The organism is Vibrio sp. R11-SG3-ISO3-SZ, assembly GCF_059834345.1.
In genome coordinates this window covers 1-48,103 of the sequence record NZ_JCBDGX010000079.1, presented here as the reverse complement: position 1 = coordinate 48,103, position 48,103 = coordinate 1, and the positions used below count along the sequence as shown (strand labels likewise).

Sequence of the window (48,103 nt, the reverse complement as noted above, 5' to 3'; positions counted from 1 at the left end):
AACCCACAACCCACAACCCACAACCCACAGTCTCAAAAATGTGCAGCCGAACTCTGCACCGTGGGATAAGAGCGTGATTGCTTAATTAAATGGAGAGCGCCAGTAATTAACACTCAGCAGCGCAAGCTGAATCAAGTTTTCGTAAACGCAGAGACATCGACATCAAGGCAAAACCGCATGCCAATATCGCACCGCCAATCGCGACGAAAATCGTGCCATCGGCGAAGTTGTCGGTGGTGACAGCAAACAGCGCCACGATGACGCCCAGCGCCGTCATTGCTTTCCCCATAAAAATGCCGTTGGCGTGATCAATCGGCGTTTGTTCTTGCGAGGAAATCGGAGTGTGGATTCGCTCACTCACAGTGTGATTGAAATAGGGGCGTTTGGTCATCAAAGCGGTAGAAAGGAAAAAGCCACCAGTGACGATCACATGCGCCAGGAGACTGCACACCACCATCATATCAACACTTTCTCTGTGATTGAGCGGGCCGATGAAAGGCTCAAGCCAATGAACATCGAACACAAAATGCATCCAAGCGGAAACCAGAATGCCGACCAGAACCGTTGCCCAGCCAGACCAAGGTGGCGTACGTAAGTTGAGCATGGCCAATAGCGAGGGAATCGACATCGGCATGTGCAGCAAAGCAGAGAAGATCATCATGATGTCGAACAGGCTGTAGTCTTCGATACGAGCAAACAACAGTGCTACGCCGCAAGCCAACAGACCGGTCACGACTGTGGCGATTTTACCTAGACGCATCTGTTGCTCGCTGCTCGCGTGCGGATTGATCAAGGAAAGATAGACATTGTTGACTACAATGCCGGCGTTGCGATTGAGCGCAGTGGTCATCGGAGACACGGTCGCCGCTAACATCGCCACCATTACGAGCCCCAGTAGTCCTTGTGGCATATAGTGTTCGATATAGTAAAGGTAGGCGGCGTTGTTGGCTCCACCTCCGAGCTCTGGGTAGCTCAAGCCCAAATCAATATTGAGTGAAGCAACAAACCAAGGCGGGGCAAACCAAAGCAGCGGTGCGATGAGAAACAGCGCGCCAGCCAGCAACGCCGATCGTGATGCTTCTTTCTCATTGCTGGTGGTGAGGAAGCGATAGCTGCTGAGGGCATTATTAGTGGTTAGGGTTTGTTTCAGCAGCATGATGGCCACCCAAGCAATGAAAATCTGCCAGGTGTGCATGCTCTCGCCCATGACGGTGTTTGACAAAGATTCAACCGGTAGGCTCACGACGTGCTTGGCCGCAGTGGCCCCAACGACCATGGTGATAGTGACCAACAGCACCAGTTGGATCACATTGGTCGCAGAGACCGTCCAAACCCCTCCGGTAAGGGCAATAAAGGTCACCAGCAGAGAAATAGAGACGATGGTGACATCGATACTAATGCCAAAGGTCGCCGACAAAAAGGCGCCCAATCCATTAATCCAAATCGCTGCGCCAATCAGTGTGATGGGAAAACTCGACCAAGTGAAGACTTGCTCAGACAACTTGTCAAAACGCAGACGCACCACATCCATCGCTGTAGCAACCCTTAAGCGGCGGTAACGCGACGCAAAAAAGAGCGCTGAGACAAAAAAGCCTAACGCATTGCCCCAAAAGACAAACATGATGCTGAGACCATCTTCAAACGCTTTGGCTGCCGCGCCAGTAAATGTCCATGCCGAAAACTGCGTCATGAAGGCGGTGGCGCCCGCCATCCACCACGTCATTGCGCCATTGCCTTTAATAAAGCCGTCGGCATTGGAAGCGTGGCGTTTGAACGCGTTGGTCACGATCAGTAAGAAAACGAAATAGAGCGCAAGTACGAACCAGTCGAGATGTGTCACAAGGGAACCTAACTATAAAAGAGGGAGTGAAGTTTTTTAAAACTGCGTTTCACTTGATATTGTACGACAAGATTGGCCTGCATTGGGAGAGCTGGATCATATTTGCTGAGTCAAGTAAGTGAATGAAACGGCTGCACGTAAGTATGGAAAGAGGTGATGTTACCCGCAGACACTTCAGTTATCTCCTCTGAATTGATGCGCCTATTGAGGTAGGATAGTGGTACTGTCTTTCAAACTTTGGATATTCGCCGTGCATCGCCCGACCCCGTTAGAGGTACTCAATTCTGTATTTGGTTACGATCATTTTCGTCATCAGCAACAATCGATCATCGAGACGTTAGTTGAAGGTGGTGATGTGCTTACCTTGATGCCGACCGGTGGGGGAAAGTCGCTCTGCTACCAAATTCCAGCCATTGTGCGAGAAGGCGTGGGAGTGGTTGTGTCGCCGTTGATTGCCTTGATGAAGGATCAGGTTGATGCATTAGCGCAAGTCGGTGTGGCCGCTGCCTACCTCAACTCCACATTAGATCGCTATGAACAGCGTGAAGTTGAAGATCAGATTCGACGTGAAGAGATTCAGCTTCTCTACATCGCCCCAGAGCGTTTGATGATGCCGCAAACCCTCGACTTGCTCTCCGAGTGCCGCGTATCGCTCTTTGCGATTGATGAGGCACACTGTGTGAGCCAATGGGGACATGATTTCCGACCAGAATATCAACAGCTTTCTGTTTTACATCAACGCTTTCCGAACGTGCCGCGCATTGCACTTACCGCAACGGCTGATAAGCGTACGCAGCAAGAGATCATCAGTCAGCTAGCGCTTCAATCGGCCCAAGTGTTTATCCACAGTTTTGATCGCCCCAATATTTGCTACTACGTCAGTGAGCCAAGCAATGCAAAGAATGACTTGTGGTCATTCATCTCTGCGCATCACGCGAACGATGCGGGCGTCATCTACTGTCTATCGCGTAAAAAAGTGGAAGAGACAGCAGAGTGGTTAGCGAGCAAAGGTCGAACCGCATTGGCGTATCATGCCGGAATGTCGGTTGAAAAGCGCAATGAGCATCAACAACGTTTTCTGCGTGAGGAAGGCGTGATCATCGTCGCGACCATTGCGTTTGGTATGGGCATCGATAAACCCGACGTGCGTTTTGTCGCTCACTTGAGTTTACCGAAAAGCTTGGAGTCCTACTATCAAGAGACGGGGCGCGCGGGCCGAGATGGCGAACCCGCCAATGCTTGGATGGCCTACGGGATGCAAGATATGGTGATGCAGCGCCAGATGGTAGAAAGCTCAGAGGGTAGTGACGCCTATAAACAAGTGCAAATTCAAAAACTGAATGCCCTGCTTGGTTACTGTGAGTTGGTGACGTGCCGCCGGCAAACCCTTCTCGCTTACTTTGATGAGCAGATGAAGGAGCCGTGTGGCCACTGCGACAACTGCCTGACGCCGCCAACCACTTGGGATGGCACAGAGGCGGCTCAAAAGGCGTTGTCGACGGTATACCGATGTGAGCAGCGTTTTGGTGTCACATATCTTATCAATGTCTTGTTGGGCAAGCGCGACGATCGCATTGAACGATTCGGTCACGACAAGGTGTCCACCTTTGGAATTGGCACCGAGCTCAATGCCAATCAATGGAAAGGCGTCTTTCGTCAACTCATCGCTATGAATTACCTACGGGTGGAAGGTGAGTACAACCGTTTAGTGCTCACGCCGCAATGTCGTCCCATCTTAAAAGGCGAGCAGAGTGTCCAGTTGCGAGCACTGCGCAAAGCGAAGTCGAACCAATCGACGAAATCGAGCGCCGCAGAGTCGTTGTCTCCTTCAGATACGGATCAATTTCTTGCTTTGAAAGCCGTACGTGCTCGCTTAGCGAAAGAGCAAAACGTGCCAGCGTATGTCATCTGTCAAGATGTCAGTTTGAAAGCCATGGCCAAAGCTCGGCCCCAAACATTGGATCAGCTTCGTCAGATTTCAGGGTTTGGTGATACCAAAGTGAGTCAATATGGTGAAGCGCTGTTAGGCGTAATGGAAGATAAACCTGTTGAGCTGCGCCGCTTGAACGATACCGAGCAACAGTCGGTTGAGCTCTTTCACCAGATGGCGTCGGTTGCGAGTGTCGCTGCCCACCGTCAACTGGCCGAGACCACGATACAGAGTCACCTCAGCGCCGCCATTGAGAGCGGGGCGTGCCAACTCGAACAATTAGTGGAACTTAGCCCTGATGCGCTCAGCGACATTGAACAGAAAGCGACTGCGCTTAACAGCATCAATGAAAACAAGTTAAAGCCTTTGTTTGAAGCGTTCAATGAACAATACGACTATGGCACGCTGCGCTACGTACTCGGTCATATGAAGCATAAGCTAAGCCAACAAGCCGTTGAGGCTCAGTGAGCTTAGTCTGCTTGCTTATCATCTATCAGCGATTTTAACGTACTGACAGAAGTAGGGATCAGTCCGACTTTTAAGCCAAATGGTTTGAACACCTTGTTGAGAATCTCTGTGTTGTAGCTGCCCCGATCATTCTCTATATCTGAGACTGTTTTTCTTGAGACATCGACAAGTCTTGCGAATACATCCTGTTTGAGTCCCAGTATATTAATGCGTAAACTTTTCAACGCTTGGCCTTGTGTTAGCTCTCCAAGCAATAAGTGTTTGATGATTTTGTTTGCTTCTCTTTTGCGTTCTGCTGCACTGACTGCTTTGGCGTTTTTTGAAGTTTTCGATCTCGTCGGAGTATTAAGTTGCGATCGTTCTTTGGTCGAATGAGTTGCATTCGTCCCAGTCTTGGGCTGATGTTGATTTCGCTTTGCTCTTAGACGAGCAACTGTATCTTGTACGGACTCTTTATTGCTTGGCTGATTCATAGTAGCCCCCATTTAGTGAGCTTTTCTGATATATGATTAAATCCAACGGCTGGCATCTCTAAGATTTGTTCTGGCACTCCTCGTAATGCTAGTCTCTGCTTTAAGTCAATGCATTTACTTGCTGTAACCTCTAGCTCTTGTAATAACACTTCTTTTGGCACGAGATCAGATAAGGTGTCCGCTATTCCTACGAAGTCGTAAGTGCCGCCAACCTCTAGTGGGGCTTTCCATTTTGTTGTTCTTGGAATGCCTTCAGGATCCGCTTTCATTGGTGCGAAGTCGTATACGGGAGCAAGCTTTATGACTCCATCACCTTTTAAGAATGAAGTGTTTCTGCCATGGTTATCACTATTACCAAACAATATGTTGAGCAGATCTCTCTTCACCCACTCAATGACGAAAGCTTGAGTATCAAACCTATACCCTTGGTGTTTAACCATATTGCTTTCAGTCATTTTTTCTATAAGAGTTCGGATTGTTGTTTCGTGATCAAGAGTGACTCCAGCGCCTTTGTTCAAAATGGAATACACAGATTCCATACCAAATCTTTCGATTTGTTGATCAATAACTTGAACATCAAATCGAGGAAGCCACAAGGAAGGGTAGTTTAATCCTTCCTCCAAGCGCATGCCGTCGGTGGAGATCGTTTCAACTCCCATTTCTGCTAGCTCGTGGTAGAAGTAGAACTCAGCTCTTAGAATATTACAGTCGATGGTGCTTCTTGAGCCTCTAGGGTACTTTACTAAGTAATGTAAGTCGTGGTTGCTATTGTCATCTTGGTATGGATCAATCCATATTTTTTCGCTGCCCGATCCATGATCGAAACCGCATCGGAGGACCAGTTTTGGCGCTTCACCTCCAGCCCCTGTTGCACCACCTGCGGCGGCCCCTCTTTGCTGTGCATAGTCGAGGAAATCACCAGCTCGATTTTTAACATCATCAACAGAGAAGTAGAGGTTGTCTGCTACTTCGTAGCGCTCAGGAAGAGAGTCTTTTACTCTTAAGTTACCAATAGGAGACATTGTGCCAAACTTGAGCAAAACATAGTCTTGTTCATTAGAACTAAGGTCGTCAATATCTAGGTGTTTGACCCAGTATCGTCTACTCGCACCACTAGGCATAATATCGTCTAGAAACGTTAACCATCCAGGTTTACCCATGTCATTAAAAAAGAATGAGACAGGGTGGTTTAGTGAAACAGCGTGAAAGTCATCTTTATCGTGATGTTCTAGCGCATAGTCGCTGAGGTAGTTGAGTTCAGTCACTCGGAAATTATGTTGGCTACTTTTAGGGAATGAGATGATACCAATATCTATCCATTCACCTCTGATAAAAGCTTGTACGGTTAGTTCTTCCATTGACAACACCTCTACTTATCAATGAGTAAAACTTTACTCGTAAAGTCGTTTTTTTTCAAGCAGTGAGTAAAATTTTACTCATTAATATGCAGATAGACTATTTATGAGTAAATGATTACTCGTAGAGCGTAAGTCAAAATTATTGATGAGCAGAATGGATTGTTTTAGCTATGAAAGCTGCGATAGGGGCGAGTTAATTGCCAAATACCAGATGAGGATATCTTTAGATAGCGCATTTTTAGTACCAACTTTTAGTACAAGTGGTACACGAACGAAAAATAAAAACAAAAAAAGGCGGTAAGTCAATAACTTACCGCCTTTCCAAACGTTTGGTGGAGCTGGCGTCATCTGAATCTTGTGTTTAAGCATTTGTTTTAATTGGTTTTGTTTGATTTGGTTTTAAGTCTTGGTACATCCTTTGGTACAAAAAGTTGTAGCTAGGAGAAAATTAATGATTTTTGTGGGATGTGATCAGTGCCAAAGTAATGGTGGTAATTAAAAACAGTTGTCTTTGATGACTCGAAGCTACACCATATAAAAGATATGGAACTTGTGTCACTGAAAAGTCGGCATTGGTGCGAGTATTGTTGTCTTTAATCTTTGGCACGTAGATGAGAATCGGGTTAATGGCTGATATCCGCGAACAGAAACTGCTGTACCACATTACAAGTGTTGATAATTTGGCATCAATTCTAGAGCACGGTTTGAAACCGAGAGCTGCTCTCCGTGTTTTTGATGATGTTGCAGACCAGGAGATTTTGGAAGGACGGCAAGTCTTCAATTTGAATCAGTATGTGCCATTTCATTTTTTTGCTGGCTCTCCATTCGATGGAGCTGTCCATATTGGTTATCCTCAAACCGATTTTGTGCTGATCACCGTTCGAAGAGCGCTTGCACGAGCTAGAAGCTGGGTAATTATTCCTAGGCATCCACTGGCTACTGAGGGGGTAGAAGTTCTTGACTATGACCAAGGTATTGAGCGGATCAATTGGGGCGCGATGAATCGCCGAGAGTATCATGATGAGGAATCAAAGAGCGTATGTATGGCAGAGTGCCTGTCTCCCAGGGTTGTTCCTGTCGATTACTTTTTCAAGATTTATGTTTCCAATGAGCGCGTAGCGCAAACTGTTAAAATGTTGCTTCGAGACAAAGGGATTAAGCTTGATGTTGATGTAAATCGTGGGATGTTCTCACGATAGGGCCGTCTATATGGAATGGTGCTTCTTCGGCAGTCGATGAAGCACCATTCAGGCAATTAAACCGCAGCGGTCTTATCCAGCCAGCTTTCATCTTGAAGGCGTCGAAGTGCGGCTTTGATATGTGCTGGCTTCATCCTTGCCTTACGTTCACTCCATGCATGTACTTTCTTAATGACTATATCTGGGTTGACTTCATCTTGTGAGCATTCTTGTGTCGCCACCCAATGAACAGTTGATAGTAGCTCCATACCATAAGGTGATTCAAAACCGTCAACAAGCTTGGTGACATCATCAAAGTGCTGTTTGGTCTCGGGGTGCGTAGACAAGAAAGACTGTGCATCATCTATCGCTCCATCTTTTAATTGAATAGGAGTATCTGGCTTAATAACGCCATCGGCGTATCCCGATATGAAATGTCCTTCCATTCTTTCGAGCACATGACGCAACACATCAGCGTAGGGGCCATATAGGTGTTTTTGAAACTGCACCTTATTCAACTTTTCCCCAGACGCAGTCAAGAAGTAAACCAGCTTTTGAATTTCCAACAACGATAGCTTGTAGTGTAAGCCTGTCGTTAAGTATTCGTTGATTAACCCAATGACAGCAGCTCGACCTATTGTCATTCTTGGCTTTCGAGTGTGGTTGACCATTTGCTCTGCTTGTGGGGCATCTTGAGGTGGATAGATTCGCCATTCAACATCAGGCATGTCAGACAGCGCCGAGTGGATTTCTCGCTCAACGTCAGACCAAGGCAGCCCGCCTAAGCCACTGCCAAGAGCTGGAATGGCAACCGAAGTCAGTTCCAACTTTTGAGCCTCCTGCTTGAGTGCTACTAAGCCCTCACGGATATACTCCAGCTTCGATTTTCCTTTCCAGTGCGCTTTGGTTGGAAAGTTGATGATGTAGTAAGGGGCGCTGATTGACTGAGTCGAAACTGCTAACACTTTGCCCGTAGTCAACTCGTCGTTGTCACATGCAGCTTTGTAAGCTTTGAAGTTTTCAGGGAACGCCTTCTTGAATTGCAAAGCAAGCCCTTTGCCCATAACGCCGACTGTGTTGACGGTGTTAACAATGGCATCTGCTTGATCGTGAAGGATGTTTCCTTTGGCATATGAAATCATGTTGGACTACTCGATTAGTAATACCACTCGGGTTTAACTAAAATCTCAGGTTGATGGTTTGAGTTTGCAATGAGCTTCTTAGCTCTTTCAGCTAATTCTGGCGTTTTTACACCAATCTGTCGAATGCAATTCCACGATACTGAGTTGTGCGCCAAAAACTCAGCTTGCTTCTCTTCCTTGAACTCTTGCCAGTACTTTGCGTGGATTTTTTTGAAGTCGAGTTCATTCAACCTTGAAAAGTCTTCGATCTGTTCAGCAAAGGCTAGGTCAGCATGAATGTCGGTAAAAAAACATTGAGGGTTGCTTGCTGTGATAGTGTCTACATCGCTGATGAGGTGAAGAATCTGCTCCTGCCCGCCATGATAGTCCTCATGGCCTTGATGTATGACATACAGCATCACAGAGCGAGGGCAGAAGTTGAAGGGAACGTACTCACCTATGGTTCCACCAGCTGCCACAGAGACCGGATGCTGTAAGCGACGTTGCTTTATGTGGTTGTACCCTATGTTTTCGTTATCGAGTTGGCGCTGAATACGGTTTGAGTCTGACCACAGGCAACCCTCAGACATGATGCCCGGAAGATTGTTGATATGGGTGATGTGGGAGACCTTTACTACCATCAAACTTGCCTTTGTTTAGGTTGCTAAATTTCCTTGAGTACAGCCATTTAAACTCAATTTTTCGCTGAAATACAACCGTTTTGAGAGGCTTAATTCTACTTAACTCAATGTGCATCCATACACATGCGGTGGTTATTATAGAGCAGTTAGTCAGGTTGTAGTGTTCCAGGGAAAATTTGATCATTTGATACTGAGGTAATTCTCTATATCGATATTTTCAGACCTGTTGGTATCGTTTGGCGACCAACGCTTATACTTTTCAAATTTCTTGCGAATGTGCTTTTGAAGCGGTGTTGGCTGGCGATTGATTTCTGTTTCATGAGACTCTTTCATTGTTCTTTGGCATAGAGCTTGAGAAATCAGGTTGGTACCTACAGCGGCAGTTACGATTGGTATGACCCAAATTACGATAAAGGTAGATGCTTCCCAAAGAGCTTCAAACATCTTTATTTCAGCAAGGGAGTTATAGATGGTGGTTGTTATATCGGTCTCTTGAATGTGTGTGGTGAGTGGCTCAAAGTTAATCTCCTCAAAGAATTTGATAATCGTTAGCAAAAATCCGGAATGAAAGATAAGCCACAATCCCCCCTTGGTTTGAATCTTTTTTCTCAGCTCTTTGGTGGGACGGCTATTTAGAAATAGATAAATTGAATAGATTGCGAACATGCTGTGGAAGAAGAAGAATGCTAAGATGCTTGTAAGCAAGATTGTTATTGCAACGGTCATTATTGATTGTTGAGTCGTCTGTTGAATAGAAAGGTGCGGTTTATACCATGTGTTTTTGGGGAGTCAATGCTAATGAGTAGTATTGACTCTCCAAAAACACATAACCGCATTGCTCCACCAGCGTCATCCCCGTAAAATCTACACCAATATCAATCCGTTTGAGCACGACGCGGTTCACTCACTCGGTTTTGCCCTTATTTGTGTAGGTAGCTCAATGACCCAAAAACTCACCCTCCAACAGCTTGAATCCTTCCTATGGGAAACGGCTGATATCCTTCGTGGCAACATGGATGCCTCTGAATTCAAAGACTATATCTTCGGGATGATGTTCCTTAAGCGCATGTCAGATGCGTTTGAGGAAGAGCGTGAGAAGGTGATTGCGTACTACCTTGAGAAGGGCAAAACACAGGCGCAGGCTGAAGACTTGGCGGATGATGAAGACGAGTACGATAACACCTTCTTTGTGCCGGAGACTGCCCGTTGGTCTGCACTGAAAGACCTTAAGCACAATATCGGTGAAAGCCTTAACAAAGCTACTGAGGCGATTGAAGAGCACAACCCATCGCTGGAAGGGGTATTGGTCACTATCGACTTCAATATCAAGAACAAGCTTTCTGATGCCAAGCTGCGCGATTTGCTGTCGCATTTCAGCCAGCACCGTCTGCGTAATGAAGACTTTGAACGCCCTGATATGCTGGGTACGGCTTACGAGTACCTGATCAAGATGTTTGCCGATAGTGCAGGTAAGAAGGGCGGTGAGTTCTATACCCCAAGTGAAGTGGTACAACTGCTGGTGGCATTGCTTGAGCCGCATGCTGGTATGCGTATCTACGATCCGACAACGGGTTCGGGCGGTATGTTGGTGCAAACCCGTAACTACCTCAAAGAGCATGGCGAGAACCCAGCTAACCTATCGCTGTTCGGGCAGGAGATGAACCTAAATACATGGGCTATCTGTAAGATGAACATGTTCCTGCATGGAGTACAGAGTGCCGATATCCGTAAAGGTGACACCTTGCGCGAGCCTAAGCATACTCAAGGTGGTGAGCTGATGAGCTTTGACCGCGTTATCGCCAACCCGCCGTTCTCACTGAAAAAATGGGGTAAAGAAGAGTGTGATAACGATGGCTTTGGTCGCTTCCCGTATGGCACACCGCCAAAAGATGCGGGTGACTTGGCATTTGTACAGCATATGATTGCCAGTACCAACGCTGAAGGCATGGTGGGTGTGGTCATGCCGCACGGTGTGCTGTTCCGTGGCTCGAGTGAAAAGGCAATTCGCCAAGGTATCTTGGAAGATGATTTGCTAGAAGCGGTCGTCGGTCTGCCATCAGGGATGTTCTATGGCACAGGTATTCCAGCTTGTTTGCTGATCATCAACAAGAACAAACCTGCGGATCGCCGAGGCAAGGTGCTGTTTATCAATGCTGAGCTGGAGTTTGAAGAGGGCAAAAACCAGAACAAACTGCGTGAGCAGGATATCAGCAAGATTGTCGAGACCTTCAATAACTATGTCGATGTGAAGCGTTATGCCAAGGTAGTGAAGTACTCTGAGATCGCTGAGAATGACTTTAACCTTAACATCCGCCGTTATGCCGATACCTCGCCACCAGCGGAGATCTTCGATGTGCGTGCCATTCTGCATGGTGGTGTGCCTGTGCGAGAAGTGCATAACGAATACATTGAAGAAGAGATCCTTGCAGGGTTTGATATCTCGTTGGTGTTCGATAAAACCGACAACGACTACTATGCCTTCAAACCAAGCATTACCAGCAAAGAGCAGATCCGTGAAGTGGCTGGAGAGGCAGAAGCCAAGGTTATCACCCAGCTAGAACGCTGGTGGGATAAGTACCAAGTGTCGCTGCATGAGTTAGATCAGCAAGTAGCAGATGCCGAGCAAGTGATGCAGGGCTATCTGAAGGAGCTGGGTTATGAGTGATTTTGTTCCTGAAGGTTGGGATGAATTAATACTTGGAAATCTTACAAAAGTAATAACTAAAGGCACGACTCCCAAAAAATATACAAGTGAGGGGGTCAATTTTGTAAAAGTTGAGAGTGTATCTGGAAGTGCAACACTTTTATCGTCGAAGTTTGCCTATATAGACAACAATACCCATGAATCTTTTAAACGATCTCAATTGGAAGAGGGTGACATTCTTTTCAGTATAGCGGGTAGCTTGGGGCGTTTAGCTCTGGTTGAGCGTCAACATTTGCCTGCGAACACGAACCAAGCACTAGCTATTATTCGTTTAAAACAGGGTGCAATTAATACTAAGTTCTGTATTCATCAATTGAAGAGCGAAAGCGTCCAATTGGAGTTAGAAAAGCTTCAAACTGTTGGTGCTCAGCCAAACTTGAGCTTGCAACAAATATCAAATATAAGTTTGTCAGTCCCCCCACTCCCAGAACAAAAGAAAATCGCCGCTATCCTCACATCTGTCGATGACGTGATTGAAAAAACACAGGCGCAAATCGACAAGCTCAAAGACCTGAAAACAGGCATGATGCAAGAGCTGCTCACTCGTGGTGTCGGTGTGGATGGTAAACCGCATACGGAGTTTAAAGACTCGCCAGTGGGCAAGATTCCGGAGGGGTGGGATGTTTGCTTACTTGACAAGGTGGCAAAGCGAGGTAGTGGGCATACACCGGATAAGAAAAAACCAGAGTATTGGAATGACGGTATCAAATGGGTTTCACTCACTGATTCATCTAGCTTAGATAAGCTATACATTACAGATACATCTAAAAAGATTAGCCAGCTTGGCATAGAGAACTCGTCTGCCACGTTGCACCCAACAGGTACAGTTGTGATGGCAAGAGACGCAGGTATAGGGAAAAGTGCAATCACAAGAAGCCCTATGGCTGTAAGTCAACACTTTATGGCGTGGGTTTGTGGTGACCGATTGGATAACTACTATCTATATTACTTGCTTCAATACTGGAAGCCTAAATTTGAAGCTATAGCTATGGGGAGTACGATTAAGACCATTGGCTTACCGTATTTCAAGAAGCTTCAAGTCCCATTACCAAAAATGGAAGAGCAGCAACTTATATCAAATTCGTTGAAAAGTGTTGATGGGAAGATATTTGCGCTAGAGCGAAAACATCTGCAATTGACTAATACCAAAAAAGCCCTGATGCAAGACCTCCTAACTGGCAAAGTACGTGTGAAGGTAGACAGCTAATGCTAAAAGCAATTCTTCACGGCAAAGCCGGACGCATAGAGCACAACAAGGATGAATCGGTCAGTTGGTCACAACTGTTCAAAGCCCGTGAAGACCTGCTGACTTCGACTATCTTTGAGCGTTTTGCCTACCTTTCAGATGAGGTTCAGCGCACTTTGCTGAACCACTGGTTTCTAGTGCATCACGGCACCATTCCAGCCAGCTTCGGTGAGTTTATTGATATCACCTATTGGCAACGCTTTAGCCATGAACATGATGAGGGTACAAATCAGGTAGAGCCTGACCTCATTCTTCATTTTGATGTGTGCGACATTATCGTAGAGGTCAAGCCACCAGCGGGCGGCAACCAGTACTTTGGTCAATGGCACAAAGAAATAGAGTCCTTCCTGCAAGCTGAGGAAGATAGTCATAACCCATTGTACTTTTTGGCGATAGGGCGGATCGAGCAAGTAGACGCGGCGCGGTGGGCAAAGCGTCTGCTCTCTAAGCAACAGCAGTTGAAGGGGATTGCGGCATTAAAATGGGATGCCGTTACCACTCAGTTGTTACAACTCGCAGGTGAGCAGTCCGAGTGCGAGCTGTCCAAACAGGATGCCCGTATTATTCAGGATATGCTGGATGGGCTCAGTCTTTATGGTCAACAAACCTCACCGTTTAAATGGGCAGATATGGCCCATTCTAATTTGCCTACCTTGTCACTCAATCACCCGCTACTTAGAACTGAGGTTAACCTAATAACTGAGCAGGAAGACGATTCCAGTACAGATCTGGAAGAACTTACACAAGCCTTCACATCGCTCGACTTACCTCGTTTTCAATCAGCTTTAAAGGAACAATAATGACCACATCAACGGACGATCTTTTTCTCCAAGTGCGTACGGCACATCGCTTATTGGCTGCCTACTACCAACGCCTGCATCCAAAACTTGATGCGCTGGCGACACAAGCGGATGCGACGTTTGATTTTTGGACGCCGCAGTTGTTTGATAAACCCGCCAGAGCGAATCCATTCAAAAAGTGGCAATGGGATTTGCTGCCAGCCGCTGTCACCCGCTATGTGTTTAAACGGGTGGTGGATACAAGCAAAGTAACACAAGGGGACTATACCCTAGAGCTGATTGTCATCAATGACACAGGGATAGTTAAGGAGAAAGGCAAAGGCCAGCCAGATGGGTTAAAGCTGCCGCAAGATGTAGAGAGTGCGCAAAGCCTTTTACGAGTGGGCATCTACCGAGCTTGCGAAGAAAGCAGCAAAGACTATTACACTGAATGGAACAGCCTTGCTTATCCAAACTATGCCGACAGTGATGCTTATCAGCGAGATAAGGGCTTTGTCACCATAGGTTTCGAGGTACCAATTGCACAGCTAATGACAGAGGAGGGTTTCAATGCAGCAAATGAGAAGATTGCTGAATACCTGACGCTAACCGAGCAAGCCGCTTTCTCTCACGCAAAGGAATGTGAGGCATAAATGGCAAACAACGAATTCGATAAAGTAGAAGCCCCCGCCATTGCCCAGTTGGTCAAACAGGGCTGGCGGTACGTGCAGGGCAAAACCCTCGCTCCCGAGCATCCAAATCAAGAGCGCGACTATCTGCGTGAGGTGGTGCTGGTGAAGCGCCTAGAATCTGCGATCAAACGGATTAACCCGTGGATCAGCGATGAGAACCTGCGCAAGGTGATGCGCGAGGTGACTCATCCTAACTTTGCTGCTTTGATGGAGTACAACCATGCTTTCTATCAGATGGTGGTGAACTACCTCTCTGTTGAGCAAGATCTTGGCAAAGGGCGCAAAGGGCAGACGGTTAAACTTATCGACTTCGATAATCCAGATAACAACGAGTTTCTCTGTACCAACCAGTTTAAGGTTGAAGGGGTAAACCAGAAAATCATCCCCGATATTGTCTGCTTTGTGAATGGGCTGCCGCTTGCGGTGATTGAGTGCAAGTCGCCCTATATTTCAGATCCGATGAGCAACGGTATCAATCAACTGCGCCGTTATGCCAACCTGCGCCGCAATGAAGATCATGAAGGGGCAGAGAAGCTGTTTTGGTATAACCAACTGATGGTTTCGACCTGTCGCGATCAGGCTAAGGTGGGCACCATCAGCTCTAGCAGCCAGCACTATGGCGACTGGAAAGATGCTTACCCGTTTACCGAGCAACAGTTAGCACAGCAATCGCTAGAGGATAATGTTCTCTCTTTCCGCTCGGCAGTGGAGTTGCAGCAGCCAGACGATGCCCTAGAGGATGGGCTGTTGCAGGAAGCGCCGCTCGAAGATGCCAGTCTTGCTGATTTGCGCATGGCAGCAGAGCCACCAGCCAGCTATGAGGTACTTACCGAGGTTACCGCCCAGCAACGCCTGTTGGCTGGGATGTTCAGCATCAGCAGTTTTCTCGATATCCTGCAAAACTTCATTCTGTTTGAAACTGACGACGGCAGGATGATCAAAAAGGTTGCCCGTTACCAGCAGTATCGCGCAGTGAATAAGGTGATAGCCCGACTGAAAAGCGGTAGTGACCGCAAGGCTAAATCTGGCGTGGTATGGCATACCCAGGGCAGTGGCAAGTCGCTGACCATGGTGATGCTGGCGGTGAAGATGCGCCGCGACCCCGAGCTCCAACAGTACAAACTGGTGTTTATCACCGACCGTACCCAGCTCGACGAGCAGTTATCCAATACCTTCCGCGATGCCCAAGGCGAAACCGTTTATAACGCAGGCTCGGTGGCTGAGCTGAAAGAGCTGCTGAAAAAAGACAGTTCCGATCTGGTCACGGCCATGGTGCAGAAGTTCTCTGACCTTGAAAAGGAGCAGGAGAAGCAGGCTGTTGGTAGTAAGGTCGCCGAAGGTTTTGCTGATCTCAATCCCAGCGAGAAGATCATAGTATTAGCTGACGAGGCGCATCGCACTCAGTTTGGCGGCTTAGCGATGACCATTAATGCTGCGCTGCCTAATGCACCGAAAATCGGCTTTACTGGCACACCGCTGCTGAAAACCCAGAAGATGGGGCAGGCGTTTGGTGGCTACATTGATGAGTATAAGATTAACCAAGCGGTGGAAGACGGCGCGACGGTTCGTCTGCTGTACGAAGGGCGGGAAGTACGTTCAGAAGTGGCGGGTGAGTCACTCGATAAGCTGTTTGAAGAGTACTTCGGTGATTACAGCGAGGAAGAGCAGCGCGAGATAAAGAAAAAGTACGGTGTAGAGCGCGCCGTGCGTGAAGCGCCAGCCCGTGTGCGCTGGGTTTGTTTGGATCTGCTTAAACACTACAAGGAAACCATCCGACCGGACGGGTTCAAGGCGATGATCGTGGTCGGCAGCCGTCATGTGGCTGCGCTGTTCAAGAAGACGCTGGATGAGCTCGATGCGCCCCCATCCGAGGTGATTATCTCCGGTGATCACAATGATGAGCAATACATCGCGCGCTATACCGACAAAACCCATCACAAGAAGGTGATCAGCAACTTCAAAAAGCCGTTTGGTATCGATGAGCAAGGCACGGCAGAGAAAGACAAGAAGTTCGACAACACTGCCTTTTTGATCGTTAAAGATATGCTGCTGACGGGGTTTGATGCGCCAATCGCACAGGTGATGTATATCGACCGCAAGCTGCAAGACCATACCCTGATGCAGGCGATTGCACGGGTAAACCGTACCTACAAGGGGAAGCGCTGTGGTTACGTGGTGGACTACTACGGGTTGGCTACCCATCTCACTGAAGCCTTAGAGCTGTTCAGTAGTGAGGATGTAGATGGCACCTATCAGAGCCTCAAGGATGAGCTGCCTAAGCTCAAAGCTAAACACACACTGGCGATGTCATTCTTCAAGCAGGTCAAAAGTGATGATATTGATGATTATGTGCTGGCACTGAAAAGTGAAACGGTACGGGCGCAGTTTGATATGGCGTTCAAGCAGTTCGCCAAACAGTTCAACGTGATTCTGCCAGACCCTTCAGTTGCCCCTTATATCCCGGATATGAAGCTGCTGGGTAAAATCCACAACGCGGCAAAAACCAAGTACCGCGACGAAGGGCTGGACATGCGTGATATCGGTGAGAAGGTGCGCCAACTGGTGGATGAGCATATCCTCAGCACAGGGGTAGACCCGAAAATCCCGCCAATTGACCTGCTGGCAGCCAATTTCAAAGAGAGCATTAAGCCTGTCAAATCTGATGAGTCCAAGGCATCGGAGATTGAGAGTGCCATCAAGCACCATATCACCATCAATATCGATGACGATCCGGAGTATTACCGTTCACTGAGTTTGCGCCTGCGCGACATTATTGAGAAGACTCACGGCCAATGGGAGCAACAGCTTGAGTTGCTGCTGGAGATGACCGACGACATCAAAACAGGCCACCAGCAAGCCGCGCAGGATGTTGGGCTGTCTGAAACCGAGTTCGCCTTCTACAACATATTGATGGCTGAGGTAGTGCAGATGAGTGATGGTGACGTGATTGATGAAGCCACACATGAAGCTATCAAACATACGACTCAAACATTGGTGCAGATGCTAGACGAAGCGACTAAGATAATCGACTTTTTCAATAAGCCAGACGAGATAAAGCGGATGAAAAAAGAGATCAAGCGTACCGTGCTCGACCAGCCCTTTGGCGAAAAAGAGTTGGTCGGCGTGCTGCAAGAGCGATTTATGGATTTGGCGAAAACCAAGTTCAGCCATCAAGCGGCAGGTTGTGTGTAATCGATGAGCATCACGACTACATCGACTGAGAAGTTGCCCCTGATAGTGCAGGGCGATGGCTATGAAGTTGTCATAGAGCGTTCCTCACGTCGCAAGACGGTTGCCTTAAAAGTTGATGGCGATGTGGTGACGCTGGTGGCCCCGCGCCAGTTGCCGATAGAGCGAATTGAACAGTTGGTGGCAGACAAGCATGGCTGGATTGTCGAGAAGCTTGCCCATGCGGCTCTCGCTATGCCTGCCAGCAGCAACCAATTCGTATCTGGTGAGGCTTACCCCTACCTTGGGCGCAATTACCGCTTAAAAGTCCTTACAGGCGATTTAGAACCACCAAAGCTGATAAACGGCAGGATTACCGTGGTGGTGCCAGCGTCGAAGCAGCAGAACCACTATATCCGCCGTTTGCTACAAAGCTGGTACAAGCGCACTGCTGAGCGCAAGATCCGCGAGAAAGTACGCCGCTATCGCAAGCTGGTGGGAGTTGAAACAGGCGTGATTCGCATTAAGGATTTCAAAAGTCGCTGGGGCAGTTGCACGCCGTATGGCGATTTGGAGTTCAACTGGGTGATTGTGATGGCTCCCAACCGGGTTGTGGATTACGTAGTGGTGCATGAGCTGTGTCACCTGCTGCATCATGACCATTCGGCGCAGTTCTGGAAGGAAGTTGAGAGGGTAATGCCCGACTACAAAGCGCACCGGGAGTGGCTCAAGCAGCATGGGCATGGGTTGGTTGTTTAGTGCCAAAGTGAGCCCTTTGAAGCTCACTTTGGATTTTTGTTCAATCAGCTAGTGCTGGGTTGAAGTTCATAAAATCAGGCTTATCAAAATATTCTTGGTTGTTGCATCCTTGCAGTGTGCGGTGAACAGCATCTAAAAAGCCCCAAAGTGCCTGTCTGTTGTTGTGTTGGCGGTCGAGAGCTCTGGTGGCCGTCGGTATGCGTTCGAATGCTTGTTCTAGTTTGGCCAATATGTGAGGTATTTCACCATCATAGAATTTTAGGTAAGAGACGTCGTCTCCGTAGACTGAATTGAACTTATCTTTGCAACTAATAGCTGTTAGGCAGTGCTCTATGTGCCTTTTAAGTTCAGCACACTGATCTTCAACCATCCTTTCAATGATGATGCAGCATGACCGTGCCATGAATTGGCAAGAGTTGTTCCCTTCTAGCGCATATTCATTCTTGTAGTGAATGTAGATCTTAGTTATTTCGCTTGTTAATTCTTGGGCTTCAATTAGTAGAATTTTTTTCATAAATCTATTTCCTTATGGTTTAAAATGTGGCACGCGCGGAGTTTGTTCATTTTCTAGAGCAAAGAAGTCCGCAAGTAGGTTATCTCTTTCATGATTGTCTGCTGTGTCGCATGCATTTTGTGGTGACGCTAGGAACATAAAGCAATATGTATCCGAACGGTCCGGTGACTTAATATTGTGCTTCTCCCGCATCTCCTTTTTCGATGTAACAACCCATTGCCCGGCTTCATTGATGAATACGGGAAGTCTGCTCATCTGATCTTTGGTCATCTCGCTTGGGTCGATATTCATGCGGCCTGTCTTGATGGCATTTCGCATCATAATATGGCTATAAGCCCGCTTGTTAATGAAACGGCTTTTAGCATCAGTATTAAATACAGGCTTACCCCAGCGAACCTCTTGCGTATTAATACCCAGCTCTCTTGCGGTCTTTACTGTTGAAAAACCAATACCATCACCATCGATTAGAACGGTGATATTTTGACTTTGGTAGGGTTCTATGACCTTTTGGATCTCATGGGCAAAGTCAATCGGGTCTACGTCCGGGCTCATCTCGATAATTTGGTGAGATTCCACCAGCCTGTGTTCTGGTGAATCTAAGGAGACCTTACAAATATTGATTACGGATTTGTCACGCCCATTACCGACATCACAGGCTGCGACCCACCCCCATTCTCGACCTTCTAGGTCAATGCGAGTTCTGGCTGCTCGTTCACAATCAGTTCGGCTAAGAAGGTATCCCTCCATACTGTCAGGAAAGCGACCAAGTACTTTGATCTGATACTCTGCGGCATCTTCGCCTCCGTAGGACAATAGCTTCTCCCCAATGAACTCAGGTGTCACCAAAGGGGACTCTTCTGAGCTAAGGGTTATGGCATGCCAAATACCATCAGGGTTGTCAGGTGTTTTTACCAGACGATGGTGTGTATCGTAGAAAAAACCAGAGCTGCGAGTTGGCTGACTAAGGAGGCACATATTGTTGTGTGCTTCGGTCAAGGCTGAACTTAGTACCTGCAAAGCTTTGTCTGGAAGCCCGCTGGCTTCATCAACGACAACTAGGTAGGTATGACAGTGCTCACCAGCAAGGGCTTCTTCCTGACCTAAACGGGCTGATTTAGCGATACAACTCCACACGCCTTTGTAACCAACGGCGAAGAATTCGCGTTCATTTAGCTCAAAATAGGAAGCCAGCCATGGAATGGTGTTACAGATAGTTCTGAAATTGACTTTAATATACTTCCAGATGACATTTCGAACCTGTGCAGCGTTGTTTGCTACCACGACGACACGGCTTTCTGGGTGGAGAATAATAAACGCCAATATCATAATGCTCGTCATATCGCTTTTTCCGGTGCCGTGACCACTGGATACTGAAACTCTGGCTCCCTTAACCTGCACAGCCTCAATGATTTTTCGTTGTTGCCATGTTGGTTTTTTCTTAGCAATAACAGCGGCAAAACCTACCCAGTCATGCTGAAATTGCTTTATCAATTCGATGTAGCGAGGATCAGACAATGCTGTTCTAATCTTTGTCATGGCTATCCTGCTTAATTCAAGTCGGTGGCATTCGACGAGTTAAAGAAGCGGTCGGATATTCGTTTCTTCTCTCGCTGAATAGCTTGTTCTCGTTCATTGCGAAGCTGTTCTTCAGATGCGGTCTCCTGCCAATACTCCATTAGCTGCTGCTGTAGTTCCTCTCGACTGTATTGCGCATCATCTATATCGGATGGAGCACTCTTTATCTCTGCTTCAATTTTTTTCATAACATAGATTGGTAGTTGCCCTAGGTTGTTAACCTCAAACTGGTAGGCGACGTCTGATGCGGAACACTCACCTGCGTGAAAGCGTTTGAGCCAACGATTCTTTAACCGTTGTTTTTTGGGATCGAGTTCGGAATTTGATACTAGTGGTGACTCAAGAGCTTTTTGAATTTGAGGCACCAATTTGGAGGCGCGATCAGCACAAGATAGTGCAACGCTGAGTGCTGTGGCCGATTCCCCTTGCTGGTGGAGATCCTGAATAAGTTGCTCTCCCATAACGGCTAGATTTGAAAGCTGACCTTTGAGAATGCCAACTTCAAAGCCGAGATCGTTGTCTATCATTGCAGTAAGCAGATCCGGTGATATTTGCTTCGAATATCCACCGTGAGTCAATGCTGCGGTGTTGTTCTGTTTGAAACGTGAGCGCTTGGTCTTTGGGTCTAGTTCATAATCTTTTCCTTCAACCGCTCTCGATTTTATTGTTATTTTATTTTTCATGGGCGTAATTGCTATTGGGCATGGGGTGGTAAACCCCATGCGGGATTAATTTACTGGTTATTTAAAAGAGAGATGGCTGTGCGCATGAGTTTGATAGCAAGGCTATTATTACTATCATGAAAGTCAGTATTTCGTAGCTGTTCTCTGCGTTGCTCCCGTCGCATAGCTTTTCTAAACGTGCTTGAAGGAATACCTCGGCTCTTAGCAAAAGCAGCCATAGATAGTTCGGGGTATTCAACAGAGGCTAAACGGAACTCAGCAGATAATAGTTTCCAGTTATATTTATTACGCATGCAATTGCCCTCTCGGTTGATTTTTTTTTGCCATGTAGAACTCGGCTGGACATGAGTAGTAATTACCGTCTTGGGCTAGGAATGCGCTGTTCTGAGTCGCTTCATTACTAGGTTTGCTGGGTTTGCCGGATTTATCCTTTAGTATCGTAGTGTTAAGTTTATATAGGTTGCTTGTGGGACCTGAGGATGAGTATCGACGCTTCTTAGTAATCAGTTTAAGCTCTTCAAGCTTTTTTATGGCTCGCTTGATTGCTGACTCACTGAATCCGGTGATCTGTGCAAGTGTTTTTATCGAAGGAAAACACTGAAACTTACCATCAGCAAAAGTACTTAAGTGTACAAGTGTTGCTTTCTCGATACCGGAAAGTCCAAGCGCAATTGCTTCAGTCATTAGGTATCTATTTGTGGCTGAAAATTGAGTCATTTGATATAATTCCTTTACTGTACTGCAATGAGTTTGACGGCTTCGTATGCAGTTAGCTGATAAGGGCCACAGTGATACTTTTGTTGTCACTGTGGCTTTTGTGTATGGCCCTATGAGTATCTAGTTGGTGGCTAGCGGACCCACTAACAAACCAACTAATAAACCAAATAACAGTACTTACATTACTGCTCTGCTTTGAATCCATTCATTGATCTCAGAAAGAAGCCAGCCGACAGAGCTGCCATTAGATGTTAGTTTTCGACGTTTGGGGAATTGACCAAGCTTTTCAAGTTCCCAGGTTCTGACACGTGATAGGCCAGTAAGCAGTTTTCGCTCTGGTTCGCGGATGATGCGGTCTGTAAAGGTGTGTTGAATGTTGACTGTTTCTTTTTGCATGTGGCCTCCGAAGGCGTCTTTTCGTGTTCGGAGGCTATTTTGGTGGTTTGCTTTGATGAGAAAAAGAGTGAAATGCTAGCGTTTTTGTGGTGTTTTTAATTTAGGAAAGAAAACCGCAAATCTCGGAATTGCTAAACTTATCCCGAAGCAATGAAGAGACATCATTATTTAATGGATAATCACACTCAGGTCTTCTACTTAATGAAACGCCTTGCTCTTTACAATAATTTGTAATGATGCTCGTGATTGTACTTAGTGCAAAATGTTTATTAACAGCTTCACCTAATAGTTTTAGGATGACTTTTGCTAGCTCTGTTTTTTTGGGCATCTTGTCTTGGTAGTGATTGTGAACACACTCGACCATGCTCTTAATTAGCGCTCGATCTTTGTTCTTTTTTTCGAGGGTTTTTTGGGCCCCTTTGGATTTCCTAATTGCGTCAATTCTTAACTTAGACGTAGGCTCTAAGTAATCGGTCGTTTCATTATAAGTGCCGATCAATGAGCCAAGGGTTACGCTTTTCTTTACAAGAATTTCTAGCATTGATGGGCTAACTCCAGCCTCTATCAAGTGTTGTTCCACAATCGTAAAGGCTGCCATAGCATCAGAGGTCTCTCTGATGATTTCATTTTTATTCAGTAGTGAAACTTCGGCATAGGTGTTTGTTTCAAAGCTATTACTAGGTAAGTTATTCGCTTGCTCTACTATGTGTTCTAAGAGTTCCTGTCCTTGTGGAATGATGCTTACTTCACCGACTTCATTACCGTATCTGCATCGTACTTTTTTCTCTAGGCTTATCTTGGGACGATTACCTGTGAATGTGTTAGGGAATACTTTTTCTTTGCTCATAAGATTAATGTTTACTGATTGACTACACGTAGGATTCCATTGCTTTTACTTAGACTTAAGTTACCTTGAGCTGAGAGTTCAATATGTTCACTCCACCAGCTCATTAGTGAACGGCGGCGTTCAATGTAATCAGTACGGTTATAAGTTCTACGGACCTCATCTTTATCTAGGTGGGAAAGTGCAGCCTCAATTACGTCGTGGTCGAAACCCTGTTCATTGAGTGTTGTACTTGCGAGTGCACGCAAACCATGCGCTACTAGTTGGCCTGCAAACCCCATTCGTTTTAGAGCTGCATTAGCTGTTTGTTCATTGGCGTGCTGACCAGGTTTACGGTCCGAAGGAAAAATATAAACCCCATTTCCACTGATGGGGCGCATCATTTCTAATAGTGCAAGAGATTGTGGTGTAAGAGGCACTAGGTGCTCGGTTCGTTTTTTCATTCGTTCCGCAGGGATAATCCATAGAGAGCGTTTCATATCAATTTCGTCCCACCGTGCACCTGCTGCTTCTCCTGGACGAGACATCGTGTGTAGTTGCCATTCAATAAGGCAGCGAGTTGTTAGCTTAATGCTCGCTGTTGTAAGTGCTTTCATTAACTCTGGAAGTTGCTCTGGTTTGAGTGTCGGCATGTTTTTCTTTTGCGGGGGCTGGAAGGCCGCATGGATTTTAGCTAGAGGGTTGCTTTCCAGTACTCCAGTATTGACAGCATAGGTCATAATTTCATTGAGTCGCTGGCAAAGGCGTTTAACTGTTTCTAGGCTCCCTTTGGCAGCAATAGGCTTTATCACTTTGATGGCTGTTGTTGCCTTTATGGTATGAATAGGGTGGTTACCCAATGATGGGAAAATGTGAAGTTCTAGCGAGCGCCAAACATCGTCTGCATAGGCAGATGACACTTTTGATTGTTTTACTGGAAACCAGTTTGTAGCGATCGTTCTTAGTGTGTTGGTTTGTGCTTCTTCTTTACGCTTTACAACTTCATCACGATGCTCTTTAGGGTCAATGTCTCTTGCAAGTAGGGCTCGTGCTTCATCTCGTTTTCGCCTTGCATCAGCAAGAGAAATATCAGGGTAGTGCCCCAGAGTCAGGTTGGTGCGTTTACCTGTGAAAGGACGTTGGTATTTGTATAGCCATACTTTGGCGCCAGAAGGGCGAATACTTAGGAGGAGACCGTCACCATCGGAAAGGGTGAATTCTTTCTCTTTAGGTTTTGCTTGCTTTACTTGTGTACTGGTGAGTGGTTTAACTATACGTGGCATCCATTAGTTCCTAATCTTTGGCTCGGAGTTTGTACCAAGGTTTTGTACCAACTTAAGGCTTGGTACAACGTTTAGTACTAAAACTTCCGAATCCCTTAAAACAGAATCGAACTATTATGGACAAAGAAAAGCCCCGAGGCCAGTGGTCTCGGGGCTTCAGATAACGTTATCAAACGTCTTCGTATACGAATTTGGTGGAGCTGGCGGGAGTTGAACCCGCGTCCGAAAATCATTCATCTTTGGTACTACATGCTTAGTCGATCTTTAATTTCGCCACCCACCTGCGAACCGACACGCGAATGAATGACTAACCTGAATTATAATTCGCCGTTCATCTCTCAGGTGGGAGAATCCGGGCTAGCGCGTTTGGGTTTGATCCCTCGTTGGTCCCCGTCTTACGTGCGGAAGCTAGGGCGAGAGAGCTCTCAGCAGGGTATTAAGCTGCTAGTGCGTAGTTTTCGTCGTTTGCGACTATTTTTTTGCGGTTTTTTAACGAGGCCTACCGCACCTCGGCATGCACCTTAGACTGCAAAATTCCCGTCGAATCCTGAATCAGCCCCAAGGTTGTTGGTGCATAGTACCAGATTAGTGATGCCTGTCTAGCACTATGCGTTTAAGTGGTTAAGATTAGCGCAGCGCGCTTTTCATTACTCGAGCTTTTTGACGTTGCCAGTCGCGATCTTTGATGTCATCACGTTTGTCGTGTAGTTTTTTACCTTTTGCTACGCCGATTTTCATTTTGACCCAAGATTTAGACCAGTAGAGAGACAAGGCGATAAGCGTCATGCCTTCACGGTTGATGCGTCCGGTTAAGTTGTCGAGCTCTCGACGGCTCATAAGTAGTTTTCGCACACGAGTAGGGTTCGCCACTACGTGTGTCGATGCCTGATTTAGAGGAGTGATCGTCATTCCACTCACAAAGGCTTCACCGTTACGCATAAATACGTAACTTTCTGAAATATTGGCTTTACCTTGGCGAAGGGCTTTCACTTCCCACCCTTGTAGCTCTAGACCTGCTTCGATCTCATCTTCGATGAAGTATTCGTGGCGAGCCTTTTTATTGAGCGCGATGGTATTGCTACCCGCTTTTTGTTTTGAGTTTTTCTTTGCCATAATACGGTCATTATAAAGAGGGTTGAGTGCTTAGCAAATCCCTTTGTTTGCGCTGAGTGCAAATAAAAGTAAAATTATCGCCAGCTTGATGCCCAAGCTTAGTCGTAAGGAGTCAATATGAAGCAAGTCAGTCGCTCAGCGCTGGTATCTTTTAGCGCAGAGCAGATGTATGAGTTGGTCAATGACGTGGCGAGTTATCCCGAATTTCTTCCAGGCTGTTCCGGTTCTCGAGTGATTGAAGAGAGTCAGGATGCCATGGTGGCTTCGGTCGATGTGTCTAAAGCGGGTATCAGCAAGACATTTACTACCTCAAACACGTTGCGCTTTGGCGAGGCGATCATCATGAATTTGGTCGATGGCCCATTCAAAACCTTGAAAGGGGGGTGGTATTTTACACCGCTGGATGAGCGAGCCTGTAAAGTAGAGCTTAAGTTAGAGTTTGAGTTTTCCAGCAAAATGATTGAGATGGCCTTTGGTAAAATCTTCAATGAGTTGACGAGCAATATGGTCAATGCTTTTACCGCAAGAGCGAAACAGGTGTATAACTGCTATGAGTATTGAGTCTGATATGATCCATGTTGAGGTGGTGTATGCGCTACCCAATGAGCAGCGGGTCTACACTTTGGTGGTCAACAAGTCGATGACGGTTGAGGAAATCATCAAGCAATCTGGCGTTTTGGAACGCTATCCCGATATTGACCTAACAAAAAATAAAGTTGGGGTGTTTAGTCGCAATGTGAAGTTGGATGCGACTGTCCGAGACAAAGATAGAATCGAAATTTATCGACCTTTATTAGCGGACCCGAAAGAGATCCGACGCAAGCGAGCAGAACAAGCCAAAGCGGCCGGAAGCGCAGATCCAGTGACAGGGGGCAGAAAGAACCCGCTTAGGAAAGAACAGGCCTAACCAAAAAACGCTGACATCTTGTCAGCGTTTTACATTTTTACGCGAATAGCGCCTCAACGAATAGGCACTTTATTAATTGATACTTTCAAAAAAATCGTCACTGGCGGTGAAGTCGCCAGTCACATCAACCAGCTGACCATTGCCATTGAAGTTGACCACTAAGTTTTTCTGAATCGAGTCATGGTGGCCTTTTGTGTGATGGTAAATATAGTACCAAGTGTCAGGGTAGCCATTTTCAACCAACATCGGTGAGCCCATTACATAACGTACTTGCTCTTTGGTCATACCGAATTTAAGTTTTTCTACCGCTTCTTGCTCAACATAGTTGCCCTGGTTGATGTCAATGCGATACACCAGCTTCTCTAATAATGAACAGCCAGTCAGGGTTGTGATCGCGAGTGGTAATGCGATAAGCCACTTAGTTAGTTGCATACGAGTATTCTTACTGCAGAGGGTTCTAAAACTGAGCCGATAATAAACAAGCTTGCTTGTAATGTAAAAAGCTCATCGGCATTTGAACTGTTTCAGACCATGATTTTTGAATTAGGTTGCAAATTCGAGCCAAAATTCCTGAGCTAGGGAACTTTGGCTACCAAACCTGAGCGGGATCTATTGTTGAGTCACCCTAAGCGGCGACTAGGAGCTCTTTTGCATTGGCTAAGGTTGAGTCGGTAATTTCACTTCCACCTAACAAGCGGGCAAGCTCGCTAATGCGCTGATTGCGATCGAGAACACGCATTTGTGTCTCCGTTTTACCTGCTTTAGTGTTTTTGGCAACAAACAGTTGCTGGTGACCACATCCGGCAACCTGCGGTAAGTGAGTCACACAGAGAACCTGGGTAGATTCGCCTAATTTTCGCAGCATTTTACCGACTACAGCGGCGGTTGGCCCACTGATACCGACATCCACTTCATCAAAAATGAGGCTTGGTGTGTCGACTTTCTGCGCGGTAATGACTTGAATGGCTAGGGAAATGCGTGAAAGTTCCCCTCCAGATGCCACTTTGGCAATCGGTTGAAGTGGTTGGCCGGGGTTCGTTGAGACTAAGAAGCATACTTGGTCGAGGCCAAGTGGAGACGGATGCGCCGTATCACTGACCACATCGATACAAAACTTCGCTTTTTCCATACTCAACTCGTGCATGCTGGCTGAAATCAGCTTGTTGAGCTCTTTGGCGTATCGTGAACGTGATTTACTCAGTTTTTCTGCGTGCTCGACAAAAGTTGCAAAAGTCTGGCTCACCTCATTTTCCAGTTGCTCGAGTTTTTCATCGGAGCAGTCTAGCGCGTCGATTTGTGCCAACAACTCTTGGTGATGTTGATATAAAGCTTCTGGCATCACATGGTGTTTACGTGCGATAGACATCACTTTGGAGAATCGCTCTTCTACATAAGCCATGCGCGCAGGGTCAACGTCAATATTATCGAGGTAGTTGCGAAGCTCATTGTTGGCTTCTTCAATCTGAATCAGGGCTTCCGCCAGCATATTAGGCAGTGCAGCCAACGTATCGTCGAGTTCTGCAAGTTGAATCAAGGACTGACTGGCTGATTGGAGAATACCAAGCGCATTAACTTCTTCACCTTCGTAAATAAGCTCAATGGCTTGTTGGCAGGTGGTGGCGAGCTCTCCGCTGTTGGAGAGGCGTTTGTGTTCTTGTTCGAGCTCTTCATATTCTTCCTCCCCTAGAGAGAGTTCGTTTAACTCTTTAATTTGGTACTCAAGTAACTGTTTTTGCGCAAGGTTAGCTGCGCTATTTTCTTTAAGTTGCTTGAAATGAATGTCCGCCTGACGCCAGAGTTGGTAAGCATTATGAGTGCTTTTGAGCAAGTGTATATGCCCAGCGTACTGATCGAGCATGGCGAGTTGGTGCTCAGGTTTCATCAATTGATGATGCGCGTGTTGGCCATGAATATTGATCAGCAGTTGTCCGAGCGACTTGAGCTGAGAGAGAGGGACTGGGCTACCATTAATGAAGGCTCGTGAGCGGCCTTCTTTGCTAATGATACGACGCAAAATGCAGTCGCTCCCATCGAGCAGGTCGTTATCTTCTAGCCATCGTGTTGCGTGAATATTGTTTTCTAGTGAGAACGCGGCACTGACTTCCGTTTTATCTTCACCTTGGCGAACCATGCTGGCTTCCGCTCTGCCACCAAGGCATAAGCCGAGCGCATCGATCGCAATGGACTTGCCTGCGCCCGTTTCACCTGTGATGGTTGTCATTCCTTTAGAGAGTTCAAGTTGTAGAGATTTTACAATCGCAAAATTATTCACACTTAGATGAGCCAGCATTTTTAGCACCTGTTTAAATGAACAATACTGTATAAGAAAACAGTATATACTGTTTCTTTATACAGTAAAGATGGTGGCAACAAATTTTGTGAGGGCGATTAAAAAAGGTTGATGTGTGTACATCAACCTTTCAAGTGTTCATCTCTATTTAGGGCCGCTTGTTAGAAAAGCTTGCTGGACCAGCCCAGTTTGTTTCTCAGCACATGATAGTAGCTGTATTCCGTTGGGTGGATAAGCTTCAGGACGTTCGGGCTTTGATAAATATGGATTTCATCCCCCGGTGAGACGGGCAACGATACTTGGCCATCACAACTGACTTCCTGTGTGCCTCGGTTATCAGGCGACACCAGTAGCTTGATACGCCGTTTTCCGTCAACGACCAAAGGTCGACTCGACAAGGTATGGGGAAACATAGGGACAAGCGAGATAGCGTTGAGACTAGGCGACAGAATTGGTCCGCCCCCAGAGAGCGAATAAGCCGTAGAGCCGGTCGGCGTTGAGACTATGATGCCATCCGCACGCAGAGAAAACGCGAAGCTATTATCGATATAAACCTCGAATTCAATCATGTGCGCAATTTGCCCGGGGTGAAGTACCGCTTCGTTTAGCGCAGCGTTGTGGCTTTTAACTTGGCCATGACGATGGACTTCCGCTTCAAGTAAAAAGCGCTCTTCTTCAATGTAGTCTCCCGCTAGCACGGTTTTCAGCGCCGCTTGAAAGTCTTCGGGATTTAAGTCCGTCAAAAAGCCAAGATTTCCTCGGTTCACACCAATGACGCGCACGTCAAAGCGCGACAGCACACGAGCGGCGCCTAGCATGTTGCCGTCACCACCAACGACAATCGCCAAGTCTGCGACGTTGCCCAGCCGAATCAAACTGGCGAAATCTTGTTGCGGTAGGTCATCTAAGATTTCGCTGAGGCGATCATCGATAAGAACCTGATAACCTTCTGATTTTAACCAAGTGTACAGTTCTCGGTGCGTTTGGATAGCCTGCTGATCTCTGGGCTTACCAATGATAGCGATCACTTCAAAAGGTTTTTTCATAAGTTTTCCGCGCTAAATAGGCTTGAATCGACAATCTACATCCCCATAATAATGGCAAGTTAGCTAATTGTGCGAATTTTTTGTATTTGGTGGTGGCAAACTGAGCCGTTAAGTACAAAGAACATTGAATTCTGGAGAGACCATGAGCAACGAAGAAAACAAGATTAAAGAAGAAGAGCTTGATCAAATCATCGAAGAAGCGGAAAAAGCCGAAGCGGCAGCACAAGAAGTGGAAGCTGAGCTTGAAGAGATGGGTGATGAAAAAGACGCGAAGATTGCTCAACTAGAAGCGGCGCTACTGACAAGCGAAGCGAAAATTCAAGAACAGCAAGACGGTGTATTGCGTGCGAAAGCAGAAGTCGAAAACATGCGTCGCCGTACGGAAACCGAGATCGACAAAGCACGTAAATACGCATTGAATAAGTTTGCTGAAGAGCTGTTACCGGTGATTGATAACCTAGAGCGTGCGATTCAAGCGGCAGACGGTGAGAATGAAGCAGTCAAGCCGATTCTTGAAGGTGTTGAACTGACGCACAAAACGTTTGTCGATACCGTGTCTAAGTTTGGTTTGAAAGAGATCAACCCAGAAGGTGAAGCGTTCAACCCTGAGCAGCACCAAGCGATGTCCATTCAGGAAAGCCCTGATCATGAATCGAACACGGTGATGTTTGTGATGCAAAAAGGGTATGAGTTGAACGGACGCGTGATTCGTCCTGCCATGGTGATGGTAGCGAAGTAAACCGAAATAATCGCGACATTATGCGCGATAGAGTAGCGAGCAAAGCGAGGCTTCGGCCTCGCTTTGTTGTTTCTAAACAAAAATTACGATTTTTTTCATTTTGTCCCTTGAAAAGGTAATTCCAGACCTTATCTAAGGGGCATAGAGAAGCAAACATGATTATTTTTGTTTGTGAGCAAGGGTTGAAACCCGATTCTCCATCCCCACATAGGGGATATAGCACAACGAAAATAGAATTTATTCGGAGATAGCCTGATGGGTAAAATCATTGGTATTGACTTAGGTACTACTAACTCTTGTGTTGCTGTATTAGACGGCGACAAACCACGCGTGATTGAAAACGCAGAAGGTGAACGCACTACTGCATCGGTAATTGCTTACACAGACGGCGAGACATTGGTTGGTCAGCCTGCGAAACGTCAAGCAGTTACTAACCCTGAAAACACGCTATTTGCAATCAAGCGCTTGATCGGTCGTCGTTTTGAAGACGAAGAAGTTCAGCGCGACATCGAAATCATGCCATACAAGATTGTTAAGGCTGATAACGGTGACGCTTGGGTTGAAGTGAAAGGCCAACAAATGGCAGCACCTCAAGTTTCTGCTGAAGTTCTGAAGAAAATGAAGAAAACAGCGGAAGACTTCCTAGGTGAAGAAGTAACAGGTGCGGTCATCACTGTACCGGCTTACTTTAACGATGCTCAGCGTCAAGCAACCAAAGATGCAGGTCGCATCGCAGGTCTAGAAGTAAAACGTATCATCAACGAACCGACAGCGGCTGCGTTGGCATACGGTCTAGACAAGAAAGGCGGCGATCGCACTATCGCGGTTTATGACTTAGGTGGTGGTACGTTCGATATCTCTATCATCGAAATCGATGAAGTTGAAGGTGAGAAAACGTTCGAAGTTCTTGCAACCAACGGTGATACTCACCTAGGTGGTGAAGACTTTGATAACCGCCTTATCAACTACCTCGTTGAAGAGTTCAAGAAAGAGCAAGGCATCGATCTTAAGAAAGATCCTCTAGCGATGCAGCGTGTGAAAGAAGCGGCAGAAAAAGCGAAGATCGAGCTTTCTTCGACTTCTCAAACTGACGTAAACCTACCATACGTGACAGCGGATGCGACGGGTCCTAAGCACATGAATGTGAAAGTGACGCGTGCGAAACTAGAATCTCTAGTTGAAGACCTTGTTCAACGTTCACTTGAGCCACTAAAAGTCGCACTAGCGGATGCGGATCTTTCAGTGAATGAAATCACTGACGTTATCCTAGTCGGTGGTCAGACTCGTATGCCTATGGTTCAGAAGAAAGTTGCAGAGTTCTTCGGTAAAGAAGCGCGTAAAGACGTAAACCCTGACGAAGCCGTAGCTATGGGTGCTGCTGTTCAAGGTGGCGTACTTGCGGGTGACGTGAAAGACGTACTGCTACTTGACGTTACACCTCTGTCTCTAGGTATTGAGACAATGGGGGGCGTAATGACTAAGTTGGTTGAGAAGAACACCACTATCCCAACCAAAGCGAACCAAGTTTTCTCGACAGCGGAAGACAACCAGAACGCGGTAACCATCCACGTTCTTCAAGGTGAGCGTAAGCAAGCGATGTACAACAAGTCTCTAGGTCAATTTAACCTAGAAGGCATTCAGCCTGCGCCACGTGGCATGCCACAAATCGAAGTGACTTTCGACCTTGATGCGGACGGTATTCTACACGTGTCAGCGAAAGACAAGCAGACTGGCAAAGAGCAGAAGATCACTATCCAAGCGTCTGGTGGTCTAAGCGATGAAGACATCGAGAAAATGGTTCAAGAAGCAGAAGCGAACAAAGAAGCGGACAAGAAGTTCGAAGAGCTAGCGACTGCACGTAACCAAGCGGACCAAATGATTCACGGTACTCGTAAGCAAGTAGAAGAAGCGGGTGATGCGCTTCCAGCTGACGAGAAAGAGAAGATTGAAGCCGCGATTTCTGAGCTAGAAACAGCACGTAAAGGCGAAGACAAAGAAGCGATCGACGCGAAAGTTCAAGCACTGATGACTGCGGCTCAGAAACTGATGGAAATCGCTCAGCAGCAAGCTCAAGCGCAAGCACAAGGTGGCGAGCAAGCAAGCAGCGACGCTCAAGACGATGTGGTTGACGCAGAGTTCGAAGAAGTCAAAGACGACAAGAAGTAATTCTTGATTCGGACTTAACTTAACTATGATGCGGGCGTTTGAGGAGACTCTTACGCCCGTATGTTTGTACATTATGTCCATCTAACTAAAAGTGTCTTTTTGGTGTGGGATCGCTAAAATCCAGAGCCATTAGTTAGGTAGATATAACACCAAGCGGTGTTGACCGTTTGCAGTAATAAATTTGGTGACGAGAAACATGTCAAAACGTGATTTTTACGAAGTATTAGGCGTAAGCCGCGATGCATCAGAGCGTGATATCAAAAAGGCGTACAAACGCCTAGCGATGAAATTCCACCCAGACCGTAATCAGGGTGATGACAGCGCTGCAGATAAGTTTAAAGAAGTAAAAGAAGCGTACGAAGTTCTGCTCGATCCACAGAAGAAAGCCGCTTATGACCAGTACGGCCATGCAGCCTTTGAACAAGGCGGTATGGGAGGCGGCGGCTTCGGTGGCGGTAGTGCCGATTTCGGTGACATCTTTGGCGACGTGTTTGGTGACATCTTTGGTGGCGGTCGTCGTGGCGGCGGTCAAGCTCGCGCTCAGCGTGGCGCTGATTTACGCTACAACATGGAATTGACGCTTGAAGAAGCCGTACGTGGTGTGTCGAAAGAAATTGAAGTTCCTACGTTAGTCCATTGTGACAGCTGTGAAGGAAGCGGCGCGAAGAAAGGCACATCACCTGAAACATGTGGTACTTGTCATGGTCATGGCCAAGTTCAGATGCGCCAAGGTTTCTTTGCGGTTCAACAAACCTGTCCGACCTGTCACGGTAAAGGCAAAATCATTAAAGACCCATGTAATGTGTGTCATGGTCAAGGTCGTAAACAGAAAAGCAAAACCCTTAACGTTAAGATCCCAGCCGGTGTGGATACTGGCGATCGCATTCGTCTTTCAGGTGAAGGTGAAGCGGGAGAGATGGGCGCACCAGCGGGCGACTTGTATGTACAAGTACACGTGAAAGAACACCACATCTTTGAGCGTGATGGTAATAACCTCTACTGTGAAGTGCCTGTGAGCTTTGCTATGGCAGCGCTCGGTGGTGAGGTGGAAGTCCCAACATTGGACGGCCGAGTGAACCTTAAAGTGCCAACGGAGACGCAAACTGGTCGTATGTTCCGTATGCGCGGCAAAGGCGTAAAAGGTGTTCGTGGTGGTGGTATTGGCGATTTGATTGTCAAGCTTGTGGTAGAGACGCCAGTGAACCTCAGTGCCCGTCAAAAAGAGCTACTTAAAGAGTTTGAAGAGTCTTGCGGTGGTGAAGCGGCGACCAAGCACAAGCCGAAATCAGAAGGCTTTTTCAATGGTGTGAAGAAGTTTTTCGATGACTTGACCAGCTAACGCACAAGCTGAATTCAAAGCGGTAACACAGCAAAAAAGGTAGGAAACCGAAGGGTTATCCTACCTTTTTTAGAATGTGCAAGCGAAGGTGTTACAAAAACATCAGTAACGTTAGCGCAACACCGACACTCAGCCAGTTCAACTGGTTTAATGACATAGTCTTATCCGAATGTAACGCTGTAATAATGAATTTTTATGTGGCCAAACCCAAAACGATGGGAGTTCGTCAGTGGCGCGAAGGCAACGATTTAAATCTTACAGTCTCAATATTACGATTAAATTACATACAGACGATTTTTTATGCAGCCTTGCTCAATAGTCGATCCAAGGCTCGGCTCGATAGTAGACGTTTTAGCCACCAAAGCACTCGCGTTGGCGTGGTAATTCTGTAGCGGATTTTGGGTTTGTCGGACTCCAAAGCATGAACCACAGGCGCAATGCAGGCAGAGGCGGGAAGAACAAAGCGGTTGCTTGAAGTTTCGTTGCCAAGTCTTGCTAATTGTTGCTCATAGTGCGCACGATGCGCGCTCTCTTCCACCTTGATCCAGCGTTGAAATGCCACCAAGGCGTTGGCGCGAAACTGCGTCTCTATGGGACCTGGTTCGATGAGGCTGATGTGAATGTTGGTGTCGGCCAGTTCAAGTCTGAGTGTGTCTGTCCAGCCCTCAAGAGCAAACTTGGAGGCGTTGTATGCACCGCGATATTTCATCGCTGCAAAGCCAAGTACCGAGCTGTTTTGTACGATTCGCCCAGCGCCTTGCGCTCTCATTATCGGTAGAGCCAAAGAAACAAGATGATGCCAGCCAAAAAAATTGCTTTCAAACTGGGCGCGCAGGGCTTCTGTCGGGAGATCTTCCAATGCCCCAGGTTGACCGTAGGCCCCATTATTAAACAGAGCATCAAGTCGGCCGTTGCTTAATGCTAAGGCTTCATGAAAGCCTGCTTCGATACTTTGTGGATCAGAGAGATCCAGTTGCACCGACAACAACCCCTCTTGTTTTAATCGCTCGACGTCTTGTGCTTGGCGACAAGACGCGATGACTTGGTATCCTCGCTGATGAAGGGCGTGGGCAACTGTATAGCCTATGCCGCTCGAGCAGCCTGTAATCAAAATGTATTGAGTCATGTTTGTGGTATTTATGATCCGTTGTTAGCGCCCTACGGGCTGCAAAAGGTGCTTGAGGGCGGGCTCAAGACGTGAGTATTGGAAAGTGAAGCCCAGTTCGGTGAGCTTTTTGGGTTTCGCGCGGATGCTATCAAACAGCAAGGTCGCACTCTCGCCCATCACCAGTTTCATTGCCCATGCCGGTGTAAAAAGCACATGCGGCCGTCGCAGGCAACGAGCCAGCGTCTGACTAAACAGAGTATTGGTGACAGGGTGAGGCGCAGTGAAGTTGAACACGCCTTGGGCATGTTCGGTATCCAACAAGTAGACAATGGCACGCACCATATCCATCAGGTGTATCCAAGGCATATACTGCTTGCCAGTACCTATTGGGCCGCCTAATCCGAGGCGATAGGGGGGCAGCATTTTCTTTAGTGCCCCACCATCAGGACCAAGTACAATACCTGTTCTCATCAAACACACTCGCGTGTGCTGAGATTGTGCGCGCAGAGCAATCTGTTCCCAACGTGCACAGACTTGATGAGCGAAATCGTCATTGCTTTGCACTTGCAGACTTTCGTCAAACGGATGCGCTTGTTGGTCACCGTAGTATCCCACCGCAGAGCCACTGAGAAATACCGAGGGCGGCGCGGTGCTTGCGTGAATCAAGGCGACCAACTGCTCTGTCAGTTGCCAGCGACTTTCACAAATTAAGGATTTTTGGGTGTCAGTCCAGCGTTTGTCGGCAATGGGCTCTCCGGCTAAATTGATGACGGCGTCGAAGGGATTGAGATCATGAAAGTCGTCCAAACTGTCGATGAAGGAGAGATTGCCTTGTTTTAGGTGGGCGAGGACTTGCCGAGCGCGCGAGGGAGATCGGGTCAATACTGTCACTTCATGAGTGGTCAACTGCTTAAGCAGCTCTCTGCCAATAAACCCGGTTCCTCCGGTGAGCAAAATTTTCATTGCTGTCCCTTCTTTTTGATTTCTCGAATCATTATAGCGATCTCAAGCATAAATAGATCGCTCTTCACTCGGTTTGACCGCATCTTTGCTTATTGGCTCACTCGCCAACTCACAAAATGAAACATTCGTGCGTTCTATCGTGAGAGATGCCAGATTTATCACACTTAAGGATGAATTCCTTTGCCATGATAAATAGTGTGGATTTCCTCGCAGCGGAGAGAGTATGGAAGCAATAAGGGCACTATTTCGTTCTTTAATGGGCAGCTTACGTGACTTACTGCCCATCATCGCTGTAATTGCTTTTTTCCAATTGGTCGTTTTGCAAGAGCCACTTCCCAACCTCCCTTCAATCGTATTTGGACTCGTGTTGGTGGTACTTGGGCTGAGTTTTTTTATTTTTGGCTTAGAGATGGGGCTGTTTCCCATCGGTGAATCCATGGCGCAAGCGTTCGCGCGCAAAGGGAGTGTCTTTTGGTTGCTGCTGTTTTCTTTCTGTTTAGGATTTGGGACCACCGTTGCTGAGCCTGCTCTGACGGCTGTTGCTTCAGAAGCCGCACAAGTAGCGGCGCAAGGAGGGATGATTGCCGACAGGCCGGAGGCGATGGATGATTACGCCAATGGCTTGCGCTACACCGTCGCCCTCTCGGTGGGCTTTGCGATCATGTTGGGTGTGCTGAGAATTTTAAAAGGTTGGCCCATTCAATATCTGATCATTGGTGGCTACATTGGTGTAGTGGTACTGACGATGTTTGCGCCGGAGAGCATCATTGGCGTCGCTTACGACTCCGGCGGTGTTACGACCTCCACCATTACGGTTCCTCTCGTCACGGCACTAGGGGTTGGGCTTGCAAGTGCGATCAAAGGACGTAACCCCATGATCGATGGGTTTGGCTTGATTGCGTTTGCCTCATTGCTGCCGATGATGTTCGTCATGGTATACGGCATGGTGGTGGCATGATGGAATGGCAACACTTTTTTCATACTCTGCTTGGTACCATCACCGATGTGGTGCCGATTGCGACCATTATTTTCGGATTCCAGTTTGCCGTGTTACGACGCCCGGTCACCAACCTTGCTAAGGTATTGCTCGGTTTTGTCTATGTCATTCTCGGCTTATCTCTGTTTCTTATTGGTTTGGAGCTTGCGTTGTTTCCGCTGGGCGAGACGATGGCCACTCAGTTAACGGCGCCCAGCTTTATCGATCAGTTTCGAGATAACCTCACCGCACCACTAGAGTGGTTTGACTACTATTGGGTCTACTTGTTTGCCTTTTTTATCGGCTTTAGTACCACTATTGCAGAGCCGTCACTGATCGCCGTTGCCATCAAAGCCAATCAAGTCTCGGCGGGTAGTATCAGTGTCAATGGGTTGCGTATCGCAGTGGCGCTTGGGGTTGCGTTTGGTATCTCGCTTGGCAGCTACCGCATTGTGGTTGGCGATCCTATCCACTACTACATCATCGTTGGTTACATTGTGGTGGTGATTCAAACCTTTTACGCCCCTAAGCTGATTATCCCATTGGCTTACGACTCCGGCGGTGTGACGACCTCTACGGTCACCGTACCTTTGGTGGCCGCGCTTGGTCTAGGGCTTGCTTCTACCGTACCGGGCCGAAACCCAATGATCGATGGCTTTGGCCTTATCGCCTTTGCCAGCTTATTCCCCATTATTTCAGTCATGGGCTATGCACAAATGACAGATTGGCTGAATAAACGCGCCAATCAGGAGGATGAAACTAATGCGCTTTAAACTCATTATTGCGTTTGTCGAAGACAGCAAAACCGACGTGGTGCTTGATGCGGCGCGAACTGCGGGCGCTACGGGGGCCACGGTTATTAACAATGCCCGTGGCGAAGGATTAAAACAGAAGAAAACCTTTTTTGGTCTGACGCTCGATGTGCAAAAGGATGTGCTGTTGTTTGTGGTCGAGGAGCACTTATCGCGACACATACTGGAGACGATCAACGAGGTTGGAGAGTTTGATCAAACCTCTGGACAAGGCATCGCGATTCAAATTGATATTGAAGATGCGGTGGGGGTCGCCCACCAAGTAGAAACATTGACCAAAGTGGTGGAGGATGAGTTATGAATAGTCATGATAGAGTGCAAGTGCGGGATGTGATGGCCAATACTTATGTCATCATTGATGGCTTAACGACCGTCAAAGAGGGAATCCAGCTTGCGCGCCAACACCAAGTCAAAGCGTTGGTGGTTGATAAGCGGCATGAAGGGGATGAGTACGGCATTGTGCTGATGAACGACATCGCGAAAAAAGTGTTGGCGCAGAATCGCTCGGCAGAGCGGACGAACATCTATGAAATTATGACCAAGCCTGCACTCTCCGTCAGCCCTGATATGAATGTGAAATATTGCGCGCGCCTCTTTGAGCGTTTTGGTATCAGCCGAGCCCCTGTGATCGAGCATGGCCAGATTATTGGGATGGTCAGTTACAACAACATTGTGATTAACGGCATGCTCAATGATGACGATGTGTAGCTCAGTGCGTACAATAGCCTTATTTACGTTAAGGGTAAGCATTAGGTGACTATTTTTATCGCGTCAGACATACACGGCAGCCTTCCTGCCACCGAAGCACTGTTATCAGCCTTTTCAGCATCGGGTGCTAAGACTTTGGTGCTGCTTGGGGACATACTGAATCACGGACCAAGAAACCCGATTCCTGAGGGGTACAACCCGGCTGAGGTTGCCAGTCGGCTCAATGAGTTTGCCGCGCAGATCATTGCCGTGCGTGGCAACTGCGACAGTGAAGTGGATCAGATGTTGCTCGATTTCCCTATTATGGCCGATTACGCCTGGCTGGTCTTGGAGTCGGGCACTCGACTGTTTTTAACCCACGGTCATCTGTACAACGCGGACAAGCGTCCAGCTCTAAGCCCCAATGATGTGCTGGTTCATGGTCATACTCACATCCCAGTGGCGCAGCGAGATGGTGAACACTTCGTCTTTAACCCAGGTTCGGTGACCTTCCCTCGTAACGGTTTTTCGCCTAGCTACGGACTTTATGACGATGGCGAGCTGAAAACCGTCACTTTTGACGATGAGTGCATCGTGAGCTGTCAGCTTTAAACACGGAATATGTGAGAATAAGGCTAGTACACCTTTTTGGGCTACTTGGTATCACTGTGGCCCAAATCTCTTTGTGGATCAATGATGTCGCGCACTCGTTGTTTCAACACTTTTGCTTCTGGGAAGCCACTATCGCGCTTTCTTTCCCACACCATCACGCCATTGCAGTGAATTTCAAATCGGCCACCGGTGTCTGGGTGTAACGACATCGTATCGATCTCTTCACTAAAGGTGTGCAGTAGCTCCTGGCTGAGCCAAGTGGCACGCAGCATCCAATTACATTGGCGACAGTAGTAAATATCAATGTGTGCTTTTAGCATATGTTCTCCACAAAGAAGGGAGCCGAAGCTCCCTAGAGGTATTAATTGGTGAACAGCACCGTCGAGCCGTGGCTGAGGCTGGTCAGAAGCAAGGTCTTCTCATTGACAATATCTATGCGGCGGCTTTGCTGAGCATCCATCCTGAAGATCTGTGTGATAAGCTCTAACTGCTGCTCGGAAAAGTCTCGCGTTTGCGCAGACGAGACATCTTTGAACTCACTTGGAGTGATCAGCAAGTAATTATCACTGATGTCCCACTTACCGCTTTCCGAGATATTGATGATGCTTTCTAGTGAGTCGGTATCTGGAAAAAGGCGGACGGTAGAGACGCGGATGTAAGTGTTATTAGGTAAATATTTAACGTTTGAAACCACGTCCACTTTACGCAAAGGACCGATATCTTGTTCATGGCGCATTTGGTCAATTAGGGTGACCATTTTCGATTGCCATTCACTTGAGGTGAGGATTTTCTCAATTTTGATATCACTGCCCCAGTGGAGCCAACTACTTAACGCAGCAGAGATAATGGCGAGGCCAGCGGCGATTCTATGATTCATGGGTAACTCCTACTGGCATACTCGAGAGAGATCGTCTTGCTCGGCAACAATGCGCAAGGTGATGTTTTCACCTGATTGTTGAAGAGAGTGAATGTAGTTCAAGACTAACTGATTGTTTTGACCACCCGTAGCGATCACCTCTACAGGCGCTAAATCCCCTTGGCGTGTTTCGTTGTAGCGTTTGACGCACTGCTCGATAGAGGGCATCCACACGCTTAAATCTGGGTGGTTCAGCGGCGTTCTCACCGGTGTGCTATCGACCACTGTCAGCTCACGAAACTGCGTTTGCGCCGGTTTTGCTAGCAGGATGGCAAGGATAGGCAGCATGACGGTAATGACAAGCAATACCATCATCAAGGGCTTGTTGTTGGTTTTAGGTTTCTTGGTGTCCACCGTGCCGGCAGTGGTGTCAACGGTCTGGGACAATGACGCTGTTACATTCTCGTTGGTGTCGAACCCTGAAACGTTAGTATCTTGGCTGTCGTCCATCTCGTCGAGATCGTCACTGGTGACTTGAGGCAACGCTCTTTCAACCGGACAGATCAACTGGTAGCCGCGTTTAGGCACAGTTTTAACGTATTGAGGCGACTTGGTGGAGTCTTGCAATAGCTTTCTTAGTGTAGAAATGGCTTGAGTAAGGCTAGAGTCGTCAACTTCAAACCCTTGCTCTCGCCAGACGAAATCGTGCAGCTCGTTGCGGGAGACAACTTCATTGGGTTTTTCTGCCAATAAAAGGAGAATGCGACTTTCATTGCTGCCCAGACGAATCACCTCGTTGTCACTCTCTGTATCGGTCAGAGAGTTGGTGTTTGGGTCAAACGTGAAGCGGTTCGCGAGGTTGAACTTAGTACCTATGTTGCTCATTGAGGTTGGCCATTTCTATAAAAAGGTTCAAGTAACGTAATGCGCATCCATTCGCCACCAAGCTGTGCTGATTGAACAAAACAGCGCAAATCTTGGCGTCTCTTTATGATTTATTCATTTTTAGATGTGTAAGAATAATCAAAATAAAACCAAAAAAACACTGTTTTTATGTTTTTGACCTTGAATTTACACTCTCCACCCTCATCTTAACTGTCAGATTTAGCGCCAATATTCCTGCGAACAGGCAGGTGGCCTTGGAATAAAAAGCACCAAATGTGGAGTTATCATGAGCGAAACAGCAACGAATAACAAAGAAACTCGTGGTTTTCAGTCTGAAGTCAAACAACTGCTTCACCTGATGATCCATTCTCTCTACTCAAACAAAGAGATCTTTCTTCGTGAGTTGATTTCTAATGCTTCAGACGCGTCGGATAAACTGCGTTTCCAAGCCTTGTCCAATCCCGATTTATATCAAGGTGACGCCGAATTGGGTGTGAAGCTCTCTTTTGATCAAGAGGCAAACACGCTGACCATTTCCGATAACGGCATCGGTATGAGTCGTGATGACGTGATTGAACATCTAGGTACGATCGCTAAGTCGGGCACTGCAGAGTTTTTCTCTAAGCTGTCGGAAGAGCAAAGCAAAGATTCGCAATTAATCGGTCAATTTGGTGTGGGTTTCTACTCCGCCTTTATCGTCGCAGATGCCGTGACGGTGCGCACTCGCGCAGCTGGCTTGGCTGCTGATCAAGCGGTGCAATGGCACTCAGCAGGTGAAGGCGAGTACACCATCGAAGATATCGTCAAAGAACAGCGTGGTACCGACATCATTCTTCATATGCGTGAAGAGGGTAAAGAGTTCCTAAACGAATGGCGCTTGCGTGATGTGATCAGTAAATACTCCGATCACATCGGTATTCCAGTCTCAATCCAAACGGCCGTTCGTGATGACGAAGGTAAAGAGACCGACGAGAAGAAGTGGGAGCAGATCAACAAAGCGCAAGCACTATGGACGCGGAATAAGTCGGACATCTCAGAGGAAGAGTACCAAGAGTTTTATAAGCACGTATCGCACGATTTTGCCGATCCGCTAGTATGGAGCCACAACCGAGTGGAAGGTAAAAATGACTACACCAGTTTGCTTTACATTCCATCAAAAGCACCTTGGGATATGATGAACCGTGACCACAAATCGGGTCTCAAGCTGTATGTGCAGCGTGTGTTTATCATGGATGATGCTGAGCAATTCATGCCGTCATATCTGCGCTTTGTACGCGGCTTGATCGATTCCAACGATTTACCACTCAACGTGTCACGTGAAATTCTTCAAGACAACAAGGTGACTCAGTCCCTGCGTAATGCGTGTACCAAACGTGTTTTGACCATGCTTGAACGCATGGCTAAGAATGACAGCGAGAAATATCAGTCATTCTGGAAAGAGTTTGGCTTGGTGCTCAAAGAGGGCCCAGCTGAGGACATGGCGAACAAAGAGAAAGTAGCCGGTTTGCTGCGTTTTGCGTCTACGGAAGTGGACTCGGCAGAGCAAACGGTTGACCTCGCTTCTTACGTTGAGCGTATGAAAGAGGGCCAAGATAAGATTTACTACCTCACCGCAGACAGCTACGCGGCGGCGAAAAACAGCCCTCACCTTGAGCAGTTTAAGGCCAAGGGCATTGAAGTTATCTTGATGTATGACCGCATCGACGAGTGGCTGATGAACTACTTAACTGAGTTCGATGGTAAGCAGTTCCAGTCCATTACGAAAGCGGGTCTCGATCTTAGCCAGTTCGAAGACGAAGCGGAGAAAGAGAAACAAAAAGAGACCGAGGAAGAGTTTAAGTCGGTTGTCGAGCGCACTAAGGCTTACTTAGGCGATCGCGTGAAAGAGGTTCGCACCACCTTTAAACTCGCATCGACGCCAGCGGTCGTTGTTACCGATGATTTCGAAATGGGGACACAGATGGCCAAACTGCTGGAAGCCGCAGGTCAAGCCGCGCCAGAAGTGAAGTACATCTTTGAACTTAACCCAGAGCACGCGCTGGTTAAGCGTATGGCGGATGAGGCCGATGAGGAAGCCTTTGGCCGTTGGGTCGAGGTACTGCTTGGTCAAGCCATGCTGGCAGAGCGTGGTTCGATGGCGGACCCGTCTCAGTTCCTTGGCGCCATCAATACCCTTTTGACTAAAGGATAATGGCATAACGTCGTGCAAAAGCCCGTATCTTGCGGGCTTTTTACGTCTATTGATTCGAATCTGCAGGAAATAGTGAGGACCTTGCACTCAAAATGCATAAAAACTCATGATGTTGCAGGCGAATGTGAGTGTTTAAGCATTCTTTAGTCGTAATAGGCGCGTTGAGCCTAAATTGTATGATAGAATGCCAGCTTGAAACCGATCAAACAGGCGTGTAATGTGCACGCCTGTTTTACTGTTTATTATGACAGTATCTATTGTAAACCGTGTTTGTATGAGGACGTTGTCCATTGTGCCTTGCAAGACGCAACGGCTGATTATGACAACCGTTATACCGAAACTTACCGATGATCTGGCTCCAAGTGGCAAGCCGCTGTGAGCTTCGGTATAAACCATTATTATCTTAAGAGGATTTAACATGCGCATCATTCTTCTAGGTGCTCCAGGTGCAGGTAAAGGCACACAGGCTCAATTCATCATGGAGAAGTACGGTATTCCACAAATCTCTACTGGTGACATGCTGCGTGCTGCGATCAAAGCAGGGACAGAGCTTGGTAAACAAGCGAAAGCTGTGATTGATGCTGGTCAACTAGTATCGGATGAAATCATCCTGGGTCTTATCAAAGAGCGTATCGCTCAAGACGACTGTGAGAAAGGCTTCCTTCTAGACGGCTTCCCTCGCACTATCCCTCAAGCGGATGGCCTGAAAGAGATGGGTGTTGATGTTGATTACGTGATTGAGTTTGATGTCGCTGACGATGTGATTGTTGAGCGTATGGCGGGCCGTCGTGCTCACCTAGCGTCAGGCCGTACTTACCACGTTGTGTACAACCCACCAAAAGTGGAAGGTAAAGATGACGTGACGGGTGAAGACCTTGTGGTTCGTGATGACGACAAAGAAGAGACCGTTCGCGCTCGTTTAGGTGTCTACCACGATCAAACTGCGCCACTGATCGAATACTACGGTAAAGAAGCGGCAGCAGGTAACACTAAGTACTTGAAATTCGATGGTACTAAGCAAGTGGCGGAAGTGAGCGCTGATATCGAGAAGGCATTAGCATAATAGGTAATACCTATTATCATCACTTTTGTGAAATTTGTTATAGTGAAGCGACCTAATTAGGTCGCTTTTTTTATACTTCTCTTGAACTTAACGCGGCTAGGCAACGTATCTTTCAGACAATTAAGACTGGATTCAACACAGGATCGGCGGACTCTATGCAGAATAAAAAACAACAAGGTGTGCTATTGGTGAACTTGGGCACACCCGATGAACCCACCGCACCAGCCGTGAAGCGCTTTCTAAGTCAGTTCCTTCATGATCATCGAGTCGTCGACATGAGCCGCTGGCTGTGGTGCCCTATTTTACATGGTGTGATATTGCCCATTCGCTCGCCCAAAGTCGCCAAGTTATATCAAAGCGTTTGGATGGAAGAAGGGTCGCCGCTGATGGTGTACTCTAAGCGCCAAGCGGCGCGTCTGGCTGATTTTTTATCGATGCCAGTCGAGCTTGGCATGACTTATGGCAATCCTAGTCTGCAATCTGGCGTTGAGGCACTGCTTGTACAAGGCGTCGAAGAGATCATTGTGCTGCCTCTTTACCCTCAGTATTCCGGCACCACCACTGGCGCGGTCAACGATGGCTTAGCGAAAGCCTTTAAAACGATGCCCGTGTTACCCAATTATCGAATGCTGCGCGACTATCACGATCATCCTCTGTATATCAAAGCGCTGGCGGCCAGTGTTGAAGCCTCTTGGCGCCAACATGGGCGTGGGGATTACTTGCTCTGTTCGTATCATGGCATCCCTAAACGCTACGCCGATAACGGTGACATCTATCCACAGCACTGTTTGCGAACCACTGAGCTTTTGGGTAAGGCGCTGGGATTAACCAGTGAACAAATTGGCACCACGTTCCAGTCGCGCTTTGGTCGAGAAGAGTGGCTTCAGCCCTATACGGACAAAACCATTGAACAGTTGCCGAGCGCTGGCATCAAAAAGCTCGATATTATGACCCCTGCCTTTTCTGCCGATTGTTTGGAAACCTTAGAGGAGATTTCCGAGCAGTGTCGAGAGTTGTATGAAGAGCATGGGGGAGAGCAGTTTAATTTTATTCCTTGCCTCAATGATGATGAGCTGCATATCGAGATGATGGCTGCCTTAGTTCAAGGAGAATAATGAGAGGCGATGTTAAGCCAGCCAAGAGCCTGATGTGGTCTTGGCTGGCTTTTTTGTATCTCGTGTCAGCTGCCTTGATGGTGACTGACTCACTTTTTACTCTTTCGCTTCATAATGACGGTATTCAAATACCTGCCCTTGCTCATTGAACGCATACACTGAATAGGCGTCGCTTTTCTCTCCATATTCCATACCGGGTGAGCCCATCGGCATGCCTGGCACCGCTAATCCTTTTGCCCCTTTGGGAGGATTGGCGAGAAACGCTTGAATGTCACTGGCGGGGATGTGGCCTTCAAATACATAACCGTCGATTTCTGCGGTATGGCAAGAGGCAAGCTGCGAGCTAATACCGAGCTGTTCTTTAATTGGGTTCATGTTGTCATGCAGTACTTCTTTGACGGTGAACCCTGCCAGCTCCATGTGTTTGGTCCACTCGCTACAACAGCCACAGTACGGCGATTTATGGTTGATCACATCGGCCGCCAGTACCTGCGGCGCTATAGTGAGTAGGGCGGTCAACATTGAGGTTTTCAGCAATCTGTTCATGAGCGATCTCCAAGCTGAGTTGAGGTTTTAAAAAGTCGAAGTCGATTGGCGTTGCTGACAACAGTAATCGATGATAAAGCCATCGCTGCGCCAGCAATGACGGGGCTGAGCAAGAAACCAAAGAGTGGGTATAACACGCCAGCGGCGACGGGAATGCCCAGTGAGTTATAGATGAAAGCACCAAACAAGTTCTGTTTCATGTTTTTGAGAGTAGCTTTTGAGAGCTCGATGGCCTGCACCACCGCCATCGGCGAGGCGTTGAGTAATGTCATTTGCGCGCTTTCAATTGCCACATCACTGCCGCTGCCCATAGCAATACCGATGTCTGCTAAGGCGAGCGCGGGTGCATCGTTGACGCCATCACCGACCATGGCGACACGTTGACCGCGCACTTTCAGTGACTCAATATGCTGCGCTTTTTGATCTGGCAGCACTTCGTCGATGACGTCATCAATACCGAGCTGCTTTGCGATGGCGTTAGCGACATGGGCGTTGTCTCCAGTCAGTAGCACAGGGGTAATCCCCATATTTTTTAAAGTGGTTATCGTTCGCGCGGAATCAGGTTTAATGCCATCGGCGATCGCCATCACACCGACAACCTGCTCATCCAAAGCAATAATGATTGGCGTGTAAGCCTGGTCAGCCGCGCGCTTGATGTCCGCGTCGGCGAGGCTAAGATCCCAGCCTTTTGCCTTGGCATAGTTGAGAGATACAGCACTTAGAGATTGCTTTTGATAGTGTCCGGTCACCCCTTGCCCGCGTAGGTTAGTGAAGTGTGTGATAGGCAGCGGTGTGATGTGTGACGCTTGGGCGTAGTGCACGATGGCTTTTGCCAATGGGTGTTCCGAGTGACGTTCGATACCCGCGCTGAGACCTAAAAGCGTCTCGTCATCGATATGGTAGCGGGCGTGAAACTGCACTTCAGGTTTACCTTGCGTCAAGGTGCCCGTTTTATCAAAGACGACCGTATCGATGCGACTGGCCGACTGCAACACATCCGCATCTTTAATTAAGATCCCTAGCTCCGCCGCTTTGCCAATCCCAACCGTGACTGACAGTGGCGTCGCAAGGCCGAGCGCACATGGACAGGCGATAATTAATACTGTGGTCGCCGTGACCAGCATATAGCTGGCTTTGGGCTCAGGGCCAACAAAGAACCAGACCGCGGCCGCAATCAGAGCAATCGCGACGACGATAGGCACAAACACGGATGAAATCTGATCGGCCAGTTTGGCAATCTGCGGTTTACTGCTTTGCGCGTCTCTGACTAATTTGATGATTTTTGCCAGCATGGTTTGACTGCCTACGCTGGTGGCTTGATATAGCAAGCTACCATCTTGGTTCAAGGTACCGGCATGTACGGTGTCACCGCTGCGTTTGAAGACTGGGATCGGCTCACCGGTAAGCATTGACTCATCGACATAGGACTCCCCGTCGGTGACAACGCCATCGACTGCGAACTGAGCCCCAGGCATGACGCGTAGCGTCATACCTTGGGTGATCTGGTCGATAGGGATGGTTCGTTCACCTTGCTCGTCGACCAACAGCGCATCGTTACTTTGCAAATTGATCAGTGCTTTAAGCGATTGGGTAGTCTTGGCTTTCGCTTTCGCTTCAATATAGTGGCCGAGCGAAATCAGGCCGATAATCATGGCACTGGCTTCAAAGTAGACGTGTCTTGAGGCAACAGGGAACCACTGTGGCACGACAACCACAAGCATCGAAAAGAGCCAGGCAGCGCCAGTCCCCAGAGCGACTAAGGTGTCCATGGTCGCTCGTTTATGGCGCAGTGCCGCGATAGCGTTAACAAAAAATCCTCTTCCTGCACTCGCCAGTAGCGCAAAACAGATCAAGCCAACAACGCCCCACGCCCATTGGTCGCCGCGGTTTTGGATCATCATACTGCCACCGAGAACACCCCATAGCATGAGCGGCGCCCCGACGATTAAACCGGCCAGTGCGCTACGCTTGTGCTGCGCTTGCTGCTTTGCCAAATTTGCCGCTTGCTCGTCCTGCTGGGTGTTAGGATCGGCGATATGTGTGGCTTGATAACCCGCGCTCTGGCTCGCTTCTACAAGATCAGCCAGTATCTGTGCGCTTTCTCGTTTGCTGAATACTGAGGCGGTTTGCTCGGCTAGATTAACGCTGACTCTGTTCACGCCCTCGACGGAGAGCAAGGCTTTTTCCACTGAGCTGACGCAACTGGCGCACGTCATCCCTGAAATAGCGAAATAGAGGCGGTGCTCATTACTATTTCTTTGCGCGGTACTCTGCGGTTCATCACCACTCTCCTTGATAGGCTCTTCACTGACGGTGTCCTCTGATATGAGCGGGGAGTCTT

Annotated in this window: 46 protein-coding genes and 1 other RNA gene; 21 read left to right on the top strand and 26 right to left on the bottom strand. The window is 47.5% G+C overall.

The window, feature by feature from the left end; genetic code table 11:
- Window positions 1–106: 106 nt before the first annotated feature.
- Window positions 107–1,840, bottom strand: coding sequence for a sodium:solute symporter family transporter (locus AC6R1O_RS10485; RefSeq protein WP_500656966.1), 1,734 nt, complete (start codon window positions 1,838–1,840; stop codon window positions 107–109).
- Between the two features lie 217 nt (window positions 1,841–2,057).
- Between AC6R1O_RS10485 and recQ the strand changes: the two genes are divergently transcribed.
- Window positions 2,058–4,238 (top strand): DNA helicase RecQ, encoded by a 2,181-nt coding sequence (gene recQ, locus AC6R1O_RS10480; protein ID WP_500656965.1) that lies wholly within the window; start codon window positions 2,058–2,060, stop codon window positions 4,236–4,238.
- Window positions 4,239–4,240: 2 nt separating this feature from the next.
- On the opposite strand, the gene AC6R1O_RS10475 is transcribed toward recQ, so the two are convergent.
- Both AC6R1O_RS10475 and AC6R1O_RS10470 read right to left on the bottom strand, forming a co-directional pair.
- Window positions 4,241–4,723 carry a helix-turn-helix transcriptional regulator gene (locus AC6R1O_RS10475; protein WP_500656964.1) on the bottom strand — a complete coding sequence of 161 codons (483 nt, stop codon included), beginning with the start codon at window positions 4,721–4,723 and terminating at the stop codon, window positions 4,241–4,243.
- Window positions 4,708–6,069: a type II toxin-antitoxin system HipA family toxin gene (locus tag AC6R1O_RS10470; RefSeq protein ID WP_500656963.1), complete on the bottom strand. Its 1,362-nt coding sequence runs from the start codon at window positions 6,067–6,069 to the stop codon at window positions 4,708–4,710. The genes AC6R1O_RS10475 and AC6R1O_RS10470 overlap by 16 nt, the downstream gene beginning before the upstream one ends.
- Before the next feature lie 626 nt (window positions 6,070–6,695).
- Here AC6R1O_RS10470 and AC6R1O_RS10465 point away from each other — a divergent pair.
- Window positions 6,696–7,268, top strand: a complete 573-nt coding sequence (locus AC6R1O_RS10465) for a DarT ssDNA thymidine ADP-ribosyltransferase family protein (protein WP_500656962.1) — start codon at window positions 6,696–6,698, stop codon at window positions 7,266–7,268.
- Between the two features lie 56 nt (window positions 7,269–7,324).
- Here the strand turns inward: AC6R1O_RS10465 and darG are convergent, their stop codons facing one another.
- The 3 genes from darG to AC6R1O_RS10450 form a co-directional block, all read right to left on the bottom strand.
- Window positions 7,325–8,389, bottom strand: a complete 1,065-nt coding sequence (darG, locus tag AC6R1O_RS10460; protein ID WP_500656961.1) for a type II toxin-antitoxin system antitoxin DNA ADP-ribosyl glycohydrolase DarG — start codon at window positions 8,387–8,389, stop codon at window positions 7,325–7,327.
- A gap of 14 nt (window positions 8,390–8,403) precedes the next feature.
- Entirely contained in the window at window positions 8,404–9,009 is a 606-nt protein-coding gene (gene darT, locus AC6R1O_RS10455; RefSeq protein WP_500656960.1) for a type II toxin-antitoxin system toxin DNA ADP-ribosyl transferase DarT, read from the bottom strand.
- Between the two features lie 180 nt (window positions 9,010–9,189).
- Complete coding sequence (locus AC6R1O_RS10450) at window positions 9,190–9,735, bottom strand: hypothetical protein (protein WP_500656959.1); 546 nt, start codon at window positions 9,733–9,735, stop codon at window positions 9,190–9,192.
- A gap of 82 nt (window positions 9,736–9,817) precedes the next feature.
- Between AC6R1O_RS10450 and AC6R1O_RS10445 the strand changes: the two genes are divergently transcribed.
- The 6 genes from AC6R1O_RS10445 to AC6R1O_RS10420 are packed head-to-tail and all read left to right on the top strand — an operon-like array spanning window position 9,818 to window position 18,357.
- Entirely contained in the window at window positions 9,818–11,674 is a 1,857-nt protein-coding gene (locus tag AC6R1O_RS10445; protein WP_500656958.1) for a type I restriction-modification system subunit M, read from the top strand.
- The gene (locus tag AC6R1O_RS10440) at window positions 11,667–12,920 is read left to right on the top strand and encodes a restriction endonuclease subunit S (protein ID WP_500656957.1); all 1,254 of its coding nucleotides are present in this window, start codon (window positions 11,667–11,669) and stop codon (window positions 12,918–12,920) included. The genes AC6R1O_RS10445 and AC6R1O_RS10440 overlap by 8 nt, the downstream gene beginning before the upstream one ends.
- Entirely contained in the window at window positions 12,920–13,759 is an 840-nt protein-coding gene (locus AC6R1O_RS10435) for a hypothetical protein (protein WP_500656956.1), read from the top strand. The genes AC6R1O_RS10440 and AC6R1O_RS10435 overlap by 1 nt, the downstream gene beginning before the upstream one ends.
- Window positions 13,759–14,391 (top strand): PM0109 family protein, encoded by a 633-nt coding sequence (locus AC6R1O_RS10430; RefSeq protein ID WP_500656955.1) that lies wholly within the window; start codon window positions 13,759–13,761, stop codon window positions 14,389–14,391. Before AC6R1O_RS10435 ends, AC6R1O_RS10430 begins: the two co-directional genes overlap by 1 nt.
- Window positions 14,392–17,622 (top strand): type I restriction endonuclease subunit R, encoded by a 3,231-nt coding sequence (locus AC6R1O_RS10425; RefSeq protein ID WP_500656954.1) that lies wholly within the window; start codon window positions 14,392–14,394, stop codon window positions 17,620–17,622.
- Between the two features lie 3 nt (window positions 17,623–17,625).
- A complete protein-coding gene (locus AC6R1O_RS10420) occupies window positions 17,626–18,357 on the top strand; it encodes a M48 family metallopeptidase (RefSeq protein WP_500656953.1) in 732 nt (243 codons plus the stop codon).
- A 40-nt stretch (window positions 18,358–18,397) separates the two neighbouring features.
- Here the strand turns inward: AC6R1O_RS10420 and AC6R1O_RS10415 are convergent, their stop codons facing one another.
- The 10 genes from AC6R1O_RS10415 to smpB all read right to left on the bottom strand — a co-directional run bounded on the left by AC6R1O_RS10415 (window position 18,398) and on the right by smpB (window position 25,461).
- Window positions 18,398–18,871: a hypothetical protein gene (locus AC6R1O_RS10415; RefSeq protein WP_500656952.1), complete on the bottom strand. Its 474-nt coding sequence runs from the start codon at window positions 18,869–18,871 to the stop codon at window positions 18,398–18,400.
- A gap of 12 nt (window positions 18,872–18,883) precedes the next feature.
- Window positions 18,884–20,407, bottom strand: coding sequence for a terminase (locus AC6R1O_RS10410; RefSeq protein ID WP_500656951.1), 1,524 nt, complete (start codon window positions 20,405–20,407; stop codon window positions 18,884–18,886).
- 11 nt (window positions 20,408–20,418) lie between these two features.
- Window positions 20,419–21,129 (bottom strand): hypothetical protein, encoded by a 711-nt coding sequence (locus AC6R1O_RS10405; RefSeq protein WP_500656950.1) that lies wholly within the window; start codon window positions 21,127–21,129, stop codon window positions 20,419–20,421.
- 50 nt (window positions 21,130–21,179) lie between these two features.
- On the bottom strand, window positions 21,180–21,422 hold the full coding sequence (locus tag AC6R1O_RS10400; protein WP_500656949.1) for a hypothetical protein: 243 nt from the start codon (window positions 21,420–21,422) through the stop codon (window positions 21,180–21,182).
- Window positions 21,415–21,813, bottom strand: coding sequence for a helix-turn-helix domain-containing protein (locus AC6R1O_RS10395; protein ID WP_500656948.1), 399 nt, complete (start codon window positions 21,811–21,813; stop codon window positions 21,415–21,417). Before AC6R1O_RS10395 ends, AC6R1O_RS10400 begins: the two co-directional genes overlap by 8 nt.
- Before the next feature lie 210 nt (window positions 21,814–22,023).
- The gene (locus AC6R1O_RS10390; protein WP_500656947.1) at window positions 22,024–22,242 is read right to left on the bottom strand and encodes an AlpA family phage regulatory protein; all 219 of its coding nucleotides are present in this window, start codon (window positions 22,240–22,242) and stop codon (window positions 22,024–22,026) included.
- Between the two features lie 100 nt (window positions 22,243–22,342).
- A complete protein-coding gene (locus AC6R1O_RS10385) occupies window positions 22,343–23,089 on the bottom strand; it encodes a hypothetical protein (protein WP_500656946.1) in 747 nt (248 codons plus the stop codon).
- 11 nt (window positions 23,090–23,100) lie between these two features.
- The gene (locus tag AC6R1O_RS10380) at window positions 23,101–24,348 is read right to left on the bottom strand and encodes an integrase domain-containing protein (RefSeq protein WP_500656945.1); all 1,248 of its coding nucleotides are present in this window, start codon (window positions 24,346–24,348) and stop codon (window positions 23,101–23,103) included.
- Window positions 24,349–24,540: 192 nt separating this feature from the next.
- Window positions 24,541–24,908, bottom strand: a transfer-messenger RNA (tmRNA) gene (gene ssrA / locus AC6R1O_RS10375).
- A gap of 67 nt (window positions 24,909–24,975) precedes the next feature.
- Window positions 24,976–25,461: an SsrA-binding protein SmpB gene (gene smpB, locus AC6R1O_RS10370; protein WP_334551285.1), complete on the bottom strand. Its 486-nt coding sequence runs from the start codon at window positions 25,459–25,461 to the stop codon at window positions 24,976–24,978.
- Window positions 25,462–25,578: 117 nt separating this feature from the next.
- Between smpB and AC6R1O_RS10365 the strand changes: the two genes are divergently transcribed.
- Both AC6R1O_RS10365 and AC6R1O_RS10360 read left to right on the top strand, forming a co-directional pair.
- Window positions 25,579–26,022 carry an SRPBCC family protein gene (locus AC6R1O_RS10365; RefSeq protein ID WP_500629248.1) on the top strand — a complete coding sequence of 148 codons (444 nt, stop codon included), beginning with the start codon at window positions 25,579–25,581 and terminating at the stop codon, window positions 26,020–26,022.
- Window positions 26,012–26,368 carry an RnfH family protein gene (locus AC6R1O_RS10360; protein ID WP_500656944.1) on the top strand — a complete coding sequence of 119 codons (357 nt, stop codon included), beginning with the start codon at window positions 26,012–26,014 and terminating at the stop codon, window positions 26,366–26,368. Before AC6R1O_RS10365 ends, AC6R1O_RS10360 begins: the two co-directional genes overlap by 11 nt.
- Before the next feature lie 72 nt (window positions 26,369–26,440).
- On the opposite strand, the gene bamE is transcribed toward AC6R1O_RS10360, so the two are convergent.
- The 3 genes from bamE to nadK all read right to left on the bottom strand — a co-directional run bounded on the left by bamE (window position 26,441) and on the right by nadK (window position 29,704).
- On the bottom strand, window positions 26,441–26,800 hold the full coding sequence (gene bamE, locus AC6R1O_RS10355; RefSeq protein WP_334551279.1) for an outer membrane protein assembly factor BamE: 360 nt from the start codon (window positions 26,798–26,800) through the stop codon (window positions 26,441–26,443).
- 193 nt (window positions 26,801–26,993) lie between these two features.
- The gene (gene recN / locus AC6R1O_RS10350) at window positions 26,994–28,658 is read right to left on the bottom strand and encodes a DNA repair protein RecN (protein WP_500656943.1); all 1,665 of its coding nucleotides are present in this window, start codon (window positions 28,656–28,658) and stop codon (window positions 26,994–26,996) included.
- 161 nt (window positions 28,659–28,819) lie between these two features.
- Entirely contained in the window at window positions 28,820–29,704 is an 885-nt protein-coding gene (nadK, locus tag AC6R1O_RS10345; protein ID WP_334551276.1) for an NAD(+) kinase, read from the bottom strand.
- A gap of 142 nt (window positions 29,705–29,846) precedes the next feature.
- Here nadK and grpE point away from each other — a divergent pair, with 142 nt between their 5' ends.
- The 3 genes from grpE to dnaJ all read left to right on the top strand — a co-directional run bounded on the left by grpE (window position 29,847) and on the right by dnaJ (window position 33,948).
- Window positions 29,847–30,443, top strand: a complete 597-nt coding sequence (gene grpE / locus AC6R1O_RS10340; protein ID WP_334551275.1) for a nucleotide exchange factor GrpE — start codon at window positions 29,847–29,849, stop codon at window positions 30,441–30,443.
- A 255-nt stretch (window positions 30,444–30,698) separates the two neighbouring features.
- Window positions 30,699–32,609, top strand: a complete 1,911-nt coding sequence (gene dnaK, locus AC6R1O_RS10335) for a molecular chaperone DnaK (protein ID WP_500629251.1) — start codon at window positions 30,699–30,701, stop codon at window positions 32,607–32,609.
- Window positions 32,610–32,805: 196 nt separating this feature from the next.
- Window positions 32,806–33,948, top strand: a complete 1,143-nt coding sequence (dnaJ, locus tag AC6R1O_RS10330) for a molecular chaperone DnaJ (RefSeq protein ID WP_500626178.1) — start codon at window positions 32,806–32,808, stop codon at window positions 33,946–33,948.
- 298 nt (window positions 33,949–34,246) lie between these two features.
- On the opposite strand, the gene AC6R1O_RS10325 is transcribed toward dnaJ, so the two are convergent.
- Together AC6R1O_RS10325 and AC6R1O_RS10320 are read right to left on the bottom strand one after the other, a co-directional pair.
- Entirely contained in the window at window positions 34,247–35,074 is an 828-nt protein-coding gene (locus AC6R1O_RS10325) for an SDR family oxidoreductase (protein ID WP_500656942.1), read from the bottom strand.
- Between the two features lie 24 nt (window positions 35,075–35,098).
- Window positions 35,099–36,019: a TIGR01777 family oxidoreductase gene (locus AC6R1O_RS10320; RefSeq protein ID WP_500656941.1), complete on the bottom strand. Its 921-nt coding sequence runs from the start codon at window positions 36,017–36,019 to the stop codon at window positions 35,099–35,101.
- Between the two features lie 223 nt (window positions 36,020–36,242).
- Here AC6R1O_RS10320 and AC6R1O_RS10315 point away from each other — a divergent pair, with 223 nt between their 5' ends.
- Genes AC6R1O_RS10315 through yfcE form a run of 5 tightly spaced genes read left to right on the top strand, consistent with a single transcriptional unit; the run spans window position 36,243 to window position 39,106 of the window.
- Window positions 36,243–36,977 carry a DUF1538 family protein gene (locus AC6R1O_RS10315; protein ID WP_334551266.1) on the top strand — a complete coding sequence of 245 codons (735 nt, stop codon included), beginning with the start codon at window positions 36,243–36,245 and terminating at the stop codon, window positions 36,975–36,977.
- Entirely contained in the window at window positions 36,974–37,768 is a 795-nt protein-coding gene (locus AC6R1O_RS10310) for a DUF1538 domain-containing protein (RefSeq protein ID WP_500626175.1), read from the top strand. Before AC6R1O_RS10315 ends, AC6R1O_RS10310 begins: the two co-directional genes overlap by 4 nt.
- A complete protein-coding gene (locus tag AC6R1O_RS10305; RefSeq protein WP_334551262.1) occupies window positions 37,758–38,108 on the top strand; it encodes a P-II family nitrogen regulator in 351 nt (116 codons plus the stop codon). The genes AC6R1O_RS10310 and AC6R1O_RS10305 overlap by 11 nt, the downstream gene beginning before the upstream one ends.
- Window positions 38,105–38,515, top strand: coding sequence for a CBS domain-containing protein (locus AC6R1O_RS10300; RefSeq protein ID WP_487903715.1), 411 nt, complete (start codon window positions 38,105–38,107; stop codon window positions 38,513–38,515). The genes AC6R1O_RS10305 and AC6R1O_RS10300 overlap by 4 nt, the downstream gene beginning before the upstream one ends.
- A 45-nt stretch (window positions 38,516–38,560) precedes the next feature.
- Window positions 38,561–39,106, top strand: coding sequence for a phosphodiesterase (yfcE, locus tag AC6R1O_RS10295; RefSeq protein ID WP_500633584.1), 546 nt, complete (start codon window positions 38,561–38,563; stop codon window positions 39,104–39,106).
- Between the two features lie 41 nt (window positions 39,107–39,147).
- Here the strand turns inward: yfcE and AC6R1O_RS10290 are convergent, their stop codons facing one another.
- The 3 genes from AC6R1O_RS10290 to AC6R1O_RS10280 are packed head-to-tail and all read right to left on the bottom strand — an operon-like array spanning window position 39,148 to window position 40,847.
- Window positions 39,148–39,426 carry an Rdx family protein gene (locus AC6R1O_RS10290; RefSeq protein WP_500656940.1) on the bottom strand — a complete coding sequence of 93 codons (279 nt, stop codon included), beginning with the start codon at window positions 39,424–39,426 and terminating at the stop codon, window positions 39,148–39,150.
- A 41-nt stretch (window positions 39,427–39,467) separates the two neighbouring features.
- Window positions 39,468–39,983: a regulatory protein ToxS gene (locus AC6R1O_RS10285; RefSeq protein ID WP_500656939.1), complete on the bottom strand. Its 516-nt coding sequence runs from the start codon at window positions 39,981–39,983 to the stop codon at window positions 39,468–39,470.
- A 9-nt stretch (window positions 39,984–39,992) separates the two neighbouring features.
- A complete protein-coding gene (locus AC6R1O_RS10280; RefSeq protein WP_500656938.1) occupies window positions 39,993–40,847 on the bottom strand; it encodes a winged helix-turn-helix domain-containing protein in 855 nt (284 codons plus the stop codon).
- Between the two features lie 286 nt (window positions 40,848–41,133).
- On the opposite strand from AC6R1O_RS10280, the gene htpG reads away from it, so the two are divergent.
- The 3 genes from htpG to hemH all read left to right on the top strand — a co-directional run bounded on the left by htpG (window position 41,134) and on the right by hemH (window position 45,216).
- Window positions 41,134–43,038, top strand: a complete 1,905-nt coding sequence (htpG, locus tag AC6R1O_RS10275) for a molecular chaperone HtpG (protein WP_500626172.1) — start codon at window positions 41,134–41,136, stop codon at window positions 43,036–43,038.
- 418 nt (window positions 43,039–43,456) lie between these two features.
- Window positions 43,457–44,101: an adenylate kinase gene (gene adk / locus AC6R1O_RS10270; protein WP_334551248.1), complete on the top strand. Its 645-nt coding sequence runs from the start codon at window positions 43,457–43,459 to the stop codon at window positions 44,099–44,101.
- A 155-nt stretch (window positions 44,102–44,256) separates the two neighbouring features.
- Entirely contained in the window at window positions 44,257–45,216 is a 960-nt protein-coding gene (hemH, locus tag AC6R1O_RS10265) for a ferrochelatase (protein ID WP_500633588.1), read from the top strand.
- Between the two features lie 96 nt (window positions 45,217–45,312).
- Here hemH and AC6R1O_RS10260 read toward each other — a convergent pair whose 3' ends face one another.
- The gene (locus AC6R1O_RS10260) at window positions 45,313–45,762 is read right to left on the bottom strand and encodes a DUF411 domain-containing protein (RefSeq protein WP_500656937.1); all 450 of its coding nucleotides are present in this window, start codon (window positions 45,760–45,762) and stop codon (window positions 45,313–45,315) included.
- Window positions 45,759–48,103 (bottom strand): heavy metal translocating P-type ATPase (locus tag AC6R1O_RS10255; RefSeq protein WP_500656936.1); only part of this gene is annotated, 2,345 nt, incomplete at its 5' end. The genes AC6R1O_RS10255 and AC6R1O_RS10260, both read right to left, overlap by 4 nt.

What these genes read in the sequence shown, in the direction of transcription:
- AC6R1O_RS10475 (WP_500656964.1), bottom strand. Translation starts at nt 4,723, where the DNA reads ATGGGGGCTACTATGAATCAGCCAAGCAATAAAGAGTCCGTACAAGAT.
- AC6R1O_RS10470 (WP_500656963.1), bottom strand. Translation starts at nt 6,069, where the DNA reads ATGGAAGAACTAACCGTACAAGCTTTTATCAGAGGTGAATGGATAGAT.
- AC6R1O_RS10465 (WP_500656962.1), top strand. Translation starts at nt 6,696, where the DNA reads ATGGCTGATATCCGCGAACAGAAACTGCTGTACCACATTACAAGTGTT.
- darG (WP_500656961.1), bottom strand. Translation starts at nt 8,389, where the DNA reads ATGATTTCATATGCCAAAGGAAACATCCTTCACGATCAAGCAGATGCC.
- darT (WP_500656960.1), bottom strand. Translation starts at nt 9,009, where the DNA reads ATGGTAGTAAAGGTCTCCCACATCACCCATATCAACAATCTTCCGGGC.
- AC6R1O_RS10450 (WP_500656959.1), bottom strand. Translation starts at nt 9,735, where the DNA reads ATGACCGTTGCAATAACAATCTTGCTTACAAGCATCTTAGCATTCTTC.
- AC6R1O_RS10440 (WP_500656957.1), top strand. Translation starts at nt 11,667, where the DNA reads ATGAGTGATTTTGTTCCTGAAGGTTGGGATGAATTAATACTTGGAAAT.
- AC6R1O_RS10435 (WP_500656956.1), top strand. Translation starts at nt 12,920, where the DNA reads ATGCTAAAAGCAATTCTTCACGGCAAAGCCGGACGCATAGAGCACAAC.
- AC6R1O_RS10430 (WP_500656955.1), top strand. Translation starts at nt 13,759, where the DNA reads ATGACCACATCAACGGACGATCTTTTTCTCCAAGTGCGTACGGCACAT.
- AC6R1O_RS10425 (WP_500656954.1), top strand. Translation starts at nt 14,392, where the DNA reads ATGGCAAACAACGAATTCGATAAAGTAGAAGCCCCCGCCATTGCCCAG.
- AC6R1O_RS10420 (WP_500656953.1), top strand. Translation starts at nt 17,626, where the DNA reads ATGAGCATCACGACTACATCGACTGAGAAGTTGCCCCTGATAGTGCAG.
- AC6R1O_RS10415 (WP_500656952.1), bottom strand. Translation starts at nt 18,871, where the DNA reads ATGAAAAAAATTCTACTAATTGAAGCCCAAGAATTAACAAGCGAAATA.
- AC6R1O_RS10410 (WP_500656951.1), bottom strand. Translation starts at nt 20,407, where the DNA reads ATGACAAAGATTAGAACAGCATTGTCTGATCCTCGCTACATCGAATTG.
- AC6R1O_RS10405 (WP_500656950.1), bottom strand. Translation starts at nt 21,129, where the DNA reads ATGAAAAATAAAATAACAATAAAATCGAGAGCGGTTGAAGGAAAAGAT.
- AC6R1O_RS10400 (WP_500656949.1), bottom strand. Translation starts at nt 21,422, where the DNA reads ATGCGTAATAAATATAACTGGAAACTATTATCTGCTGAGTTCCGTTTA.
- AC6R1O_RS10395 (WP_500656948.1), bottom strand. Translation starts at nt 21,813, where the DNA reads ATGACTGAAGCAATTGCGCTTGGACTTTCCGGTATCGAGAAAGCAACA.
- AC6R1O_RS10390 (WP_500656947.1), bottom strand. Translation starts at nt 22,242, where the DNA reads ATGCAAAAAGAAACAGTCAACATTCAACACACCTTTACAGACCGCATC.
- AC6R1O_RS10385 (WP_500656946.1), bottom strand. Translation starts at nt 23,089, where the DNA reads ATGAGCAAAGAAAAAGTATTCCCTAACACATTCACAGGTAATCGTCCC.
- AC6R1O_RS10380 (WP_500656945.1), bottom strand. Translation starts at nt 24,348, where the DNA reads ATGCCACGTATAGTTAAACCACTCACCAGTACACAAGTAAAGCAAGCA.
- smpB (WP_334551285.1), bottom strand. Translation starts at nt 25,461, where the DNA reads ATGGCAAAGAAAAACTCAAAACAAAAAGCGGGTAGCAATACCATCGCG.
- AC6R1O_RS10365 (WP_500629248.1), top strand. Translation starts at nt 25,579, where the DNA reads ATGAAGCAAGTCAGTCGCTCAGCGCTGGTATCTTTTAGCGCAGAGCAG.
- AC6R1O_RS10360 (WP_500656944.1), top strand. Translation starts at nt 26,012, where the DNA reads ATGAGTATTGAGTCTGATATGATCCATGTTGAGGTGGTGTATGCGCTA.
- bamE (WP_334551279.1), bottom strand. Translation starts at nt 26,800, where the DNA reads ATGCAACTAACTAAGTGGCTTATCGCATTACCACTCGCGATCACAACC.
- recN (WP_500656943.1), bottom strand. Translation starts at nt 28,658, where the DNA reads ATGCTGGCTCATCTAAGTGTGAATAATTTTGCGATTGTAAAATCTCTA.
- nadK (WP_334551276.1), bottom strand. Translation starts at nt 29,704, where the DNA reads ATGAAAAAACCTTTTGAAGTGATCGCTATCATTGGTAAGCCCAGAGAT.
- grpE (WP_334551275.1), top strand. Translation starts at nt 29,847, where the DNA reads ATGAGCAACGAAGAAAACAAGATTAAAGAAGAAGAGCTTGATCAAATC.
- dnaK (WP_500629251.1), top strand. Translation starts at nt 30,699, where the DNA reads ATGGGTAAAATCATTGGTATTGACTTAGGTACTACTAACTCTTGTGTT.
- dnaJ (WP_500626178.1), top strand. Translation starts at nt 32,806, where the DNA reads ATGTCAAAACGTGATTTTTACGAAGTATTAGGCGTAAGCCGCGATGCA.
- AC6R1O_RS10325 (WP_500656942.1), bottom strand. Translation starts at nt 35,074, where the DNA reads ATGACTCAATACATTTTGATTACAGGCTGCTCGAGCGGCATAGGCTAT.
- AC6R1O_RS10320 (WP_500656941.1), bottom strand. Translation starts at nt 36,019, where the DNA reads ATGAAAATTTTGCTCACCGGAGGAACCGGGTTTATTGGCAGAGAGCTG.
- AC6R1O_RS10315 (WP_334551266.1), top strand. Translation starts at nt 36,243, where the DNA reads ATGGAAGCAATAAGGGCACTATTTCGTTCTTTAATGGGCAGCTTACGT.
- AC6R1O_RS10310 (WP_500626175.1), top strand. Translation starts at nt 36,974, where the DNA reads ATGATGGAATGGCAACACTTTTTTCATACTCTGCTTGGTACCATCACC.
- AC6R1O_RS10305 (WP_334551262.1), top strand. Translation starts at nt 37,758, where the DNA reads ATGCGCTTTAAACTCATTATTGCGTTTGTCGAAGACAGCAAAACCGAC.
- AC6R1O_RS10300 (WP_487903715.1), top strand. Translation starts at nt 38,105, where the DNA reads ATGAATAGTCATGATAGAGTGCAAGTGCGGGATGTGATGGCCAATACT.
- AC6R1O_RS10290 (WP_500656940.1), bottom strand. Translation starts at nt 39,426, where the DNA reads ATGCTAAAAGCACACATTGATATTTACTACTGTCGCCAATGTAATTGG.
- AC6R1O_RS10285 (WP_500656939.1), bottom strand. Translation starts at nt 39,983, where the DNA reads ATGAATCATAGAATCGCCGCTGGCCTCGCCATTATCTCTGCTGCGTTA.
- AC6R1O_RS10280 (WP_500656938.1), bottom strand. Translation starts at nt 40,847, where the DNA reads ATGAGCAACATAGGTACTAAGTTCAACCTCGCGAACCGCTTCACGTTT.
- htpG (WP_500626172.1), top strand. Translation starts at nt 41,134, where the DNA reads ATGAGCGAAACAGCAACGAATAACAAAGAAACTCGTGGTTTTCAGTCT.
- adk (WP_334551248.1), top strand. Translation starts at nt 43,457, where the DNA reads ATGCGCATCATTCTTCTAGGTGCTCCAGGTGCAGGTAAAGGCACACAG.
- hemH (WP_500633588.1), top strand. Translation starts at nt 44,257, where the DNA reads ATGCAGAATAAAAAACAACAAGGTGTGCTATTGGTGAACTTGGGCACA.
- AC6R1O_RS10260 (WP_500656937.1), bottom strand. Translation starts at nt 45,762, where the DNA reads ATGAACAGATTGCTGAAAACCTCAATGTTGACCGCCCTACTCACTATA.